A 57,671-nucleotide genomic window follows, 5' to 3' on the forward strand; every position below is an offset into this window, starting at 1 on the left:
ACCCAAATGAGCGATGGCATTCGACTATAAAAAGGAATAAAAAAGCCCTACATTCCAGTCGGGAGTAGGGCTTGTGGTCGGGCTAGCCGGATTTGAACCGGCGACATCCTGCTCCCAAAGCAGGCGCGCTACCAAACTGCGCTATAGCCCGATACGCCATTAAGGCACAAGAAATCATTATAAACGACGCTGGATACATTGCGTGTCGAGCATATGAATTCAAAAAGGTTCTGGATTCTCTTGCATATGAGCGGCATCTTTATTCAATGATGCTCTACAACGACTAGGTTTGAATCTGCATCTGCTATTTCAGTTTAATTCAGTAACAGCATTCATGGGGATGTTGCGAGTCGTCACGTGTTTTGGCATAACAAGCAGTGCTTTGGCCCGCAAGGGCGAGGCTCCAAGTCGCCGGGGGGGGGGTATTCCCCCGGCATTCCTTTTCCTCCAACGTTGTCAGGAGCCCATTTGAGCGAATTGAGCATCTTCGTGGACGAATCTGGCGAGTGAGGTAAGCTGTCCGAATACTATCTCATCACATTGGTGCTTCACGTCCAGTCCGATTCTGTAGCGGAACATATTGATAAGTATGAACGCCATCTGGCTGATTCCGGCTTGCCTGATATTCCATTCCATGTTTCAGATTTTCAGTAGAATGGCGACAGACAAATCCCGCTGGCTTGCTAGTAAAGCGTTGTCCTCGGGGAGGGTTTTGTTTGTTATTGAAAGATAACGCGGCATCGAATAGATAGGGGAGGTCCGGCATGGGACGTCATCAGCGCGCAGAAGCCTCCGGACTCATCTCCTTCTTGATTTGCGCCGTCGTCGGCGCGGTATCGATGAACCTGTACATGGAATACGCGCCGGCCATCTGGCAGCTGACGCAACGCCGATTCATGGTATGTTCGGGCATCGTGGCGGCATGCGGTGTCATTTCCTTCATTATTGGCTATGCGCGTAAATCACGTTCATTGAACCTCAAACATGGTTGGTTTGCACCGATTCGTCGCATTTTCGAAATCGTCGCCCTTTCGGTGGTGTATGCCTCGACCATCTTCCTGTCGTCCTTCGCCCTCATCGGTGCGGCCAACGATATGATGGGCAATGCCATTTTCTCCGGCTATATTTCCAGCGTCTGCGCCGCCTTTGCCGGCGTGGTGGGGTACATGACCTTTGTACAGGCGGAGATGATGAACGCCAAAACCATTGCCAGCCTGTTGCCGTTCTTCGTCATCTCCGGCGTGGTCACCGCCGGCATGACCACCGACGACCCATACTGGTATCACAACAACTTTTCGCAGCTTGGTGACAGAACCACGTTCGCGGCCCGTATGTTCAACTCCACGCTGATTCTTGCCGGCACGTGCATCATCATCGTCAGCTACTTCGCCATCTCCGAATTGGTGACCACCGAACGGCTACAGCGCCTCTGGCACGACCGCACCAACAGAGATCCGAATCGCGGCTACGAAATCCCACATTTCATGCTGCGCATCTCCATTCTGTCCTTCCTGCTGATGGTGGCCGGCCTGGCATTCATCGGCATCGGCGTGTTCCGGTACACGCCACACAATCTCTTGCACAATATATGCGCCAAAGGCCTGCCGTTCGTCATGCTGCTGCTGTTCGTGCTCCTGCCATGGCTTGCGCCACGCCTGTCCAAAACAGTGATGGTGGCCTCCGACCTGACCGCGCTCGTATGCGCTGCATTCTGGGTCAATATGATGATGGGTCACAACACCCTCACCAATGTGGAGGCGTTGGCTGGTCTGGCGTTCCTAGGCTGGTTCATCGTGTTCTCGCGCCAGATCGCCGCCATCGAGGCCGACCGCGTGGCCGCCCAGCTGCTGCACGCGCAGGCCATCGAAGGCGGACTGGAGGAAGCATCCACCGAGCCCGCACAGCAGATTGAATCCCGCATCGCCGCCGACCGTTGATAGATATCTCGTTCATTAGGTCGATTTGTCGTTCATTTGGTAGGTTCGGTGTCCTACGCCATGTTGGGATCGCGCCATTTCAAAGGTGGGTGCGGAGGCTGACCTACCAAATGAACGACAAATCGACCAAATGAATGACAGCGGACGCTCTGAAGCCTCCAAATACTGATAGATTTGGCCTTATGACTGAACAACTCACGAATCTCTGGCCTGCCCCGCTCGCCACACAGCCGTTGAACGCTACGGTAACGGTGCCGGGCAGCAAGTCCCTATCCAACCGCTACCTGATTCTCGCCGCCCTCGGCAGCAAGCCCGTTACTCTGATTGGCCTGCTGCGTTCGCGCGACACGGACCTTATGATGGGTGCCCTCGAAGCCCTCGGTGTCCGCTGCGACGTGGATTCCGCAACCGACACCACCGTAACGGTTACTCCTCCCGTATCCGGCCGATTCCATGGCAACGTCAATGTGTTCTGCGGACTGGCCGGCACGGTGATGCGTTTCGTGCCCGGCCTTGCCCTGTTTGCAGATGGCCCAGTGAATTTTGATGGCGACGAACAGGCTTATGCACGCCCGATGAAGCCGGTGCTTGACGGTTTGGAACAGCTGGGTGCAACGGTTGATTACCACGGCGAGGTTGGCCGTCTGCCGTTCACTATTACGCCGCCTGCAACCTTGCCGTCTGCCCAGGCGCAGGTCAGCATCGATTCGTCCGGTTCTTCCCAGTTCATCTCCGGCCTGTTGCTGATTAGTTCCAAACTGCCTAGCGGTCTGCACCTCGCGCACACGGGGGAGAAGACCCCGAGCCTACCGCACATTCGCATGACTGTGGCTGATGTGACCGGTGCCGGCGGTGCGGTTGAGGCCGACGAATCCGCCCGCACATGGACGGTTGAACCGCGCGCAATGCAACTGCCGAGCAAGGTGACCGTTGAGCCCGACCTGTCGAACGCGGCGCCATTCCTCGGCGCGGCATTGATCGCCGGCGGCACGGTCCGGGTGCCTCATTGGCCTGAGACCACCACCCAGCCGGGTGGTTTGTTGCCGGGCTATCTGGAACAGATGGGTGCCAAAGTATCGTTCCCGACAATCGATGGCGTGCGCTATTGCGAGGTGACCGGTGACGGCACCGTGCATGGGCTGGGTACGTTCGATTTGACGGCGGCCGGGGAGATTGCGCCCTCGTTGGCGGCGATTCTGGTGTTTGCTGATAAGTCGACAGACATGGTTGGTATTGGTCACTTGCGCGGCCACGAAACGAATCGTCTGGAGGCATTGGTCAACGAGATTCGTCGTGTTGGGGGAGCGGCTGAGGAATTGCCTGATGGATTGCGTATCGAACCGGTGCCGGCGGAGACGTTGCACGGTGCCGTGATGGAAACCTATGCTGATCACCGTATGGCCACGTTCGCCGCGATGCTGGGGCTGCGTATTCCCGATATCGAGGTCATCAACGTGGCCACCACGCGCAAGACCTTGCCTGATTTCGTCGGTATGTGGAGCGGCATGCTGAGGCAGTAAGGGGTCCTGTGTTCTGGTGGACCCCCCTCAGTCCGCCGGAGGCGACTGAGGGGGAGTATGACGCAGGGGTAGGGGTCTCATGACCATATACGAATGGGGGCTGATTCCAATCGGAATCAGCCCCCATAGTGTTGCAACTAGAGATTGGTGAGATGCCTAACGGCGGTTACTTACTTGGCGAAGGTGTTGCCGTAGGTGTCGGTGCCGGCTTCGGCGATTGCGGCGGACTTGCGGGCGATGGCCAGCTCTTCGTTCGTCGGAATCACGGCGATGATCACGGAGGAGTCCGGAGTGGAGATGATGCGCGGTTCCTTGGAGCGGGTGGCGTTCTTCTCCTCGTCCAGCTTGACGCCGAACGGAGCGAGCTTGTCGCACACCATCTTGCGGACCACGTCGTCGTTCTCGCCCACGCCAGCGGTGAAGGTGATCACGTCGCAGCCACCCATCTGGTAGGTGTAGTTGCCGATGTAGCTGACGATGCGGTGCACGTAGACATCCAGAGCCAGCTTGGCGTCCTCATTGCCCTCGGACACCAGACGGTGAACCTCACGCAAATCGCCATAGCCGGTCATGCCCATCATGCCGGAACGCTTGTTGAACAGGGCGTCAAGCTCGTCCACGTTCATGTGGGCGTTGCGGATCAGGTGGAAGACCACAGCCGGGTCGATGTCACCGGTACGGCCGCCCATCATCAGGCCCTCAAGCGGGGTCAGACCCATGGAGGTCTCAACCGGCTTGCCGGAGACTTCAGCGGAAGCGGAAGCGCCGTTGCCGATGTGCAAAACGATCTGCTTCAGGCCTTCAGCCGGCTTGCCGATGACGTCCGGCACCACGGAGGAGATGTACTCGTGGGAGGTGCCGTGGGCGCCGTAGCGGCGGATGTGGTACTGATCGGCGATTTCCTTGTTCAGCGCGTAGGTGCTGGCGGCCTTCGGCAGCTGGAAGAAGAAGGAGGAATCGAAGACGAAGATCTGCGGAACGTCCGGCAGCAGGGAGCGCATGACTTCGGCGCCCTTGGCCTCCGGTCCGTTGTGCAGCGGGGCGAGCACAGCCAGATCCTTGACCTGGTTGATGGTCTTGTTGGTCACGAGGGCCGGCTTCGGGAAGATGGAGCCACCCTGCACCACACGGTGGCCGACGGCGACAATGCCAGCCTCAGACAGGTTCGGGCCGTACTCCTCGAAGAAGCCGAGCACGCGCTTCAGACCCTGCTCGTGGTCGTGAATCGGCTCTTCAAGCTCGTGCTTTTCGCCGTTGTACTCGTGCTTGTAGTGGCCGTCGACCGGCTCACCGATCTTCTCGACGAGGCCGGAAGCGAGGCCTTCGCCGGATTCGAGATCAACCAGCTGGTACTTGATCGAGCTGGAGCCGGAATTGATGACAAGGACGGTTTTCGCCATTATGGGCATCCTCCATTGTGATTGAATGTTCCCGTGAGACACGGGTTACCGTTGATTAGATTACTCGTTGCTTGCTACAAAAAAGGCATTACGGTGGCTCCCGCTGGCGGGAGCCACCGGGAGCCAAGCCGGGCTCACTGCGCTTCGATGGCGGTGAGGGCGATGGTGTTGATGATGTCCCGCACCAGAGCACCACGGGACAGGTCGTTTACCGGCTTGTTGAGACCCTGCAGCACCGGGCCGATGGCCAAGGCGCCGGAGGAGCGCTGCACAGCTTTGTAGCCGATGTTGCCGGCGCACAGGTCCGGGAAGACGAACACGTTGACGTGTCCAGCCACATCGTTGCCCTTGGCCTTGGTGGCGGCTACGGTGGGGGACCAAGCGGCGTCGAACTGGATGGAACCGACCACCGGCAGATCCGGAGCCTTCTCCTTGAGCAGCTTGGTGGCTTCCTCGACCATGTCCACGTCCGGTCCCTTGCCGGAACCGAGGGTGGAGTAGGAGAGCATACCGACCTTCGGGTCGATGCCGAAGGCACGTGCGGTCTCGGCGGACTGCAGCGCGATTTCGGAAAGCTGCTCGGCGTCCGGGTTGAGGTTGATGGCGCAGTCGGAGAACACGGCCACATGGTCCTTGAAGCACATGAGGAATGCGCCGGAGACCAGCTTCTGGCCGGGCTTGGTCTTGATGACCTGCAGGGCCGGGCGCACGGTGTTGGCGGTGGAGTTCACGGAGCCGGAGACCAGGCCGTCGGCGTAGCCGAGCACCACGAGCATGGTGCCGAAGTAGCTGGCGTCGGTCAGCTGCTTGCGGGCCTGCTCCTCGGTCATGCCCTTCTTGGCACGCAACTCGCACAGCTTGGCGACCATGGGCTTCAGCACGTTCTCGTCGTCCATAGCCTGGAAGCGGGCGCGATCCAAGTAGTTCAGGCCCAGTTCCTTGCCGCGAGCCAGAATGGCGTCCTTGTTGCCCACGATGATGAGGTTCACGATCTCGCGCTCAAGCAGGTAGTCGGCCGCCTTGATGATGCGGTCCTCCTCGCCTTCGGGCAGCACGATGGTCTTCTTGTTGCTCTTGGCCTTGCCGAGCAGGCCGAACTGGAAGGCGTACGGGGTGATGGGCGCGGTGACGTCCACATCGAGCGCGGCGAGCACTTCATCGGTGGGAGCGTTCTTACGGAAGGCCTCCAGCGCCAGATCCTTGGTGGATTCATCGGTGAACGGCACCTGCGGAAGAGTCCAGACCGGCAGGCCGTACTTGGCGAGGGTCTCCTTAACGGAGAAAGCGTGGCGCGGCTCGCATCCGGTCACGAAGATGCCGAGCACCTTGTTGCCAGCGGCCTCCATGCCCTCGATGGACAGCTTGACGGTCTCGTCGAGCTCGTGCGGCCAACGGTTGATGGTGCACACGGCTAGGAACACGCCGGCCTTCAGATCAGCGGCGACATTCGCGTCGAATTCATAGCTGGTCGGATCGTTGACGTGGGACTTGTCGGTGCCCACGATCAGGGCGGCGTCCGCGCGGGAAACGTCCATGGCATCGTTGAACGCGCCGACGATATCGCCACGGGCGGTGTTCTTATCTTCGCGCACCTTGTGCACATCGAGGCCGGTGGACAGGGCCACGCCGAGTCCGGCATTGGAGGCGGCGAGTAGGATCGGGGTGAATTCGTCATGGTTGGACACAGCAGGGCGGAACACCATGGTCTTGTACTTGGAAGTCAATGCGTTGAGCATGCCGTAAGCGACGACGTTGCGGCCATTGGCGCCTTCAGGGCTGGCGATATATACACGGGTGACGGTCACGATGTTTTTGTCTCCTTTGATGATCAACACGATAGGGACCACACCTCATTGTAGTGGCGATTACTGTTATCGCTCACGCCGGTGTCGCGCCAATCGGAAGCGTCCCCTTTGCGACGCTTTCCGGGGAATGTTGCGCAAAACCCCAAAAGTCGGCCGATAGGCCAGAAAACGAAAAAGGCCGGTGCGTGAAGCACCGGCCTCGATTGTGGAGCTAGGGGGATTCGAACCCCCGACCCTCTCCATGCCATGGAGATGCGCTACCAGCTGCGCTATAGCCCCGAGTGAAGCTATCCGATTCATGGGAGTCGCAAGACCCGCCATGAACCAGCGGAGAAACCACCATATCGCCTGACTTGATGGCTTCGTCGTGGAGCTAGGGGGATTCGAACCCCCGACCCTCTCCATGCCATGGAGATGCGCTACCAGCTGCGCTATAGCCCCGTTTTCAGTTGTTGGCCCGTTGTTTGGACCTCGTATACATTACGACGAGATGTCGATTCTGGCAAAAGCCGGCGTGTCGCCAAATGGCAAAAGTGGGATTTGGCGACACTTTTTGGCTTGTTTCCGCCATTATTCAGGCATTGGGTTATTCAATTACTGCTTGAACGGTTTTTCGAATACACTGAACCTGTTGGCTCAGCAGGGGAGCCGTGACACGATCAGCGTTCGCGTTCCCACTCGTCGGTGTCGGCGATGGCCGGACCGTGATTGTAGTCCAGCAGACGCCAGCGCACAGTGCCATCGGGATTGTCCATCGGCACCAAGCGCACCCAGTGCGCATTACGCAATGAAACCACCGTGGAAAAGGTCGGATCGATTGCAGAAATGCCCAACAGGGTCTGCAATGTCTGCGCAATCCATGCGCCGTGCGAGAACACGAACAGGTCCGTGTCGTCTCCGGCACGCGTGGACCAGTCCTCAAGAGCCTCCACGCCGCGCTTGCCCACAGCTTCCTTGGGCTCGGCTCCATACTTCAGCTCGCCGCCCCGAGACTCCATCCAGGAACGGAAGTCCTCGGGGTAGCGTTCGGCCAGTTCGGCCACGGCATGGCCATCCCAATCACCGAAGCTGCGTTCACGGACGCGACGATCATCGACGGGCTCGATTCCACCCAATACGTCGGCGAAAGCTTGCGCGGTGGCGTGCGCACGCTTCAAATCGGAGCAGACAATGAACCGGTGGTTGATTTCCGGCCGACGATCGACGTACAGGCTTTTCAAGGCCGCGGCGGTCTGCTTGACCTGCCATTCACCCACGGCGTCCAGCGGAATGTCGACCTGGCCTTGGAGCTTGTGAGCGGCGTTGTAGGAGGTACGTCCATGACGGATAAGGAAAACGGAACGAACATGATTGGTCATAGTGACGATCCTTTCGGTTCCAGTGAGGAAACAGGAAAAAGGGAGGGCTGCCTGGTGCCGTCAATGACGTTCGGCAACAGGCAGCCCGACACGCGAATATCAGCGAATATCAGCGAATATCAGCAAGTATCAGCGTTACGCGATTCGCACGTTACGCGGTGGTGACGGCAGCATCTTCCGCATGCTCCGCCGTTTCCGGGTGTGCGAGTTCAAGATCGATGGCCGGGCAGTCGCGCCAGAGTCGTTCGAGCCCGTAGAATTCGCGCGATTCCTCGTGCATGACATGAACCACGAAATCACCGTAGTCAAGCAGCACCCACTGGCCCTCGGTCAGGCCCTCGCGAGAGCGCGGCTGACGGCCGGAGCACTTAAGGAACAGGTCCTTTTCGATTTCCTCGGCCACGGCCAGTACCTGACGCTCGTTGGAGGCGCCGGCGATCATCATGATGTCGGTGATGCCGAGCAGGTCGGCTACGTCGAAGGCCACGATGTCGGTGGCCTTGATACGGTCTGCGGCCTCGGCGGCCACGCGGACGGCGTTGATGGAATCCTGAAGTGCGGGCATGGTTCAGCGCTCCCAGGCGGGCTTCCAGCCCTCGACGTTGTGCTGCGTGTTCTCGGAGTAGACCATCGTGTCGCTCGGCACGGCGTGGCGCACCACGGAGCCGGCGCCGGTGGTCACGTTGTCGCCGACCTCGACCGGGGCCACGAACAGGTTGCCGGCGCCCACATGGCAGCCGGAGCCGATGGTGGTGCGATTCTTGTGCACACCGTCATAGTTGGCGGTGATGGTGCCGCCGCCGATGTTGGTGTGGTCGCCGAGCTGGGCGTCGCCCACGTAGCTCAGGTGCGGCACCTTGGTGCCGTTGCCGATGTGCGCCTTCTTCATTTCGACGAACGCGCCGGCCTTGGCATCCTTGCCGAACTCGTTGCCCGGGCGCAGGTAGGTCCACGGGCCGATGTTCGTGCGTGCGCCGATGTGCGATTCCTGCACGCGGGAACGCTCGACCACGGCACCTTCGTCCACGGTTGCGTCAATGAGGGTGGTGTACGGGCCGACGATGGCGTCCTCGCCGACCACCGTGTGGCCTTGCAGGAAGGAACCGGGCAGGATGGTGGCGTCGCGGCCGATCTGGACATCGTCCTCGATCCAAGTGGTTTCCGGGTCAAGAATGGTCACGCCATCGCGCATCCAGCGCTCGCAGACGCGGCGGTTGTAGGTCTTGGACAGCGCGGCCAGCTGCACGCGGTCGTTCACGCCTTCGACGGTGAGCGGATCCGGAGCAGCGAACGCGCCGACTTTGCCAGCGGCCTTGGCGGTTTCCAGCGCGTCGGTCAGATAGAACTCACCCTGCGCGTTGTTCGACTTCAGTCCGGCGATTGCCTCGGTAAGCACGGAAGCCTCGAACACGTAGACTGAGGTGTTCACTTCCTGCACGGCGAGTTCGCTGCGGTTGGCGTCTTTCTGCTCGACGATGCGCAGCACGTTGCCTTCGCGATCGCGGATGATGCGGCCGTAGCCGGTCGGGTCATCGAGGATGGTGGTGAGCACGGTGGCGCCGTTGCCGGAGGCGGTGTGGAATTCGACCAGACGGTGCAGCGTCTCGCTGTCGAGCAGCGGCATGTCGGAGGCGGCGATCAGCACCGGGCCATCGACCTTGCCAGCCTCGGTGAGCTGCGCCATTGCGCACTGCACGGCGCGGCCGGTACCGGGAATGTCGTCCTGGTTCACGATGGTGACCTGCTCGTCATAGGAGCGGGCGGCTTCGGCGACGCGCTCGGCCTGGAAGTGCACGACCACGGCCAGCGTGTCGGGATTCAGGGCGGCCACCGAATCCATGACCCTGTTCAGGAAGGTCTTGCCTGCAAAAGTATGCAGCACCTTCGGCTTGTTGGAACGCATGCGGGTACCCTCGCCGGCTGCGAGGACGATGGCTGCGGATAATGCCATAACTGACGTATTCCCTTCGATCGGAATGTCTATTGAGGGTGGAAACACCTCAAAACAATAGACGGCCGCCCGGATGTCGAGCGGCCGTCAGCCGTTCCCCCACCTGGACTCGAACCAAGACAAAGGGTTCCAAAGACCCGTGTGCTGCCATTACACCATGGGGGAGTCGTGGGCTTTCGGCCCACAAGTGTTCATTTATACCATATTGTCGGTATTTACCGAAAGACTACGCCATGTCGCGTCTCGCATCGTGTGCTTTCCTTGAACAAACACGCACGTGATCAGGCGAACAGGAAGCCTTGACCGTGGTGCTCGGGGTAGGTGTCGAACAGTTCGGCGACCGAGCCGTCCTCGAATACGGCGCGGATGGCGCTGGCCAGCAGCGGGGCGATCGACAGGACGGTCAAGCCATCCCAGCGCTTTTCCTCGGGAATCGGCACGGTGTCGGTCAGCACGACCTCGCGCGCACCGCAGTTCTTGAGTCGCTCGATGGCCGGGCCGGAGAGCACGCCATGCGTGGCGACCACGGTCACCGACTTGGCTCCCGCGTCCTGCAGCACGTGGCATGCGCCCGCGATGGTACCGGCGGTGTCGATCAGGTCATCGACAAGCACGCAGTCCTTGCCGGCGACGTCGCCGACCACACGGTTGGCGACCGCCTGGTTCGGGCGGGTGATGTCGCGCGTCTTGTGCACGAAAGCGAGCGGACCGCCGCCGAGACGCTGCGCCCACTGCTCGGCCACGCGAATGCGGCCGGCGTCGGGGGAGACGACGGCGACGTTGTCGAGATGGCCTTGGAAACGATCACGGATGTAGTCGACCAGCACTGGCATGGCCACCAGATGATCGACCGGGCCGTCGAAGAAGCCTTGGGACTGCGCGGCATGCAGATCGACCGACATGATGCGGTCGGCACCGGCGGTCTTCAGCAGGTCGAACACCAGACGGCAGGAGATGGGCTCGCGGCCGCGGTGCTTCTTGTCCTGACGGGAGTAGCCGAGCAACGGGCAGACCGCAGTAATGGAACGGGCCGAGGCGCGCTTCAATGCGTCGATCATGATGAGCTGCTCCATGATCGCCTTGTTGATGGGTTTGTAGTGGCTTTGCAGCACGAACACATCGGCGCCACGCACCGATTCGGTGTAGCGCACGTACATCTCGCCGTTGGCGAAATCGTATGCGGTGGTTTCAAGGACGTCGATGCCGAGCTGCTCGGCGACATCCTCAGCCAACTTCGGATGAATCCTTCCCGTAACGAGAATAAGATTCTTATCGGGCTTTCCTTCAAGGATTGCGCTCACCATGTCTCCCAACGTGTGGTCTCGTTGATGCAGTCTTCAGCATAGCCGTTCTTCACGACCGGTTGGACAACTCAGCGTTGCCTGCCGTTCACCTGCCGCTTGCGATCCATTGTTCGATGGCCTGTTTGACCGCCTTTGCATAGATATCGCTATCCATGCTCGGGTGGATGCCGTCGGAGCCGAGCACCTGCGCGTTCGCGTTGGCTGTGGCATCCCAATCCACCAGCACCACATTGTCCGGATGTGCGGCCGCATAGTCGGCAAGCACCTGGTTGGTAGGTGGAATCCACGTACGGTCTCCGTGGGCATTGACCAGTACCAGCACGCGGTCGGGGCCGATCATATTACGAATCTGGTCCAACTGATCGGGGGTGATTGCCGAATTGGTGCCAAGGCCGATCAGCACCCACTGCCGCAGACTGCCGGCGGACAGATCATTGCCGATGAGTTCGGGGGCGACCATGATGGAGCGGGAAACGCTCGCGTCGGTCTGAATGCCGGGGAAGACTTCCGAAAGGCCCTGTGATGAGGCCAGCATCACCGAATCGCCTATGGCGGTAATCTGATCGCCGGTGGGCATCTCATGCTTGGGCTTGGGCGGTGCCGGCACGGCATGTCGCAGCAGCACGTGTTCGGTTTTCTGTATGCGTTCCAGTTGTGCGGCCTGTTGCTCCAGCTGGATCTGCATGGCGGTTTTCGCAGGTGCATGAGCAATGCCCTGCACGCAGCCGGCCAACGACAGCACCAGGATAACGTCAACGGCAATAACCCGGGCCACATGATTCTTCTTGTTCGTGCGAAGGGGCACCACGACGGATACCGCCGAGTGCGTTGCCGCCGGTTTCTCCACCATCAGCCAGGAAATCATCACCGCAATGGCGGTGAGCAACGCGGTCATGATGAGAGGCCAAGGCCCTACTGCCTTGAAGATCTTCGGGGCAAGGGCGCTGGAAAGAATCCACAACGGCCAGTGCCACAGGTAGATGCCGTACGAATACTTGCCGAGGGAGGCCAATGGCTTGAACACCATGAGGCTTTGCATCCAGGAATCGTCGGAGATGGTACCGGCAATCAGCAGCACGGACAACAAGCTGGACAATATGATGCCACCGCGGAAGGCGAATGCATCCTGTTTGCCGATAACCGCCATGGTGACCAAGGCAATCAGGCTGAGGAACGCCAATACCGGTGCCGCCGCATTCCAGATGCGATGCTCCACGGGAATCTGAGGTAACGGAGCCCGATGTGCGGCTGCCGAAGCGCTCGAGCTAATGGTGCGGGGCATCGGCACAGCCCTCTGGCGAGCGTGGCCCAACTGAGGAGCGGTGACCCACCAGGCGAGAGCCACACCCAGCATCAGGCCCATGCTGTGGGTATCGGTGCCGAAGTAGACGCGGGTGGGGTCGCCTTTGGGCACATACATCACCCACATGGCGATACTGCTGAACGCCGCGAGTCCCAGTGGGATGAGTGAAGACAGTTTCGTCTGGCGGAGCTTCCACATCAGCCAGACGATGAACGGCACGATGACGTAGAACTGCATGAGCACGCCAATGAACCACAGATGGCGAAACACCTGCGGGTTCATTTGGTCGAAATAGCTTTGGCCTCCGGCAATGGCGTACCAGTTGTAGCAGCCCAGCAGCACGGTGATGACTTGGTCGCGGATGGAAACTAGAATGTCGTGATCGAACAGCCAGCCGACGGAGACGATGACCGGAATCAGCAGAAACAGCGCCGGATAGAGACGTACTGCACGCTTGGGAATATATCGCACGAGATTCAGCGATCCGGTTTTCGCCAGAGAACGAATCAAACTGACGGCAATCAGGAATCCAGAGACGGTGAAGAACACGTCGACTCCGTAGAATCCGCCTGGCAGCCGTTGCTGCATGCAGTGGTACAGCACAATGGCTATCAGCGCTAGTCCTTTAATACCGTCTAAACCCACGAACCGCTTCACGGATAATCCTTCTCTTTCCGTAGTGCTGATGGCATTCCCCGTTCTCTCCAACAAACGGAAAACAAGCCCAGCATGGCCGAGGGGAGAGACAATGCGACAGCAGCGAATCGTCAGGCCGCATGCTGCATGATTACCGGCTTGACGATTCGCGGCATACCGCGCTTATCGGTGGCGCTTACCGGTGATACAGACTCACCCGTTCGTACTTCGGTTCGCAGCACACGTTGATGCCGAGTTTGCGATACAGCGCCTCGTCCGTGGATGAGATGATAACGGAGAAGAAGGCGTCGCAGCCCCGCAACTGTTTGAGCCCGTCGATGACGCGAGCGGCCACAGGACTGGTGGCGCTGGTGATTGACAATGCAATCAGCGTCTCATCCGAGTGCAAGCGTCGGTTCACGCTGTTGAGATGTTCGGTTTTCAGCCGACAGATGGGTTCGATGGCGGCATCGTCGATTACCGGAATGGTTTCGTCAACACCGGTGACGGCCTTGAGCGCGTGCATCAGCAGCGCGCTGGCCGCGCCCAACAGGTCGCCGGTTTTGCCGGTGACCACATGGCCATCGGGCAGCACCATGGCGCCAGCCGGGGCACCGGTGGCGGCCTCCTTCTCAAGAGCCACGGCGCGGGCGGGAGAAAGATCGGGGGTCACGCCGGCCCGGTTCATGATGGAGCGCAGCCGCTCCACCTGTTCCTCGCCAGTGCCGGTGCGCTTCAAGTGCACGGCGGCGGCGAAGTAGCGGCGCACGATTTCCAGACGCGCGGCATCGCGGCAGGCATCGTCGTCCACAATGGCGTATCCGGCCATGTTGACGCCCATATCGGTGGGGCTCTGATAGGGGCTTTCGCCCATGATGCGCTCCATCATGGCCTTGAGCACGGGGAATGCTTCGACGTCGCGGTTGTAGTTGACGGTGGTCTCGCCGTACGCCTCCAGATGGAAGGGGTCGATGATATTGGCATCGTCGAGGTCGACGGTGGCAGCCTCGTACGCGATGTTCACGGGATGGTTCAGCGGAAGATTCCAGATGGGGAACGTCTCGTATTTGGCATAGCCGGCGTCGATGCCGCGCTGGTGCTCGTGGTACAGCTGAGACAGGCACGTGGCGAGTTTGCCGGAGCCCGGGCCGGGCGCGGTGACCACGACGAGCGGTCGGCTGGTCTCGATGTACTCGTTCCTGCCGTAGCCGTCATCGGACACGATGCGTTCGATGTCGTGCGGGTATCCGGCGATCGGGTAGTGCAGGCGGCAGGTGACGCCGAGTTGCTCGAGGCGGTGGCGGTAGGCGTCGGCGGCGGGCTGATTGGCGTATTGGGTGAGCACTACGGAGCCGACGAGGAAGCCGCGGGAACGGAACACGTCGATGAGTCGCAGCACGTCCTCGTCGTAGGGGATACCGAGGTCGCCGCGGGTCTTGCCTTTTTCGATATGGTTGGCGTTGATGGCGATGACGATTTCCACATCGTCCACCAGACTTTCCAACATGCGGAACTTGGTGTCCGGCTCAAAGCCGGGCAGCACGCGCGAGGCGTGGTAGTCGTCGAAGAGCTTGCCTCCGAATTCCAGATAGAGTTTGCCGCCGAATTGCGCGATGCGCTTTCTGATGTTGGCGGCTTGCAGCTCGATGTATTTTTCGTTGTCGAATCCCTGGCGCATAGAGGTCGGCATCCCTTTCCGAACGACGTCGTAAACGGAAAAATTATACCGGACGTCGTCGGCAACAAAAAATGGGATTCCCCGATGGGGAATCCCATTCGTCATAGAGAGCAATTACTCCCGAGGAATGTTGAACAGGGGTTTGCATGGCTCCCAAAAACGCGCTGGTTGAAACGTTGCCGACGACGCGTGCGCTCGAAGAGTATGCACGGGTGGCTTTGCGGTGATTTCCCAGACCGTTCGTTGCTAGGCGAGATATTTCTTTTTCCAGGCCTTCTTTCGGGCGTAAGCGTTTTCTGTCATGTCGGAGTAGTCGTAATCAACTTTGAACTTGCCGTTGGAATGGAGAATAAGCGTCATCGATCCCCATCTCTTTTCGGGCTTAAGCGCGGCCCTTTCAGGTTCAATGAACTTGTTGATAGCCATAAAGTTTTTCATCAAGGATGCCCTCGAAACGCCTTTTTGGTCAAAGCATTTAACGAAGTCGTCTTTTCCGCTGCCAGCAACGTAATACTCAATAGAGAACGCACCCTCGGCGTACTCGGCGTAAAACACGACCTTGCTCCAGTCTTCGGGGAGGGTTTCCTCAAGAATTGAAGCTATCCCTTGTAGCATCTTCTTTTCACTCATTACATTTCCTTTGCAGTGTTAAGAAGAAACGTAACCGTCTCTTCGCCGTCAATAATGTCCGTGATAGCAAACGAGCTAGGCCTGAATGACCCGCCCTCATAAAGTGGCTCAACCTTGAAAAACACTTCAGCGCCATCAGCCAAAGCATCGGCGCATTTTTGCTCGATTGCTGCATAGGCTTTTTGGTTAACCTCGCCGCCCATGGCGACAATATTCTCAAGGCCATTTGATCCATTGAATCGGTCGGCAATCAGATGGCCTCTTTGATCAAAAAGCTCTTCAAACCCTTTTCCGATTGACTGGATAGTGTCCTTGATGGTCAAACGACCTTCGTGGGTCTTTAGTTGTAAGAAGCCTTCGGCCGATTCGACCCTACCCATTGCATCGGTAACGTATTTATACCCATTGATCTCATAGCTCATGTTCGGAACGAGGTCGTCGCCAACGCGGTAAAGTTGCCCGAGATCGTCGGTTGCACACTTCACGCCGTCGATCGCAAACTCGTTATTGGGAAGCAGTCGGTCGCCTTCGTAAATTGCCTTTCCGGCATCATCCAGAATTCGTGAGCTTGCGCCCGATTCTGCTGCCTTTGAGGCAAGAAAGTTATTTAGACCTCGTCCGGCAAGAAGCGTTGCTGCCGTAACAGTTCCCGCAACGACTTCTCCGACGATATCCTCCTGAGATATCTCACCGTCTTCAGCGCCGGCTTCCAAGCTCTTTCCCATTTCGTCAAGAACGAGTACAGACCCAGCAGCGAGTGCTGCAGGGGCAGAAGCGGTGACGGCTACGGCACCAAGCGCAACTTCAGTGGCGATTTCGCCTCCAGTTTCGACATAGTCTCCGATTTCCCGTATCTGCTCATCGGCTTCCATGAAGTCGCCCCAGGCGTTGGCTGCATCGTCAACAGCGTGTGTTTGCGCGGTTTTCACCGCTGCTTCTTCGTCTTCGGCCAGTAGTTCAATATTCGATTCAACACCGACATATGCGTTTTCTCCAACGTCGGCAACTCCAAGTACGAACCTGCCGCCAAGATAAGCTCCGTTCCTTGCGCCATCGCGGACAGTTTCGCCTGCAGCGTTGAGTGTTGGCTCGCATGCTTTCCAGGCGTCATCTGCGGCTTCTTGAACTGTTGAAATGCTCGCGGTTAGGACATCGCCGGAAGAAATATCCCGCCATGCGGCATCTGCACAATCAGCAACGGTGCGTTGCGCCTCCTCAAAGGCCAATCTCGTTTCGGTCGTATCCGGCATTAATTGCTCTATATTTTCAAACGCCATTTAGATCACCGGCCTTGTTTGAGATAAGACCGCTGATACTTCGGCGAGTGCTGAGGCCTTTTCCGTTGTCTCGATGCCGGTACCCCTCTTTCTCAGCTCGTTGAGATGAGCGTTAAGCATCGACTGAATGAACAGGTATTGGATTGGTCCCCAGCTTTCGGGTGAGGAGTCATCTTCGAATTTCCAGCTTGAAAGCAGATGGGAGCAAAGCCTCTCTTTGAGGCTGTCGGCAGATAAATCCCTGGCGTCGTCGAGGATGCGTCCAATATTGAAATACCTATAAGCACACCATTCAAACAGTGGCTTCCTCGAGGACAGAGGAGTCCTTGCCATCTCAATCAAGCGTGCCTTCATGGAGTCAGGTATGTCCATCTTGTGCACACAGTCGCAGAAGTTGTATTCCCTTGGCTCATCGAGCTTGAACGGATTAAGCACACAAGAGTTGAGATAGCGAAGCTCTTCAGAAGAAGCCTTGTCCTTCGCGCTGTGCTTGCTCTGTGTCGGCGAGTACTCTAGGCCGCGTTCATGCGGTTCGATGTGACAGAGGACAGGTTCGATCCATTCGTTCTGATATATTGCTGCAACGCCTCGCTGAAGCTTTGCAAGCTCTTGGATTTGGCTCTCGTTAAGATTTGCCGCCTTGCCGATAAGCATCCTGTCGCCTTCGTCAGGCAGTTTCCAGGATAAGTCGATGCGATGATTCTGCCTCAAGCCCAGCGGGTTGTTAAGGCGCGGTCATTTTGGCGCTTACATCTCACTTTTGCAGACGTAGAATACGAGTATTGGAATCAAAGGAGGGTTCTCATGCCAAATATCGGTAAGGACGACCATCCGAAGCTGTGGTCGCTTATTTTCGTGCTTATCATCGCGCTGACCTTCTGTTGCTTCGTCATGGGCCAAGGACTCAACAGTGGAACCAGCGTCTTCCTGGCAGGCCAAGGTTACGGTGCGAGCCTTGCCGGCGTACTTGCCTCGTCTTCTCCATTGCCGCCGCGTTAGCACGACTGTTCGTCGGCCCTGTTATCGACAACGGCAAGTGCTCACTCGTTATCATCGCCGGCATCGCTATCCTCATAGCAGGAACAGCACTGTCCGCTGTCGTTCAAGGCATCCCCCTCTTCACAATCAGCCGTTTGCTGCAAGGCGTGGGCTTTGGCGCAGCAACAACAGCAGCCTCGACCGCCGCAGCAAGCGTCTTACCGCAAGAACGGCTCGGCGAAGGCATTGGATACCACGGCCTCGGACAGGCTATCGCCATGAGCATCGGCCCAGCCTTCGCACTTTACCTAGTAGGAACCGATCCCTCAACGAACCTCTATGTCGGCCTTGCCCTGGTTGGGTTTGCAGGGCTTGTAATCGCCCTCAACGCACGCTATGAAAGTAAATGGCAAACTCTGCCAAGCTCCAGCGCATACCGAATCAAAATGGAAACCCGGCTCGAACTCGACTCAAAAGACGGGCAGGCACCCAGCCCCACCACAGTAACTACATCCGAAACAATTAACAGTGAAAAGTATCCTGAAGGCGACCAGGTGTCCAAGAGAACCCTGCGTGACTCATTCAACATCTTCGAGCCGCGCGCATTGCCTGGCGCCATCCCACAGATGATCATGTGCCCCACTTTTGGCTTTGGCGTCTTCTTTGCTGGTCTGTACGGTACTACTCTCGGCTATACCCACGCCGGTCTCTTCTACACCATCAGCGCGGTAAGCATGATTATCATTCGCATGATTTCAAAGCATTTCATGGACACCGTACCTGCAATCAAAACAATGACCGGAGCCGTCGCGTGCGGCATCCTCTGCTGCCTTATGCTACTTGCCGCACCGTACGGGGAACCTGTCTTCCTGGCGTCCGGAATCTTCTATGGTCTCGCCACTGGCATAAGCCTGCCACTTAATCAAAGCGTAGCGGTAAAGAACACCCCGCCAGAGCGCTGGGGCGCCGCAAACGCCCTGTTCCTGCTCGCCAATGACATCGGCATTGGCTTCGCAAGCGTAATCTGGGGCGTTATCAATGACTCATTCGGGTTCCAGACAAGCATCGTCTGCGTCATTGTCTGCCTTATCGCAAGCTACGCATCCGCCTGGATCGTCTACCCCGCCCGCGACAAGCGGTGGAGGCATTAGAGCGTAAGCGTCAAAATGACCGCGTAGCAGGAAACGTCCAGGACCATTCCGGCATACGGATGGAAAAGTCCTGGACGTTTCCATCTTTGCGTTGCGGTATGCCTTAGGCCGCTATGTCGCTACAGGCCCTCCTCGGCGTTGTTCGCCATCTCGTCGTCGAACGCATCGGGGTCGATGTTAATTATGAAGTCGTCAGGCATCTCTTTGGCCTTCTCGGCAGCGGCTGGGTCGAGCTTGCAGGACTCAGGCACCCTATCCGACCACGGCAGGAACGAGTCCACAACCTCATCGGTGAGCTCGCCGGCGTTGGGCATCTCGGTCAGCAGCCACTCGACGTAAAGCCTGGGATTGAGCCCGTTGGCCTTGGCCGTGGTGGTGACGCTGTATATCGCCGCAGACGCCCGCGCGCCGCGCGGCGCATCGCTGAAGAGCCAGTTCTTGCGCCCTACGACGAAGATTCGCTGGGCCTGCTCGGCGACGTTGTTCGAGAGCTCCAGGTGCCCCGTCTTCGAGCACGTTCATGACGTAGGGCCAGAACTCCACAGCGTACTGCAGCGCACGGTGCGGCGCCAGCTTCGGCGAGGCTAGGGGAAGCTGGGCCCGCGCCCATCCCCCGAAGTCCTCCATGAGCGGGCGGAGCTCCGCGTCGCGGGCGGCCTTCCTGCCGCCCGGCTCCATGTCGTCGAACTTGGAGTCGACCTTGAACATGGCGTCGATCCTGCGCCTTGCCTCGAGCGCAACGCTGGCCGCAGACGCCGCCTTGGCGTCGCCGCCGGCGATCTTCACGATTTGGGCGAAGTAGCGGCGCACGTGGACGAGGCACGCCGTGTTGGCGATGTTGGGGTTGCCGAGATTGAAGTAGGGTTTGTAGCCGTTGGCGGTAAGCGTGCCGGACCAGCCCGCAAGAAACTCCTGGGCAACGCCCTTCCTGCGGGTCTCGTGGTATTCGAATACATACACGGGCACGTTGCAGCGCGCCGAGCAGAACAGCCACATCCTCGATTTCTTCTTCGCCTCGCGGTTCGGCTCTTTCAGGACCTGAACCGTGGTCTCATCGGCATGAATCCTGACATGCGACAGCAGCTCGACCTTCATTCTCTCATGGACCTTCGCCAGCCAGCGCGCGTGCACGTTCATCATCCAGTTCGCCATTCCTGGCGCGATATCGTCGCGCCGCACGCCTTGAGGTCTGTCTCTATGCGGTAGAGCGGCAGCGACATGACGTACTTGCCGTTGACGATCCAGGCAAGCAGCGACGGCGTCGCAAACGAGCCTGGTATCGGCGGCTCAGGCTGCGGTGCTCGCACGATGACGCCCTTGCGTTCCTATTGAGTTTCACTTGAGTTTCAGGGGCGTTTTTGGGGTGGTGGGACAAACTACTGGGACAGTTCACTCTCCGAAAAATCCTTTACTCTTCGTCCGCTGCGTGTCGCCATGTCCGTGGTGTACGCGCTTTTAGAGTAAAAATGACTGAAACTGCAGGTCAAAAGGCATAAAGAGACCCCCTGAAAACGTTGTTTCCAGAGGGTCTCAATAGTTTTTACTCACCCAAAATCACAGGTGGCTTTACGCTTTTTCGTACGTGGCGGCACACTGCGACACTCTACGGACGGAATTTCGATTGCGCAAAATCCGCTCCAGTTTACTCCCACTCGCCAAAGTAAAACTGGTTCTAAACAATACTGTTTAGGGGATTTGACTCTTAGTTGCTCAATTTGATACCAATTATCCAACTTATACGGCGTTGTCGGACTCCTGTTATCAAAAGATTATCAAGCCCAATGTTATCAGCAGAAAAGCAATGGTTTGGATCATCTGTATTATACCACAAGCAGAGTGCTATTTCAATCAAATAAGGGACTGCTTCAACTGTAGAATCCGTTTTTCAATCTCTCGAATGATCTCGACAAAGACTTGATCTTCGCTTCCGGTCGGATCTTCTAATCCCCAGTTATCGTCAAATGCTCTACCAATGAAAGGACAGCCCACATTGCACCCCATGGAGATTGCAATATCAGGGGCAGGAATATCCGAGATCAGTTTGGAATACTGGGTTTTCTCCATGTCAATCCCGTACAGTTCTTTCATAATGCGGACAGCATCCTGATTGATTTGCGGTTTTGTTTCCGTTCCTGCGGAATAGCTTTCAAACACATCGGAAGCCAAGTGCTTTCCCAAGGCCTCGGCAATCTGACTGCGGCAGGAATTATGGACGCAGATAAATGCCACCTTTTTCTTACTCATATTTGAACCAGTCTTTCGTTTTATTTGCGTTTTTTTACAAGGAACAGCATCACGGGAACTTCTGTCAGCACACCCACAGTCGTTGCCAGTGCCGCAGGGGAAGTCGTTCCAAACAAGGCGATTGCAACAGCAACAGCCAGTTCAAAGAAGTTGGAAGCACAAATCATTCCGGCGGGAGCAGCAATCTTGTAGGGCAGCTTCAAAACCCGGCAAGCGATATACGCAATCGCAAAAATCAGGAAGGTCTGTAAAATCAGCGGTACCGCAATCAAAACAATGTGCAGAGGTTTTTCCAGAATGGTATTGCCTTGGAACGAGAAAATCATCACCAGCGTCAGCAATAAGCCAATGGTAGTTACACTGTCAAACATATGGATGAAAGTCTCCTCAAAGTACACTGCCCCTTCCGCTTGATGACAGCCGAACGGGTCAGCATACCGCCAGCCAGAGGAAACACCACAAACAGTACCACAGAGAGAATCAGGGTATCCCACGGAACGGGAACATTGGAACGCCCAGCAAAAAATGCCCGTTGAGTTCGATTTGAGTTTCACGGGCCCCGAAACGGCCCCGTTTCGCCCTCGGGGACAAAAACCGCGCGTCAACTCACTTGGGATAAATCCTTACTCCCATTCCCTCGAATACCTCCCCGTGCCTTGTTGTCTTGAAACACGGGGAGTAAATGGCGAAATCGCAGGTGAAAGGGAGTAAAACGGCAAAGAAAAAGCCTCCGTTCCAACGAGGGAACGGAGGCTAGGAAATCGTTTTTACTCACTGCCGTCGCTGGCGGTTTTGCCATGACTCTCGTACGAAACGAAACTCAGCGGTACACCACGGCACTCAAAAGAGCAGGTCAAAGCCCTATCGGCTTACTCCCATTCGATGGTCGCCGGCGGCTTGGAGGTGCAATCGAGGACGACGCGGTTGATCTGGCGGCATTCGTTGGTGATGCGCGTGGAGATCGTGGCGAGCACATCGTAGGGGACACGGGACCAGTCGGCGGTCATGGCGTCTTCCGAGCTGACCGGGCGCAGGACGATCGGCGAGCCGTAGGTGCGCTCGTCGCCTTGGACGCCGACAGAGTGAACGTCAGCCAGAAGCACGACCGGGCACTGCCAGATGTCGCGGTCGAGACCGGCCTTGGAGAGTTCCTCGCGGGCGATGGCGTCGGCCTCGCGCAGCAGGTCGAGGCGCTCCTTGGTGATCTCGCCGATGATGCGGATGCCCAGACCCGGGCCCGGGAAGGGCTGACGCCAGACGATTTCGTCGGGCAGACCGAGCTCGGTGCCGATGGCGCGCACCTCATCCTTGAACAGAGTGCGCAGCGGTTCGATGAGCTGGAACTTGATGTCCTCGGGCAGGCCGCCGACGTTGTGGTGGCTCTTGATGTTGGCCGCGCCGTCGCCGCCGCCGGATTCGACGACGTCGGGGTAGAGCGTGCCCTGCACGAGGAACTTGACCTCCTTGCCGCGGGCGCCGGCCTCTTCGAGGACCTGGCGCTGGGCCTTCTCGAAGGTGCGGATGAACTTCTCGCCGATGATCTTGCGCTTGCGCTCCGGCTCGGAGACGCCTGCGAGGGCGTCGAGGAAGTCGTCGGCGGCGTCGACGGTGATGAGGCGGATGCCGGTCGCGGCGACGAAGTCGTGCTTGACCTGCTCGACTTCGCCCTTGCGCAGCAGGCCGTGGTCCACGAACACGCAGGTGAGCTGGTCGCCGATGGCCTTGTGTACCAGAGCGGCGGCCACGGCGGAATCAACGCCGCCGGACAGGCCGCAGATCACCTCGGCGTCGCCGACCTGCTCGCGGATCTTCTTGACTTGATCCTCGATAATCGAGGAGGCATCCCAGTCGTTGGGCAGCGCGGCGCAACGGTGCAGGAAGTTTTCGATAAGCTTCTGGCCAAGCGGGGAGTGCTTGACTTCCGGGTGCCACTGCACACCATAGAGCTTGCGGGATTCGTCCGCCATGGCGGCCACGGGCGCGCCTTCGGTGTGGGCCAGCACTTCGAAGCCGGCCGGGGCCTGTTCGACCGCCACACCGTGGCTCATCCACGTGGTCTGCTCGGCGGGGGAGTCGGCGAGGATGCCGGCGGCGTCGTCGATGGTGGCTGAGGTCTTGCCGTATTCGCCGAGCGCGGCCTTATCCACCTTGCCGCCGAGCTCATAGGCCATGACCTGGAAGCCGTAGCAGATACCAAGCACCGGAACACCGGATTCGAATACCTTGGTGTCTATGGTCGGCGCGCCGGGCTCGAACACGGAGGCCGGGCCGCCAGACAGAATAATCGCCTTCGGATCCTTGGCCAGGATCTCGTCGACCGGCATGGAATGAGGGACCAGCTCGGAGTACACGCCTGCTTCGCGCACGCGGCGGGCGATGAGCTGGGCGTACTGGGCGCCGAAGTCGACGACAAGCACAGGACCGTTTGCCATTGATATTCCCCTAACGTTCATTGGAATTTTACGTGGGCTGAACACCCCTGATTATCACTGGTCAAGGCGACAAGGCCGACACGCAGAGACTATGTGCGCAAATCGAACAAACTACATGCCTGTAGACGGACAACACGCCGATTTCGAACATGGGAAATCGAACGTGCGCTGTTCTAGCCAAATGCTGGATTTCCGCATGCTTCCGCCGTTTTGAAAAAGTATGTTGAAAAAACTAATGTTGACAAACGGTCAGTCGAACCGCACAAATACTGAAATATCCGCAACAATTTCGAACACACCCGCAAGAAATCGTTCAAAAGTCGCGTTGTCCTCGTACCATGACGATTGATTGGGAACGGAAAACCTTGGCACCGCAAGGGTCAGGGACCGTGACCGAACAGAAATAATCAATCGCACGATCACGTGCAGGAGTACAGGAGTACACATGACGAGTCCTGTTATTGGCACCCCTTGGAAGAAGCTCAACGCTCCGGTTTCCGAGGAAGCCCTCGAAGGCGTTGACAAGTACTGGCGCGTTGCCAACTACCTTTCCATCGGCCAGATTTATCTGCGTTCCAACCCGCTGATGAAGGAGCCCTTCACCCGCGAAGATGTGAAGCACCGTCTGGTGGGCCACTGGGGCACTACCCCTGGCCTGAACTTCCTCATCGGCCACATCAACCGTTTCATTGCTGACCACGGCCAGAACACCGTGATCATCATGGGCCCGGGCCACGGTGGCCCGGCCGGTACCTCCCAGTCCTACCTGGACGGCACCTACACCGAGACCTTCCCGAAGATCACCAAGGACGAAGCTGGTCTGCAGAAGTTCTTCCGTCAGTTCTCTTACCCGGGCGGCATTCCGTCCCACTTCGCTCCGGAGACCCCGGGCTCCATCCACGAGGGTGGTGAGCTGGGTTACGCTCTGTCCCACGCTTACGGCGCCATCATGGACAACCCGAGCCTGTTTGTCCCGGCCATCGTCGGCGACGGCGAGGCTGAGACCGGCCCGCTGGCTACCGGCTGGCAGTCCAACAAGCTCGTGAACCCGCGCACCGACGGTATCGTGCTGCCGATCCTGCACCTCAACGGCTACAAGATCGCCAACCCGACCATCCTGTCCCGCATCTCCGACGAAGAGCTCCACGAGTTCTTCCACGGCATGGGTTACGAGCCCTACGAGTTCGTCGCTGGCTTCGATGATGAGGACCACATGTCCATCCACCGTCGCTTCGCCGAGCTGTGGGAGACCATCTGGGACGAGATCTGCGACATCAAGGCCACCGCTCAGACCGACAACGTGCACCGTCCGTTCTACCCGATGCTGATCTTCCGCACCCCGAAGGGCTGGACCTGCCCGAAGTACATCGACGGCAAGAAGACCGAGGGCTCCTGGCGTTCCCACCAGGTGCCGCTGGCTTCCGCCCGCGACACCGAGGCCCACTTCGAGGTTCTCAAGAACTGGCTCGAGTCCTACAAGCCGGAAGAGCTGTTCGACGCCAACGGTGCTGTCAAGGACGACGTCCTTGCCTTCATGCCGAAGGGCGAGCTGCGTATCGGTGCCAACCCGAACGCCAACGGTGGTGTGATCCGCAACGACCTGAAGCTGCCGAACCTCGAGGACTACGAGGTCAAGGAAGTGGCTGAGTACGGCCACGGCTGGGGCCAGCTCGAGGCCACCCGTACCCTGGGTGCCTACACTCGCGACATCATCAAGAACAACCCGCGCGACTTCCGCATCTTCGGACCGGATGAGACCGCTTCCAACCGTCTGCAGGCTTCCTACGAAGTCACCAACAAGCAGTGGGATGCCGGCTACATCTCCGACGAGGTCGACGAGCACATGCACGTCTCCGGCCAGGTCGTTGAGCAGCTGTCCGAGCACCAGATGGAAGGCTTCCTCGAGGCCTACCTGCTGACCGGTCGTCACGGCATCTGGAGCTCCTACGAGTCCTTCGTCCACGTGATCGACTCCATGCTGAACCAGCACGCCAAGTGGCTTGAGGCTACCGTCCGCGAGATTCCGTGGCGCAAGCCGATCGCCTCCATGAACCTGCTGGTCTCCTCCCATGTTTGGCGTCAGGACCACAACGGCTTCTCCCACCAGGATCCGGGTGTCACCTCCGTCCTGCTGAACAAGTGCTTCCACAACGACCACGTCATCGGCATCTACTTCGCCACCGATGCGAACATGCTGCTGGCCATCGCCGAGAAGTGCTACAAGTCCACCAACAAGATCAACGCCATCATCGCTGGTAAGCAGCCTGCTGCCACCTGGCTGACCCTGGACGAGGCTCGTGCCGAGCTCGAGAAGGGTGCCGCCGCTTGGGATTGGGCTTCCACCGCCAAGAACAACGATGAGGCCGAGGTCGTGCTTGCCGCCGCCGGCGATGTCCCGACTCAGGAGATCATGGCTGCTTCCGACAAGCTGAAGGAACTGGGCGTCAAGTTCAAGGTTGTGAACGTTGCCGACCTGCTCTCCCTGCAGTCCGCCAAGGAGAACGACGAGGCTCTGACCGACGAGGAGTTCGCCGACATCTTCACCGCCGACAAGCCGGTGCTGTTCGCGTACCACTCCTACGCTCACGACGTGCGTGGCCTGATCTACGACCGTCCGAACCACGACAACTTCAACGTCCACGGCTACGAGGAGGAGGGCTCCACCACCACCCCGTACGACATGGTTCGTGTCAACCGCATCGACCGCTACGAGCTGACCGCTGAGGCTCTGCGCATGATCGACGCCGACAAGTACGCCGACAAGATCGACGAGCTCGAGAAGTTCCGTGATGAGGCCTTCCAGTTCGCCGTCGACAACGGCTACGACCACCCGGACTACACCGACTGGGTGTACTCCGGCGTGAACACCGACAAGAAGGGTGCCGTCACCGCTACCGCCGCTACCGCTGGCGACAACGAGTGATAACACCTCCACGGTGTTGTTAGTTCGCTAACACCAAAGGGCTCGGGATTCGTCCCGAGCCCTTTGCTTATTCATAAGCCCTGTCACGGCGGGGCAGAACAAAGCGAACTGTTGTGATGTTTTAATCGCGTAGCACCCTGAAATGCAGCAGGGCATTGCGCACACCGTCGTGGTCCACATCGTCAGTGATGTAGTCGGCGGCGGCCTTGGGCTCGGCGGTCGCATTGCCCATCGCGACCCCGATGCCGGCGTAGGCGAGCATATCCGTGTCATTGCCGCCATCGCCGAAGGCCATGGTCTGCTCGCGCGTGATGCCGTAATGCGCCATGAACCGCTGGATGCCGCGCGGCTTGCCGCCATCGGCCGGAATCAGATCCGTGAAATCCGGATGCCAACGCACCCCGCGCACATTGCTGCACAGTCCCACCAGTTCGGCCTCCAGCTCGGGCCCGACAAAGGGACTGATCTGGAAAGTCTCATGATCCAGCGCGCGGGTGCGCGGGTCCTCGAAATACCGGGTCGGTGCGGTTTTGCCCAGTTTGCTCCACGTGGCGCGAAGCAGATCATTGGACTGGTTGAAGTACACGTAATCCTTCTCGCCGAAATTGCACACCACATCGGGGTGACGGTCCAGCCAGTCGAGAATCACCTCAATATCAGCAGTATCCAAGGCCTGCGAGGCAAAGAAGCCGGTGTCATCAAAACAATACTGCCCATTGAACGCCACCACGCCATCGAACGTCACCGGCATGGTATCCAGCACCACGTGCATCTGTGAAGGCGCGCGGCCCGTGCAAATCAGCACCTTGACGCCTGCGGCCTGCAGCCGGTGAATCGCCTCGATTGTGGAATCCGGCACCGTATGGGTCGTGAAACTGGTGAGCGTGCCATCGATATCGAAGAATACGGCTCGGATATCGGCATTGGCAGTATCGGTAGTCATAGCTTCCATTGTCAAAGCCCCTCTCGACGTGCTTTCCGGCGTGTTCGGCACGCCTATAGCGGGTTATCAAACGCACGAATCCCGGACATTGCATGCGCGCCATAAAAGACACCTATATGGCAATCGGCCATTTTCCGTCACTTTCGCGGTTCAAGCGCGTTATGGTGTTACCCGACATCAATTTTGGAGAGAGGAAATCCAATGACAGCAGCAACCCAGCCGGCAACCCCGGCCGCTCCTAACAATAACGAGCCGGTGCGTGTGAACCACACCGCCCGCAACGTCATCATCACCATCGTGGTCGTGGCGATTATCGCCGTAGCCGCGTTCTTCGGCTACCGCGCGTTTGCCGGTGCCAACGAGTCGTCCGCCAAGGGCAGCAAGGGCAACCCGGTCAAGATCGGCGTGGTCGGCGCTACCAACCCCGAATGGGTCAAGTTCAAGCAGGACGCCGAGAAGGCCGGCATCTACGTCGACATCGTCGACTTCCAGGACTACACCTCCGAAAACCCGGCCCTTGACTCCGGCGAGCTGGACCTCAACGAATTCCAGCACCTGCTCTACTTGGCCAACTACAACGTGAGCAACAAGAAGGACCTGCAGCCCATCGGCGGCACCGCCATCTACCCGCTCGGCGTGTACTCCACCAAGGTCAAGGACATCAAGGACCTGAAGCAGGGCGACACCGTCACCATTCCGAACGACGAAACCAACCAGGCCCGCGCTATCGGCGTGCTCAAGGCCGCCGGTCTCGTGACGCTCAAGGGCGACTGGACCGCCTTCTCCACCCCGGCCTACATCGACGAAGCCAAGAGCAAGGTCAAGGTCACCCCGCTCAAGGCCGAACAGGTGGCCACCACCCTGAAGGACCCGACCATCGCCGCTGGTGTGATCAACAACGACTACGTGGCCGATGCCGGTCTCGACCCGAAGGACGCCATCTACCAGGATGACGCCGAATCCGAAGAGGCTCGCCCCTACATCAACGTGTGGGTGGCCCGCAAGGCGGACGTGAACAACGAGACCTACAAGAAGCTCGTTTCCATCTACCAGCGGAAGGATGTGCTCGACGCCCTGCAGGAGAACTCCGGCGGTACCGCGGTGTTCGCCGACAAGTTCAGCGCCAGCGAGCTGCAAGGCTTCCTGTCCGACATTGAGAAGGATGCCAAGGCCCAGCAGTGAGCCGCGGCTGATACGAGCGCACGACTAGCCTGTCCATAGCCATTACCACCAAGCGGAGCGAGTACCCGAGCCAACAATCGGGATTCGCTCCGCTTCCGTGACCGGACACCAACAACCAGCATCAGGGAGCACTATGAGCGACCCCATCATCACCTTCGACCATGTCGTGAAGGAATTCAAAACACGCGGACGCGGCGCGAACATCGCACGAGCCGTGGATGACGTCAGCCTGACCATCGATCGCGGTGACATCTTCGGCATCATCGGCTATTCCGGTGCAGGCAAATCCACACTGGTCCGGCTTATCAACGCGCTCGAACGACCCACCTCCGGCACTGTGACCGTGCTTGGTACTGATATCACCTCTCTGAGTGAGACCAAGCTGCGGCCCATCCGCCAGAAAATCGGCATGATTTTCCAGCAGTTCAACCTGTTCTCCACCAAAACCGTGGCCCAGAACATCGCCTACCCACTGCAACTCGATCACTGGCGCAAGGACTATCAGGATCGTCGTGTCAACGAACTCCTTGAATTCGTGGGCCTCAGTGAGCACGCAAACAAATACCCTTCGCAGCTGTCCGGCGGCCAGAAGCAGCGCGTCGGCATCGCCCGCGCACTGGCCACTAATCCGGAGATTCTGCTCGCCGACGAAGCCACCAGCGCGCTCGACCCGGAAACCACCACCGAAGTGCTGGCCTTGCTCAAGCGTGTGAACGAGGAATTCGGCATCACCATTGTGCTTATCACCCATCAGATGAACGTGGTCCAGCAGATTGCCGGCCGCGTGGCCGTAATGAGCGCCGGACGCGTGGTCAAATCCGGCGACGTATACGATGTGTTCGCTGCACCCCAGCAGCCGGTGACCAAGCGATTCATTGCCACCGCATTGTCTGGCCTGCCCGAGGAAGACCGGGTCGAGCGATTGCATCACGAATGGTCGGGCCGCATTGTCACCGTGCTTATCCGCCAAAAGGACGTTTCCGGCACCCAAGGCCATGAACTCAAGGCATCCGGACAGAATATCTCCGAACTCATCGCCAAATACGGCGTCGAATCCAGCCTGCTCTACGGCGGCATCGACACGGTCAAGGGGACCGCCATCGGTGCCATCACCTACGAATTCAACGGGCCCGGCTGGCATGTGGACGAATTCCTGCGCGAGCTCGCCGCCAATAGCGACGTCATCGACTTCGGCACCGCCGCAAAGCCTGTGGCCTACGCCGACGCAGTCGCCGGACATGCCTCCTACGCCGAAGACCGCGCCCATGACCCACTGGCGGCCGATACTGCCACCGCGCCCGCCGCGTCCGCCGCCGCACATGAAGGAGCCAACGCATGATCATCCTCGCCAACCCGCGTAGCGACTGGAACGTGCTGCGTCCACTACTGTTCGAATCCATTGGCCAGACCCTGACCATGGTGCTCGTCACCCTCGTCATCGGCGGATTCCTCGGCCTGATCCTCGGCGTGGTGCTCTATGGCACCCGCCCCGGCAACCTGTTCGAGAACGCGGTCGTCTACCGCATCCTTGACATCATCGTCAACATCGTGCGCCCGATTCCGTTCATCATCTTCCTGGCAGCCATGCAGCCGCTCACCATCGTCGTGGTCGGCACGTCCATCGGCACCGTGGCCGCCATCTTCCCGATGGTGGTGATGTGCACCTTCGCCACCTCGCGTCTGGTCGAACAGAATCTCGTGCCGGTCGACCCGGGAGTAATCGAGGCCGCGCGTTCGATGGGTGCCGGCAAGCTCACCATCATCCGCACCGTGCTCATCCCCGAAGCCCTGGCACCGCTGATCCTGGCCTACGCCTTCCTGTTCATTGGCGTGCTCGACATGTCTGCCATGGCCGGCTACATCGGCGGTGGCGGTCTCGGTAACTTCGCCATCGCCTACGGCTACCAGAAGTTCGACCAGACCGTCACCTGGACGGCCGTGATCATCATGATCGTACTGGTCCAGGTGGTGCAGGGCATCGCCAACGCCATCGCCAAACGACTGCTCAAACGCCAGCAATAACAAGGCATACTGACCCCATAGATCGCGGCCCTCGCCAATATGGAGCGAGGGCCGCAATATATTCTTCGCGCTACTAGAATCGGGAACCATGAGTGAACATATCGACATCGACCACGAACTCATCACTATCCGCCACTACCTGCACGCCCATCCGGAGCGTAGTTTCCGTGAATTCGGCACCAGCATCTATCTGACCGACCAGCTCAAGGCGCACGGCATCGAGATCCTGCACAACCCGCTGGAGACTGGTGTTGTGGGGCTCATTCAGGGCGAGGCCGGTCCCGGGCCGCGTATCGGGCTGCGCGCTGACATCGACGGCCTGCCCATCGTGGAAGACTCCGGACTGGAGTTCAGCTCCGTCAATGAAGGCGTGATGCACGGCTGCGGCCACGACCTGCACATGACCGGTCTGCTCGGTGCCGCCTTCTGGCTCGCCGAGCACCGTGACAAGTTCGCCGGCTCGATCAAGATTCTGTTCCAGCCGAGTGAGGAGACCGGCCAAGGCGCTCGCGCCATGATCGACGCCGGACTCGTGGATGACGTCGAAGCCATTATCGGCACGCACAACAACCCCAACTATGCGCCCGGCCAGCTGGCCATCGGCGTTGAGCCGATGATGGCCGGCTGCGTGAAATTCCGCGTGACCCTCCACGCCCAAGGCACCCACGCCGGTTACCCGTACAAGGGCACCGGGCCCATCGAAGCGCTCGCCAGTATTATTCTGAGCCTGCAGACCATCGTGAGCCGCAACGTCACGCCCTTCCACCCGCTGGTGCTGTCCGTTACCGAAGTGCACGGCGGCCATGTGTGGAACGTGGTGCCCGCCGAAGCCGGATTCCAAGGGACTGTGCGCTATTTCCACAAGTCGGATGGCAATCTGGTCGGCCGCCGATTCAAGGAAGTGGTGGAACACACCGCCGAGGCATACGGCATCAGCGCCGACGTGGTCTGGGATGACTTTCAAGACCCGCTGGTCTCCGATCCAGGTCTCGCCAAGGCCGTGGCGGCGGATGTCAACGACTACGCGCAGCTCGAACCGATACGTCAGTCGATGGCGGGGGAGGACTTCTGCGAATTCGCCAAGGTGACGTTGCCGGTGTTCGCGTTCGTCGGGTCAAACGGCCAGGAAGGTTGCGCCGACTGGCATAGCCCGCATTTCGTGGGTCTCGACGAATCCATTCCCACCTTCGTCAACTTCTACGTCAACACCGCTCTGCGCGTGCTCAACGAGCTGAAGTAAATCCTTTTCTGGCTCGCCTCCGGAGGCTGAGGCGTTAGGCAGACAGCCCAGTGGGCTGTCTGTAGCCGAAGGTGAGGCGACAGCCGAACCAGATATGCGCGGGCCTCGCCCGTCCATAAGTGCAGGACGAGCTATCAGCGAAGCTGACTGAGGGGAGTGGCATTCGTTCATTAGGTCGATTCATCGTCCATTAGGTCGGTGAACGGCGATACTGGTTGTTGGAATCGCGCCATTGCAACGACTGATATCGCATTGCAGTGACCTAATGAACGCAAAAACGACCTAATGAATGACGCCAAGCCGGAAGAACAGGCAATCCGACGTCATACGCGGCTACACTAAGAATCTATGACACAGCTTCGCTTCGCACTCGCCCAGATCGACACCTGCGTCGGCGCGCTTGACGCCAACGCCGCCAAGGTGCTCGACTACTCCCGTAAAGCCGCCGCAGGAAACGCCCAAGTGGTTGTTTTCCCGGAAATGACCCTCACCGGATACCCCATCGAGGATCTGGCCCTGCGCCGCACCTTCCGCCAAGCCGCATGGGACAAGGCCAACGAACTCGCCACCCAGCTCAACGACGACGGCCTCGGCGATCTGTTCGTGGTGGTCGGCACCGTGGGCACCGACCGCAAGACCTCCAAGCCGCGCAACCGACTGGTGGTCTTGCACCAAGGCGTGGTCTGGGCTGGCTACGACAAGCACTTCCTGCCCAACTACGGCGTGTTCGACGAATTCCGCATCTTCTCCGCCGGCGACCGCTCCGTGACCCTCGACGTGGACGGCGCCACCATTGGCGTGGCCATCTGCGAGGACATCTGGCAGGACGGCGGACCGGTGGCCGACCTGGCCACCAAGAACATCGACCTGCTGCTCACCATCAACGGCTCGCCGTATGAGGAAGGCAAGACCAACACCCGTTTCGAGCTCGCCCAGCGTCGTGCCGCCGAGGTTAACGCCCCGGTCATCTACCTGAATCAGGTCGGCGGTCAAGACGACCTCGTCTTCGACGGCGGCAGCTTCGTGGTCGACGCCGACGGCACGCTTATCGAACGCAGCCCGATGTTCATGGAAAACCTGACGTTCTGGGACTTCGATTCCGCCGCCGAACATCAGGCCAAGGCCGAGATCGTTCCGGAACTCGGCCCGGACGAAGAGGTATACACCGCCTGCGTGCTCGGCCTCAAGGACTACATGGCCAAGAACCACTTCACCGGCGTGACGCTGGGCCTCTCAGGAGGCATCGACTCCGCACTGGTAGCCGCCATGGCGGCCGACGCATGCGGCGGCGAGAACGTCTGGGGCATCTCCATGCCCTCCATGTACTCCTCCGACGGTTCCAAAGACGACGCCGCCGATTTGGCCTCCAACATTGGCGCCCATTACGAGGTCCAGCCCATTGAGCCATTGTTCAACGCCTACCAACAGCAACTTGACCTTGATGGCGTCTCCGCCGAGAACCTGCAGGCCCGCATCCGCGGTGTGATCGTGATGGCCAGCTCCAATTCGCGCGGTCTGCTCGCCGTGGCCACCGGCAACAAGTCAGAGCTCGCCTGCGGCTACTCGACCATCTACGGCGATGCGGTAGGCGGCTACGCACCCATCAAGGACCTGCTCAAGACCCGTGTCTGGGAGATCAGCCGTTGGCGTAACAAGGCCGCGGCCGCAGGCGTCGGCATCGGCGGTCTCAAGATCGCGGGCAACGAGGACGGCAACACCGGCATCCCGTTGAAGGACGGCGTGATGATTCCGGTCTCCTCCATCGAGAAGGCACCCTCGGCCGAGTTGCGCCCCGGGCAGAAGGACTCCGACTCCCTGCCCGAATACGCGCTGCTCGACAAGGTGCTCGCCGCATACATCGAGCACGCGCACGGCCGCGCCGACCTGTTAGCCGACGGCTTCGACCAGGTCACCGTAGACACCGTGATGCGATTGGTGGACCGCGCCGAATGGAAGCGCCGCCAATACCCGCTGGGACCGAAGGTCACGGCCCTCGCGTTCGGCCGCGACCGCCGACTGCCCGTCACCAACGCATTCAGGGAATAAACATATATTGCTCCCGCCAGCGGGAGCAAGTAATACCGTTGAGGAGGTACCAATGACAGACGATAACAAGAAGCAGTGGTATTTCAACACCGTCAAGAAGCAGGCCGAGTTGGGCATGGTCTCACCGATCGAACAGCGCATGGGTCCGTACAAGACCAAGGAAGACGCCGAACATGCGTGGGACATCGTGGTGGACCGCAATGCCAGATGGGAGGAGGAGAACCGGCGCTGGAAGAACTACGGCGTGAAACCCGCACAGGCTCGCCCCGAGGATTGACGGTCGAAAACTGACGGATACGGTTCTGCTGTCAATCTCAAGACCGAACCGCTCATACGAACATCACAGTATGAGCGGTTTCCCATATCTGGAGACGTGCAATAGTCCCATCAATATCTAGAAGCCATTGGAATGGTAGCGTTCACAGAAACAATGTGAGATAGCTCACTCCCAATTTCAGCTTTTCTCAAGCAAGTGCCAACTACACTGTTGAACCAAGGGTTCCGTGAAGATGCGAAACCTACAACCCCATTTAAGGAGTGACATGACCGCAGTGGAAAATGCAGCTGTCTCCCAGGAGGAGCTCGACGCCAAGGCGTGGGCCGGCTTCACCGAGGGCAACTGGCAGAAGGATATTGACGTCCGCGACTTCATCCAGAAGAACTACACCCCGTACGAGGGCGACGAGACATTCCTGGCTCCTGCCACCGAGAAGACCAAGCACCTGTGGAAGTACCTCGACGACAACTACCTGGCCGTGGAGCGCAAGCAGCGCGTCTACGACGTGGACACCCATACCCCGGCCGACGTCGACGCCTTCCCGGCCGGCTACATCGACTCCCCGGAAGTCGATAACGTGGTCGTTGGCCTCCAGACCGACGTTCCCTGCAAGCGCGCGATGATGCCGAACGGTGGCTGGCGCATGGTCGAGCAGGCCATCAAGGAAGCCGGCAAGGAACCGGATCCGGAGATCAAGAAGATCTTCACCAAGTACCGCAAGACCCACAACGACGGCGTCTTCGGCGTGTACACCAAGCAGATCAAGGTCGCCCGCCACAACAAGATCCTCACCGGTCTGCCGGACGCCTACGGCCGTGGCCGCATCATCGGCGACTACCGCCGCGTCGCCCTGTACGGCGTGAACAAGCTCATCGCCTTCAAGAAGCGCGACAAGGACTCCGTGCCGTACCGCAACGACTTCACCGAGCCGGAGATCGAGCACTGGATCCGCTTCCGTGAGGAGCACGACGAGCAGATCAAGGCTCTGAAGAAGCTCATCAACCTCGGCAACGAGTACGGCCTCGACCTGTCCCGCCCGGCCCAGACCGCGCAGGAAGCCGTGCAGTGGACCTACATGGGCTACCTGGCCTCCATCAAGTCCCAGGACGGCGCCGCCATGTCCTTCGGCCGCAACTCCGCCTTCCTCGACTGCTACATCGAGCGCGACCTCCAGGCCGGCAAGATCACCGAGACCGACGCCCAGGAGCTCATCGACAACATCGTCATGAAGCTGCGCATCGTGCGCTTCCTGCGTACCAAGGACTACGATTCGATCTTCTCCGGCGACCCGTACTGGGCGACCTGGTCCGACGCCGGCTTCGGCGATGACGGCCGTTCGATGGTCACCAAGACCTCGTTCCGTCTGCTCAACACCCTGACCCTCGAGCACCTCGGACCTGGCCCCGAGCCGAACATCACCATCTTCTGGGATCCGAAGCTGCCTGAGGCCTACAAGCGCTTCTGCGCCAAGATCTCCATCGACACCTCGGCCATCCAGTACGAGTCCGACAAGGAAATTCGTAGCCACTGGGGCGACGACGCTGCCATCGCATGCTGCGTCTCCCCGATGCGCGTGGGCAAGCAGATGCAGTTCTTCGCCGCCCGCGTGAACTCCGCCAAGGCCCTGCTGTACGCCATCAACGGCGGCCGCGACGAGATGACCGGCATGCAGGTCATCGACAAGGGCGTGATCGAGCCGATTACCCCGGAGGCCGACGGCACCCTCGATTACGAGAAGGTCAAGAACAACTACGAGAAGGCCCTCGAATGGCTGTCCGAGACCTACGTCATGGCCCTGAACATCATCCACTACATGCACGATAAGTACGCGTACGAGTCCATCGAGATGGCCCTGCACGACAAGGAAGTGTACCGCACCCTCGGCTGCGGCATGTCCGGTCTGTCCATCGCCGCCGACTCCCTCGCCGCCGTCAAGTACGCCAAGGTCTACCCGATCTACAACAAGGACGCGAAGACCCTGGAAGGCCACGAGTACGAGTACGTTGAGGGCGCCGATGACGATCTGGTCGTCGGCTACCGCACCGAGGGCGAGTTCCCGGTCTACGGCAACGACGACGACCGCGCCGACGACATCGCCAAGTGGGTTGTCTCCACCGTGATGGGCCAGGTCAAGCGCCTGCCCGTCTACCGTGGCGCCGTCCCGACCCAGTCCATCCTGACGATCACCTCCAACGTCGAGTACGGCAAGAACACCGGTTCCTTCCCGTCCCGCCACAAGAAGGGCACCCCGTACGCCCCGGGCGCCAACCCGGAGAACGGCATGGACTCGCACGGCATGCTGCCGTCCATGTTCTCCGTCGGCAAGATCGACTACAACGACGCCCTCGACGGCATCTCGCTGACCAACACCATCACCCCCGATGGCCTGGGCCGCGACGAGGACGAGCGCATCGGCAACCTGGTCGGCATCCTGGACGCCGGCAACGGCCACGGCCTCTACCACGCGAACATCAACGTTCTGCGCCGCGAGACCATGGAGGACGCCGTCGAGCACCCCGAGAAGTACCCGCACCTGACCGTGCGCGTCTCCGGCTACGCGGTGAACTTCGTCAAGCTCACCAAGGAGCAGCAGCTCGACGTCATCTCCCGTACCTTCCACCAAGGTGCCGTCGTCGACTGATGACCAACCCCGCGAACCGCGGCAATGACTAACTGAAGGGGTGGGGCACGGCTCCACCCCTTCCTTATTTCCCACAGACCTTCGCATCATTTGGAACAGGAGGACAACGATGCCCGCAACACCCACGTTCCGCACCACGACCAGGCATATGCTCAAGGAATCGAAGACCTATGCCTCGCAGACTTTGATGGGCGGCCTTTCCGGCTTTGAATCCCCAATCGGACTCGACCGACGTGACCGCCTTTCCGCCCTGAAATCCGGCGATATCGGCTTCGTCCACTCTTGGGACATCAACACCTCCGTGGACGGACCGGGCACCCGCATGACCGTGTTCATGTCCGGCTGCCCGCTGCGCTGCCAGTACTGCCAGAACCCGGACACTTGGAAGATGCGCGACGGCAAGCCCGTCTACCTTGACGCCATGATCAAGAAGGTCGATCGTTACAAGGACCTGTTCAAGGCCACGCATGGCGGTATCACCTTCTCCGGCGGCGAATCCATGATGCAGCCCGCCTTCGTCTCGCGTGTGTTCCATGCCGCCAAGGAGATGGGCGTGCACACCTGCCTCGATACGTCCGGCTTCCTCAACACGAATTACACCGACGAGATGCTCGAGGACATCGACCTGTGTCTGCTCGACGTCAAATCCGGCGACGAGGAGACCTATCACAAGGTCACCGGCGGCACCTTGCAGCCCACCATCGATTTTGGCCAGCGACTGGCCAAGGCCGGCAAGAAGATCTGGGTGCGATTTGTGCTCGTGCCGGGCCTGACCGACTCCGAAGAGAACGTCGAAAACGTGGCGAAGATCTGCGAGTCCTTCGGTGATGCCGTCGAACACATCGACGTGCTGGGATTCCACCAGCTTGGCCGCCCGAAGTGGCACGAACTGCGCATCCCATACCCGCTGGAGAACCAGAAGGGACCCAACGCCGCCACCCGCGAACGGGTGACCAACCAGTTCAAGGACCACGGCTTCACCGTGTATTAAATTGCAGGGCCGAACCGCGCGTAAATACCACGATTCGGCCCGTTCGCCCATACCCTAGAGATATGGCCGACATCTACGCATTTCCTACGGGAGAGTCCAACGACGGACGCCCCGTGCGCCCTCAGGGTGTGCCGGATGAAGTATGGGCAGCCGTCGAATCCGTCAGCACCATGAAGCGCATCCATGACGTGCGCTATCGGGAGATTCCCGTGCCTTCCACCTTGGCCGATTATGGTATCGGCGTGGAATTCGAAGCGGGAGAGCGTGCCCTCGGCGATGCCTTTTCCGCCGGTCTTGGCAGCGATGCCGAATCACGAATCGCCACAGGCTGGATCATGATGCTTTATGCTCATGAGCTGCGCATTGACTGGGATTCCAACTGGCGTTGCGTGGCGTTCGCGCGACTGCCGCTGGAAACCGCCGAAAACGATTCTCTGACCCCCGGCATGTACTGGGATGACATGTGCGACTATTTCGACGGCATCGAGCCGGATTCGGTATCCGGCACAGTCACCGTGACCCAAAACACGGCTTTTGGCTCGATGGCCGGCTCCACCAGCGCCGGGTGTGAGATTCGCGTCTCATGGACCCCGCTTGACGGGACCGGGCCGGACGGTACTATGGACGCCGGCGCACAAGTCCGCTCGTGGGCCGCATTCATCAGATCCACCATCCGTTTTGAGGAGGATGACGCCAGTTGAGTGACGTCCGTGACACCGAACCCCGACTGCTGAAAGAGCCTCGCGGGGGAGTACCCGATGTCACTTCGACGCTGGACGGCTATCATCGTGTCTGCGATGCGATGGCCGAGGCGACGGGCTCGCTGGCCGCCGACGCCGAACGGGCGTCCGGCTTCCGCTATGGACACGAGGATTGGCTGATTCAGTTCAAACGTGAGGGTGCAGGCATCGCCTTGCTTGATCCCGTCGCCCTGACCCGGGCCGGAGCTGATTGGAATGAATTCAATGACGCCGTGGGCGACGCCACGTGGATTCTGCATGATTCTCTGATGGACTTGCCCGGATTCGCCGAAATCGGGCTCAAACCCAAAGCCCTGTTCGACACGGAAATAGCGGCGCGATTGCTCGGCCTGCACCGCTTTGGTCTGGCCGCCGTCACCGAACACTACCTCGGCATCACGCTAGCCAAAGAGCATTCCGCCGCCGATTGGTCCTACCGTCCGCTGCCGCGCGACTGGCGCAACTATGCGGCGCTCGACGTGGAGGTGCTTATCGAACTTGAAACCATGATGCGTCGTGACCTGAAAGCCGCAGGCAAGGACGAGTGGGCCGCTGAAGAGTTTTCTCACGCTTTGGTTGCGGGCCTTGCCCCGCGCAAACCGCATCCGATTCCTTGGCTGCGTATCTCGCGCATCACCCAGCTGAGTCGTGATCCAAGGGGCTTGGCCATCGCCAAATCCCTATGGGAGGAGCGCGACCGACTCGCCCGGCAATACGATATTGCGCCCAGCCTGTTATTGGCCGATTCATCAATCATCGAGGCGGCGACCAACAAGCCGCACAATGCTGCCCAATTCCGCGCGCTCCGATCCCTGAACGAGCGTGTGCGCATCCATACCGGCACCGAGCAGGACAAAATGTTCGAGCGGTACGCGCCGATTCAGCGTGCGGTCAAACCGAAGGTCTGGAAGCAGGCCATCGATCGAGCCATAGCCCTGAAGCCCACCCAATGGCCTACCATGCCCGCCCCCGAACAGGACGAAAACGGTGTGGTGAACGCGCCCCGATCCATGCGGCTGTGGCAACAGCGCCATCCGGAGCGTTATGACCGTCTGCAACGGGTGCGGCGTGTGATCAACCGCATCGCCGAAGACACCCGCACGCCGGCCGAGATGATCATCAAGCCACAGATCCTACGCAACCTGTGCTGGGTGGAAGACCCGGTGGAAGTGGACGTCGAGACGTTCCTGATCGAGCAGGGCGCAAGGAACTGGCAAGTGAAACTCATTGCACCGTCCGTAAGTGGCGTTATCATGTAGAGGTTGCCTTACGGCAGAACTGTAAGAAATAACGACTTTTGAGGAGTCATTAGCGTGAAGATCAGCGTTCGTAACCTCGAGCCCACCAAGGTGAAGCTCACCGTCACTGTTGAACCGGAAGAGCTCAACCCGTATCTGGATGCGGCCCGTAAGGAAATCGCCAAGCAGGTGAACGTTCCCGGCTTCCGTAAGGGTCACGTTCCCGGCAAGATCATCGACCAGCGCATCGGTTTCGCCGCCGTCGCCGGTGAGGCCGTGAACGACGCGGTCCCGGAGCTGTACTCCAAGGCCCTGGATGAGAAGAAGATTCGTCCGATGGCTCAGCCGGAGTTCGACGTGCAGGATGTTCCGCAGTCCGCCAACGACGAGACCAAGCTGAAGTTCACCGCCACCGTCGAGCGTCGTCCTGACATCGAACTGCCGGAAATCGACGGTCTTGAGATCGCCATCTCCAAGCCGGAAGTCAAGGATGAGGACGTCGACAAGCGCCTCGAGACCCTGCGTCAGCGCTTCGGCACCTTGGTCGGCGTGGACCGCCCGGCCGCCAAGGGCGACTTCGCCAACATCGACCTGACTGCTGAGATTGACGGCGAGACCGTCGACTCCCAGGAAGGCGTGAGCTACGAGCTCGGCTCCAACACCATGCTCGACGGTCTGGACGAGGCCCTTGACGGCCTGTCCGCCGGCGAGGAGACCACCTTCGAAGGCACGCTGGAAGCCGGCGAGCACGAGGGCCAGAAGGCCACCGTGAAGGTCAAGGTCAACTCCGTCAAGGCTGAGGAACTGCCGGAGCTGAACGATGAGTTCGCTTCCGAAGCTTCCGAGTTCGACACTCTGGACGAGCTCAAGGCTGACATCCGCAAGGCTGCCGCTCAGGACGCCGAAGGTCGTCAGGCCACCGAGGCTCGCGATGCCTTCATCGCCAAGCTGCAGGAAGGCCTCGAGATCCCGGTGCCGAAGGGCGTCAAGGCCAACATGGTCGAAGAGCAGCTCAAGGGCATGACCCCGGACCCGGAGAAGGCCACCAAGGAGCAGAAGGCTCAGGCCGAGGAGACCGTGGAGAAGGATCTGCGCGATCAGATGGTGCTCGACGCTCTGGCCGAGAAGCTGGACGTTCAGGTGTCCCAGTCCGACGTGTTCAACTTCCTCGCTTCCATCGCCCAGCAGTACGGCATGGATCCGAACAACTTCATCCAGGCCATCATCAAGAATGGCCAGCTTGGCTCCGCTGTGCAGGAAGTCGGCCGTTCCAAGGGCCTGCTCGCCGGCATGCGCGCCGTCAAGTTCACCGCTGATGGCGAGGTTGTGGACCTCTCCGCCTTCCTGGGCGAGGCCGCTGAGGACGAAGAGTCCGAGTCCGTCGAGGCCGCTTCCGCTGCTGCCGCCGTGGCCGACGAACTGTCCGCCAAGGATGACGCCAAGGATGCTGAGTGAGCATAGCCTCATCGCGTTAGCGTGATTGTTTGAGCCCGGAATCGTGTTTCATGGTTCCGGGCTCTTCCTATTCTGGCAAAAGGACTATTTCTTTGGCTCCCCTCTTTGAGGGGAGCTGTCGAGCGTGGCGAGACTGAGGGGAGTTCCCAAGGCATACTCGTTGCATAGGGTGCGGAGGTTGACATGCAGCCAACGGTTACTATCAAACGCCTTGGTTGGCTCGCTGCGGCGACCATTGTGCTCGGCGTGCTCATCGGTGTGGGAGCAGGTCTGCTGACCCTGTTGCTCTACGGCGTTGAACATGTGCTGCTCGGCTACATCGAAGGCCCAGAATTGCCTGGTTCATTCGGCGTGCCCGCTGCACGCCGTGCGATATCGGTGACCGTGGGACTCAGCATCGCAGGCATTATCTGGTATCTGCTGCGACACAAAACGACTGCGGTGCCCTCAGTCAAGAAGGCCGTGGCGGGAAAGCGAATGCCTTTCTGGCAAACCATTGCGCATGTGGTATTGCAGATTTTCATCGTCGGCTCCGGTGCCTCGATCGGCCGAGAAGTCGCCCCACGCGAACTCGGCGCCATGCTCGCGCAACGTTTCTGCGACCTGTTCCATATCGAGGGCGTTGACGGCATCGACCGGCGCATGGTGGTGGCAGTGGCTGCCGGTGCCGGTCTAGGAGGCGTCTATGACGCGCCACTGGCCGGCATGTTCTTCGCCGTCGAAATCCTGTTGGTAGATGTGACAATCGAAAAAGTTGCGTTTGGACTGGGCATGTCTGCCATTGCCGCATTCGTGGCGGTTGCGATCAAAGGGCATTGCCTGTTCTACGACATTACCGCCATGCAACCGGAATCCACGCCAACGTTAATGCTGTTCGCTCTGATCTGCGGTGCGGCATGTGGAGTGGGCGGCGCATTGTTCCGAAAAGGTTCGCAATGGGCGGAAGCGCACAAGCCAACCGGTAAGGCTATTCTGTGGCAGATGACGCTGGCTGGTCTCATCACCGGTTTGGTGGCGATTGTTGTGCCGCAGGTGATGGGCAACGGCCGTGCCGCAGCGCAACTTGGATTCAGCACATTCATTCCTGAAACCGCCGGCACTGCTGGTGCCATGCAGTCGGCATCTTCAGCGGCCGCCTCTCCATGGAACTTGCTGACGGGCGGCGGTAATGTATCCGATTCGGCCTCTGGCGGGGGAGCGGGCTCTGGAATGGCATCGTTCTGGGCCATGCTTCAGGGTGGGAGCGGCCCTTCTGGATCCGTGATGAACGCCGGTTTCCCGCTGTCCCAGTCCAATATCTGGATGTTGCTGGGTGTGTTGGCACTCACCTTTGTTGCCAAAGCGCTGGTGACGCTGATGACCATTCGCTCCGGTGCGTCGGGCGGTGTGCTGCAGCCCGGCATCGCATTAGGTTCCACGCTGGGTGCGATGCTCGGTCTCGTATGGATACTGATGTTTCCGACCGATTCGGTAACCGCGTGTGCCTTGATCGGTGCGGCTTCGTTGCTTTCGGCCTCACAACAGGCACCGCTTATGGCCATGTGCTTGGTGATGGAGCTCTCTGAAGCGCCGATTACCTTCTTTGTGCCGGTCGGCATGGCCGTGGCCACGTCGTCACTGATATCAAAGTGGTTGCTGAGTCGTAAGTAAATACATATATTCTGGCTCCCCTCTCTGAGGGGAGCTGCCCCGGTCGAAACTCCCCTCAGCCGCCTATGGCGACAGCTCCCCTCAGAGAGGGGAGCCGAGGTAAAGAAAGCTATGTCAGAAAATACAGAAATTCGCTCGGCACTTGAATTGCTTGCCGCTGAGCCGCTCACTGAGCAGATTGACTACTATCGAAAGCCATTCATGGTGTTATGGGCCGCCATTCAGGAGGCAGCCAGCGATGTGGCCGAAGACTACGACTTACCTGCGGATATGGCCCAATTATGGGTGGCCGAACAGATGCGCCAAGTCGCCGATTCACTGGTCGATCGGCTCGCGGAAAAAGCCGTGGCCCATGGTGCCAGCAAGTCCAACGTAGCGCGAGCCGCCGGTGCCAGCCCCGCCAATGCCGCCCGTCGCTTCCCGCGTCTGGGCGACGATGCCGCCTCCCAGACCCGCCTCCTCATTGACGACGTCCTCGACACCCTCGAATAAACCGAAATCCCTACGCTGCCCGCCAAAAAGCACGCGAAAAGCCGCCTTCAGTCGCTTCAAGGCGGTAGTCTGAACAATGTTCGAGTAATTAGAAGGAGAATCAAGGTGAGCAATACCTTTGCGACCTTGCCGGTCATGGCGGGCGATGACGTCCCGGCCGGCCCCGTCGACCCGATTTTCAACCGTCTGCTCAAAGACCGCATCATCTGGATGGGTGAAGAGGTCAAGGACGATATGGCCAACCGCATCTGCGCTCAGCTGCTGATGCTGGCCGCCGAAGACCCGAAGAAGGACATCTGGCTGTACATCAACTCGCCGGGCGGCTCCATCACCGCCGGCATGGCCATCTACGACACCATGCAGCTCATCGAGCCTGACGTGGCGACCGTGGGCCTGGGCATGTGTGCTTCCATGGGCCAGTTCCTGCTGAGCTCCGGTACCAAGGGCAAGCGTTACCTGACCTCGCACGCCCGTGTGCTCATGCACCAGCCTTCCGGCGGCATCGGCGGCACCGCCACTGACGTGCGCATCAACGCCGAGCTCATCATGGACATGAAGAAGACCATGAGCGAGCTGACCGCTGAGCAGACCGGCCACACCCTCGAGGAAATCTACCGCGACAACGAATACGACCACTGGTTCACCGCCCAGGAAGCCCTCGACTATGGCTTCGTGGACAAGCTCGTGACCACGCCGGACACCATCGGCAACAACCAGCAGGGGGAGTGAGACTCATGGCAAGTGAAGAAGCAAAGTTCGCCGCCCGTGCCGACCGCTTGGCCGGCCGTCAGGGCGTAGCCGGTTTCATGCCGGCCTCCGCCCGCGCAGCCCAGCCCGCGCCGACCAACCGTTACATCATGCCGCAGTTCGTGGAGAAGACCCCGTATGGCATGAAGACCCAGGACGCCTACTCCCGCCTGTTCGAGGATCGCATCATCTTCCTCGGCGTGCAGGTGGACGACGCCTCCGCCGACGACGTGATGGCCCAGCTGCTGGTCCTCGAATCCCAAGATCCGAACCGTGACGTGATGATGTACATCAACTCACCCGGCGGTTCGATGATGGCCATGACCGCCATCTACGACACCATGCAGTACATCAAGCCCGACGTGCAGACCGTGTGCCTCGGCCAGGCCGCCTCCGCCGCCGCCATTCTGCTGGCCTCCGGCACCAAGGGCAAGCGCCTGATGCTGCCGAACGCCCGTGTGCTCATCCACCAGCCGGCCATCGACCAAGGCTTCGGCAAGGCCACGGAGATCGAGATTCAGGCCAAGGAAATGCTGCGTATGCGTGAATGGCTGGAGGAGACCCTCGCCAAGCACACCGGCCAGGACGTCGAGAAGATTCGCCGCGACATCGAAGTGGACACTTTCCTGACCGCTCCTGAAGCCAAGGAATACGGCATCGTGGACGAGGTGTTGGAACACCGCCAGTAAAACTTCCGGACATTGCAATACCCTCGGTCGGCAACGACCGGGGGTATTGTATTTCAAGGATGACAATGATAATGCGCAGCGTGGCGGTTCGACGGTGCGGCGCAGTCGGCAAAGGAGAATCATGGGACGTGTGGTGAGCTACAACGAGGACGTACCCCGTTGCACGTTCTGCGGCAAAACCGAACATCAGGTACGAAAACTGGTGGCCGGTCCCAATGCCTCCATCTGCGATGAATGCATCGCCCTGTGCGTGGACATCATCTCCGAGGAGCGTGTCAAAGATGCCGAGGTCAATTCGCTGAGCCTGCCCAAGCCCGCTCAGATCTTCGATTATCTCAACCGCTACGTCATCGGTCAGGAGAACGCCAAGCGCGCATTATCCGTAGCCGTATACAACCATTACAAGCGCGTCAACATGGAGCTTCAGGAGTCCGCTGAGCAGCTTGACGGGAATAACGGGCACAGTGGCCAGACCGGCAAACAAGCCAAGCAATCCGTTCCCACCCAGACGCGTGCTGCCCGCCGCAGCAATGACCCTTTGGCTGACGTCGAGGTCGCCAAGTCAAACATTCTGTTGCTCGGCCCCACCGGCGTGGGCAAAACCTATCTTGCGCAGGCGTTGGCCCGCGTAATGAACGTGCCGTTCGTCATCACCGACGCCACCACCCTGACCGAAGCCGGCTATGTAGGCGACGATGTGGAAACCGTGCTCCAACGTCTCCTCCAAGCTGCGGATGGCGACGTAAGCCGAGCCCAGCACGGCATCATCTACATTGACGAAATCGATAAGATCGCCCGCAAATCCGGTGAGAACACCTCCATCACCCGTGACGTGTCCGGTGAGGGCGTTCAGCAGGCGTTGCTGAAGATCTTGGAAGGAACCATCGCCTCCGTGCCGTTGGAAGGCACGCGCAAGCATAAGGAGCAGGACGTTGCGCAGATGGACACACGCGGCATCCTATTCATCTGCGGCGGTGCGTTCGTGGGGCTGACGGACATTGTTCGCAAGCGATTAGGCCGTCGAGAGACCGGCTTCGGCGCGAATTGGCACGACGCCGACATGAAAGACGAGGAATTGCTCGAACAGGTCAATGCCGATGATCTGGCCGAGTTCGGACTGTTGCCTGAGTTCATCGGACGTTTGCCGGTCACCAGTGTGCTGAAGGAACTTACCGTAGACGATCTGACGGCGATTCTCACCCAGCCAGCCAACGCGCTGATCAAGCAGTACCGTAAACTGTTCGCCGTCGACGGCGTCGATCTGCAATTCACAGAACAGGCCATTCGGGCGATTGCTGATATCGCTATCAAGCAGGGGACCGGCGCACGCGGTTTGCGTTCGATTATCGAACGTACGTTGCAGGACACGATGTTCCAGTTGCCGAGTTTGGATGATGTGAGGCAGGTGATTGTGGACAAGGCGTCCGTAGAGGGTTCCAGCACGCCCAAACTCCTGCGCGAAGCCGTGGATGTGCCGCAGGGACGTCTCAAAGTTGCGCAGTCGGTTTTGCTTGACCGAGTCCGTACACACGAGGCGTGAGGCCAGTAAATACGCCGTTGCGGTAGTGGTCGGGATGGTGCGACTCGCCGCAACACGCCGAGTTGCATTCAGCTGAACGGCGTGTATTATATATCGAGTTGTCTGAAAGACAACATGCGCCAGTAGCCCAGCGGATTAGAGCAGCTGACTACGGATCAGCAGGTCGCAGGTTCGAATCCTGTCTGGCGCACTCCCGAACCACGGGGACAACAGTGGTATGCGCCAGTAGCCCAGCGGATTAGAGCAGCTGACTACGGATCAGCAGGTCGCAGGTTCGAATCCTGTCTGGCGCACAGTAAGCCTCGAAAGCGAAATGCTTCCGAGGCTTTTCCAATTGTATTGGCCCGTTTGAGTCGGTTGAGTCGGCCACACAGGGTTGGGCTAAGGTTGCCCTTCGCGACTCAGCCCGGAGCGGAACGTCCTGAGACATTCCGTACTATTACATACGGTTCATCCAAGAGAGTGCAGCAAGGAGACGCGATGGCCACGACCGCCGGCGCGAAGAAGGGACTTTGGTCCACCATCAGGCGAATCGCCGCCTCAGACCGTATTTCCGGACTCATCATGCTTGGCTTCGCGCTCACCGGCCTGGTGCTCGCGAATCTGCCCGCCACCGCGCATGCGTTCGAGACCGTAGCGGAAACGCATCTGTTCATCCCCTACACCAATCTCGACCTGCCTATTGGCCACTGGGCCCAGGATGGTCTGCTTACCATCTTCTTCCTGACCGTGGGCCTCGAACTGAAGCAGGAACTCACCACCGGCTCGCTTGCCAATCCGAAAGCGGCCGCCGTGCCGATGCTGTGCGCGGTGGGCGGCATGATCGCCCCGCCCATCCTGTTCCTGGCCGTCACGGCATTGTTCTCTCAGATCGGGCCTGGTGAACCCGGCACGCTGATTCTGACCACCACCGGCAGCAGCATCCCGTTCTCGGAGATGTCGCACGGCTGGGCAGTGCCCACCGCCACGGATATCGCGTTCTCGCTGGCCGTGCTCGCCCTGTTCGCCAAGGCCCTGCCCGGTTCGATCCGCGCGTTCCTGATGACGCTTGCCACCGTCGACGACCTGCTGGCCATTATTCTGATCGCCGTATTCTTCTCCTCGATTAACGCCTGGTATTGGTTCATCGGCATCGCCGTATGCGCCGCCATCTGGGCATACCTCGTGCGACTGAAAAAAGTGCCGTGGATCGCGGTTGGCATCGTCGGTATCCTCGCTTGGATCATGATGTTCGAGGCAGGCGTGCACCCCACACTGGCCGGCGTGCTGGTTGGCCTGCTGACCCCCTCTCGTGAAATGCACGGCGAACTCTCGCCGCGTGCCGAACGCTATGCCAACAAGCTCCAGCCATTCTCCGCACTGCTGGCCCTGCCCATCTTCGCCTTGTTCGCCACCGGCGTACACTTCGAGTCGATGAGCCCGCTATTGTTGGCCTCGCCGCTGGTCATCGCACTGATTGTGGCTTTGGTGGTCGGCAAACCTCTGGGTATCATCACCACCGCATGGCTGTCCACGCATGTGGGCGGGCTCAAGATGGCCAAGGGGCTGCGTGTGCGCGACATGATTCCCGCTGCCGTCGCCTGCGGCATTGGCTTCACTGTGTCCTTCCTCATCGCTTCGCTGGCGTACAAGAACGCGGAACTTTCCGCTGAGGCGCGCTTCGGCGTGCTGGTGGCCTCCCTGATCGCCGCCGCGATTTCCGGTGTGCTGCTGAGCCGTCAGTCCAAGCGATTCGAGAAGACCGCAGCCGCAGCAGCGGCTGATGCGGAGGATGACGAATCGATTGATGGTGATGGCATCGGGCAGCCAAGCCACACCACAGAGCCCACCACGCCCACGGAACACCCCGGCACCCTCGCCGACGGCACCGCCAGTGTGGAAATCGACTTCCGCCACTGATGGCTTAGACGGTCCCTACTCCATTGTTGGCCTTGTTTCGTGAAAACCGTACGCTGAGACGCGCTCAGTGTACGTTCTTCACGAGATGAGGCCTTATTTCGCGGAAAACGTACGCTCAGTGTCACTCACCGTACGTTCTTCACGAAGTCAAGGATGATTTCGCGGAAAACGTACGCTCAGTGTCACTCACCGTACGTTCTTCACGAAGTCAAGGATGATTTCGCGGAAAACGTACGCAGAGCTTCAGGCGCTAGAATGCGAAGAGTCGATAGCGCCGTACAGGAGGACATTGGATGGCAAAGAAGCAGAAGAAATCCAAGAAGAACGACGGCAAAAAGGCCGCTGAAGCAAAGAATCTAGCCGAGGCCGCATCCAAGTCCGCAGTCGTGGACGATATGGAACCATTGGAAGCCACAGCCGCGAATGATGCGGCGGCGTTGGAGGCTGAGACGGCAACTGAGGCTGTGGCCACACCGGTGAACCCGGTCGATCTGGAGGACGCCTCGCCGCTGGGCGACACCTATCATCGCGGCCCGGTGATTCTACGCGGCCAGATGATTCCCTCGGACAACACCACCGCCAACCTGCTGAAACCCGATCAGGACACCGACTGGCTGCACATGGACCCATGGCGTGTGCTGCGCATCCAATCGGAATTCGTGGACGGTTTCGGGGCGCTCGCCGAGCTCGGACCTGCGGTCTCTATTTTCGGCTCCGCACGCACCCAGCGCACCGAATCGATCTACAAGGCAGCACGGCGCATGGGTAGCCAGATAGCCAAGCGCAACATCGCCGTCATCACCGGCGGTGGTCCCGGCATCATGGAAGCCGCGAATAGGGGAGCGGCACTGGCCGGCGGCAAATCGGTGGGACTTGGCATCGAATTGCCGCACGAGCAGGGGTTGAACCAGTGGGTGAACCTCGGCATGAGCTTCCGGTACTTCTTTGTGCGAAAAACCATGTTCATCAAGTATTCCTCCGGCGTGATCGTATGCCCGGGAGGCTTCGGCACACTGGATGAGATGTTCGAATTATTGACCTTGGTTCAGACCCACAAGGTGGCGAATATTCCGGTGGTGCTCTACGGCAAGGAATACTGGCAGGGGCTCTTTGACTGGCTCAACGGTCCGGTGGCCGAGCATGGCATGATCTCGACGATCGACCCGAAACTGGTCACCGTAACCGATGACGCCGACGAAGCCGTGGACGTGGCCGTCAGCGCAATTGTGAGGTAAGCGAGATAGAGTGGCTCCCCTCTCCGAGGGGAGCCAAGGACAGAGTTACTTTTTGTAGGCGATGAGCAGGCCGGTGCCGTCAGGGGTGAGCGTGGACTCGAAACCTTCGTCATCTTCGACGGTGGTGAGCAGCTCACGCATGGCGATGGCCTTGTCGCTGCGGTCGGCCGGATTGATCACGCCGCCCTGACCGTCCTCCAACGCCAGCACATCGGTGAACACGATCACGCCGTGCACGCGCAGCAGACGGGAGGCCTGGGCGAACGTGGCGGCATAGTTCTCGGCGTCGCCCGCCACCACGATCAGATCGTAATCATTGGCGTTGAGGCGCGGCAGAAACACGCTGGCCGGGGCGTTCACCGCACGCAACGTGGTGTCGGTCTCGTCCTGCAGCTCGGCGAACGCCTTGCGAATCAGCGCGATGCCCTGGGCGGTGGAATCGACCGCAGTCAGCAGGCCCTTGTTATCCAGTGCATGGGCGAGCTGCAAGGTCTCCACCAGCGAGCCGGTGCCCACGGCAATCACCGAAGCGGCGCCGGTGATGCGCACCAGCATGCCCAGCAGACGGGCCTGCGCCGCCGAACCCTGCAACTGGCCGGACTCGTCGGCGGCCGTACGGGTGTCGGTCAACGCATCGGATTCACGTTCGCGCGCGTGTTCCTCGGTGAATTCCCATGCCTTGGCGAGGTTGGTGTACTGCGTTCTGTCCATAATTCGTTCTTTCATGTCTTCTCTCGTGCGGGCACCCAGCGGATGCATCGACGCATGTGCTTAGGCGATCGCCGCAGCCAGCCGCGGCGCGGCTTAGCGCTCGCGGACCTTAGCCACGATCTGCCACATCTCCTCGCCCACATCGATGCCGCGCGGGCAGTGGCGGGAGCAGGCGCGCACGGACTGGCAGGCGGCCACGCCGTCGGCGGTGTCGATGGCATCCATACGCTCCATGGCCTTGGTGTCGCGCGAATCGTTGACGAAACGGGAGGCCCAAATCAGCGCGGCCGGGCCGATGAAGGCGTCGCCGCCGGCGTACACCGGGCAGGCGCCTTCGCACACGCCGCAGGCGATGCAGTTGCTCAGCAGCTCGTATTTGGCGAGTTGTTCGGGGTTCTGCAGGTATTCGAACACGTCCACCTTGCCTTCGGCGGTGGTGGCGAGCACGCCGTCCGCCTGAAGATACGGGGTGAGCTTCCTGATCTGGTTGAGCATAGGGTCGATGTCGGCGATGAGGTCGCGCTGCGGCGGGAAGCCGGGCAGGGACGCCAGTTCGATGACTCCCAGCGAACCGTTTGCGGCTGAGTTCTGGGCGGCCGCCGCGTTTGCGACGTTTTCCGCGGAATCGTCGGATTCCTCAGCCTCGGTGCCGGTGTGTCGGAACCCTTCGTCATCGACTTCGGGCATGGCGCCGGGTTGCTTGGCCCAATCGCGGATGGTGGCTGTGCACAGCAGGGTGGGGGTGCCGTTGATGGCCACGGCGTCCGAACCGCACATGCCATGACCGCACGAATAACGGAAGGCCAGCGTCGGGTCGACGGTGCGTTTGATGGTCAGCAGACAATCCAACACAGTATCCGAAGGGCGCGCGGGAATCGTGTACTCCTGCACCCACTGCTTGCCGCGCGGACGACGGCGCGCCGCCGAATCCGAGCCGCCGCCGAACGGGGAGCCTTTCTTGGCAAACGGGCTGCCACCGCGTGCACGTTCGGCACGCTCGGGTCGCGGCGTGAAACGATGCACTTGCAGGGTAACCGTCGTGTTGCTCGCCTCAGCCATGTTCTGCCTCCATGAAACAGTGGGATGTCAAGTCCAATATTAGCCAACCTATTGTGCCACAAGCCCTAGGCGGCTTGGGTATTACCACCAGCGGATCAGTACTCGCGCTTCTTGGGCGGATAGTCGGTGATGTGCACCGGCTTGAAACTTACCGAACCATCATCGGCGACCATCGAGTGAGCAAGGAAATGCTCATCGTCGCGTTCGGGGAAATCAAGGCGTTGCATGGATCCGCGAGATTCCTGACGGGATTCGGAAGCGTGCAGCATGACCTCGGCCAGTTCGATCAGATGACGGACTTCCCAGATGGCGGTGACCTCCTGATTGAAAGCGGCGGTCTTGTCATGGGCCCGCAAGGTATCGGCAACCGGTGTGATGTCACCGTTGATCTGGGTCAACGCCGTATCGATGGTCTGAGCGGTGCAACGTACGGCCAGAGCCTGCTCCATCACTGATCCGAGTTGGGCCATGAGCTGATAAGGATTGGCGGTGGGCACTCCATCGTCTGAATCATCTATTGGCCCGGCGAGCAGTTCGTCAAGCTCCGCTTTGCGAGAATCGGCAGCCTGATCGGCGGCATCGGTCAGCATGTCATCGGCCGAATCATCGGCCATGGGGGAGTCAACCGGGTTCTCGGCGATGCGTGCGGCCATCGTCTGACCAGCGCGTGTGCCGAACAGACAGGCGTCGAGCAGAGAATTGCCGCCCAGACGATTCGCACCATGTACGGAGACACAAGAGCATTCGCCAGCGGCGAACAGTCCATCGACTACCTGCACGGCACCGTCGGCCCAACGGTACACCTCGCCGTCGGTGGTGATGGGGATGCCGCCCATCGTGTAGTGTGCAGTGGGCTTGATGGGTACTAGGTCCTTGGCCGGATCGAGGTTCGCGTACTGCTCGATGGTTTCGACCACCTGCGGCAGCACTTCCTTCATACGTTCGGGGTCGATGCCGGTCATATCCAGCCAGACGCAGTCCTTCGGACCATCCGGGTCCTTCGGGTCGGCGACGCCGCGACCGGCGTCGATCTCCGCCATGATGGAGCGGGAGACCACGTCTCGTGCGGCCAGATCCTTATGCTCCGGAGCGTAGCGTTCCATAAACGGCTCACCGTCGGCGTTCCTCAGAATGCCGCCCTCGGCGCGGGCCGCCTCGGACAGCAGGATGCCGGTGTGCGCGAGCCCGGTGGGGTGGAACTGCACAAATTCGATGTCCTCCAGCTGCAGACCGGCGGCCAAGGTCAAGGCCATGCCGTCGCCGGTCAGATCCCAGGAATTTGACGTGGTGTGGAACAGTCGGCCCGCGCCACCGGTGGCAAGCAGCACGTTGCGCGCGTGGATGGCCTGAATCTTGCCCGAATGCGTGTCAAAGGCCACGATGCCGGCCGCCTGCTTGCCGTCGTCGGCGAGCACCAGGTCGGTCACATACCATTCCTCGGCGAACTCGACGCCGGCGGCCACGCACTGCTGCCACAAGGCGTGCAGAATCTGGTGGCCGATGCGGTCGGCCGCATAGGCGGCGCGCTTGACCGGGGCGCCGCCGAACTCGCGCGTGTGGCCGCCGAACCGGCGCTGGGCGATATGCCCGTCCTCGGTACGGGAGAAGGCCACGCCCTGACGCTCCAGGTTGATCACGGTCTGCGGCGCGTATTCGGCGAGCAGTTTGGCCGCATCCTGGTCCACCAGCCAGTCGCCGCCCTTGATGGTGTCGTAGTAATGCCAGTGCCAGTCATCGGACTCCACATTGCCCAGGCTCGCGGCGATGCCGCCCTCGGCTGAACCGGTGTGCGAACGCAGCGGCTGCAGTTTGGAGACCACGAGGATCTTCGGGTCCACGCCTTGTTCCTTGAGCTCGGTGATCTCGGGGGAGCGCAGCAGTCCCAACGCCGCCGACAGGCCGGCCGCTCCGGCGCCGACGATCACCGCATCATACATATCTTCCAAACGTTTCGGACTCATGGGTTCGATTCTCGCACACCCGCCGAACAGCCTTCGAGCCGTGTCATGGAAGCCGATTAGCCGACACGGCTGCTCAGCTTGAGTATGCCGGCATCCCGCTCGATCACTCCCTTCAGCTCCAATGCGCCGAGTAGCTCAAGTATGGTGCCGATATTGGGAATCTCGTCGGGTACCGTCTCTCGCGCCACACGCAATAGTGCGTCCGGGGTGACGATGAGATGTCGTTTACGGCATTCACGAATCAATGCCACTAATGTGCGTTCCATTTCCGGCAGCTTGGCGATAATGATACGTTGTTGGGCTTCCTTCTCGGGATCGGGCTTCGGCTTGACACGAAGATCCGGCATCTGATGTGACGAGGGAAGCTCTTCACCCTTGCTTTTGTCGTTACCGGAATCGGCAGTTGCGCTCGCCGGCCCATCCTTGGATTGAGTGCGCGTAGGCTGAGTATGCTTGGTCTTCGAACGTTTCGAATGACCTGAATCTTGTGACGACTCCTGTGACGCCGATGATTCCGAGGATGCTGGCGATAACGGAGTCGTTGCCGGCACTTCCATGGCCTCCTCGTTTTCGGACGAGTCCTGACCTGTGGATTTCGATATGCCTGGGCATGCTGCCATAACGGGCTTATGCCGTTCATGGCATATATCCTCGGTGGATGTGGCGGCACACAGAATCATCGCTCGGTGGTCGCCGATCATCTTATTGCACCCGGCGTTGCAAGGCTGATTGATGTCACCGGGAACCGCATACACTTCGCGCAGCAATTCGCATGCCCATCCCGCGGTGTTGAGCGCTCCGGAACGCAACCGGGCTTGCGTCACAATCAATGTGGAAGACATGGCCGCGATAATGCGGTTGCGAAGCAGAAAACGACGGGCTTCGGGAATCGTCCCGGGGCACAGTTCACTGATCAGTGCACCACCCTGCGCCTCGATGCGTTCGAACAGCGTGCGGTTACGCATCGGTCCGATATGGTTGAGCCCGCCGGCGAATACGGCAACGGTTTTGCCCACATTGGCGGGCATTCTGCCGTGCAGCGCATTCAACGCTCCCCAATGTGCCGCCGCATCCGTGCCCATCGCGCCTCCGGACACGACCAGATGCCCGGCAACGGCTGCCTGTTCGGCTACGGTGTGTGCCACATACCGGCCATATTCGGTCACGTCCCGTGAACCGACGATGCCGACCGGTTTGGCGCAACTGGTCAATGCGCGTGGATCGCCTTTGATCCACAAACACAGCGGTGGCGCCCAATCGGAGCGAATGGACAGGTCGGCCAACTGCGAGGGCCAACATGGATGGCCAGGGCCGATAATCCATTGCGTGCCATCCATAGTGAACCAGTCGGCCAGTTGGATGATGTCTTGCGAGGGCAGGTCCATCATGCGGTTATGCCAGCAGGCCAGTGCATTGCGGAAGGAGCGCATCGCGTTCGCCGACGCCTTGCGGCCCCATCGAGTGAGGCCGTCCACGAACATGCGGTCAATACGTGACAGCGCCGGGCCGCAGATTTCAGATGGCTGGCTTGGATGGGATTGCGCCAACGCATGCCAGAGGGATTCGGCGTTTTCCGCGCCTTTGAGCGTGGCGTACATCATCACATCCGCGCCATCAAGACAGAACGTGAGCGCGGCACGATACAACGTATCCGTGGGAGGTACGGGAATAGTGCGCGAAACGGCGAGACTCGTATCGGTGTGATCCACACTTCCTGCGGTGCCGCCAGATTGCCGGATATCAGTAGCGTTACTCATGTCATCCTCGTTCTCATTTCGATGCCCTGATGGACGTCCTGTTCAGTGGGGGATACGCGGCCGGCCAGATCGGCGAGCGTCCAAGACAGACGCATGGCGCGATCAGCCCCGCGCAATGTGAGTTGATGATTGGACAGGGCCCGATTGACCAATTCCATCGCTTTCAGCGATGTATTGGCGTGCAGCCATTTGCCCGAAGCTTGCGCGTTGCACACCCATCCATACTGTCTGAACCGGTCTTTGGCCACTTGACGGGCACGAATCACACGAGCTTGTATCCCGGCACTGGACTCGCCGATTGGCTCGCTTTGCGCGGCAATGCGCGAGACTGGTGGCACCGCCATCTGAATATCCACACGATCCAGTATCGGTCCGGACAATCGCGAGAAATAACGTATACGGTCTTTTTCCCGGCAAGCGCAACGTTCGCCGGTGCCGTAATAGTATCCGCACGGACAGGGGTTGGCCGCCATGATGAGTTGGAATGAGGCCGGGTAGTAGGTGCTGCCTTTTGAACGGGAAAGCGCCACATACCCGGATTCCAATGGTTCGCGCAACGTCTGCAGGGCGCGTGCGCTGAATTCCGGTGCCTCGTCCAGAAACAGAATGCCTCGATGCGCGCGTGTGATTGCGCCGGGAACGGCGATGCCGCTGCCACCACCCACCAAGGCCGCCGTGCTGGCGGTGTGGTGCGGTGCCTCGAACGGCGGCATGTCGGTGATGCCGTACTGAGGCAGTATGCCGCACAGCGATCGAATCGATGCCACCTCCAGCTGTTCCGCCTCGTTCAACGGGCACATGATGCCGGGCATACGTGAGGCCAACATGGTTTTGCCGCTGCCTGGCGGGCCGGTCATGATGAGATTATGCCCGCCTGCCGCCGCCACTTGCAGTGCCCATTTGGCATGCTCCTGACCCAGAACCTCGTTCATATCGCCACAATCGTTGGGATGACTTGTGGGCGATTGATCCGTGGTGGTCTCGTCGGTAACCGGTGTATCGGGAATCGTATAGGTGGCATCGCCGCCCATCAGTTCGATGAGCTCACCCACATGCCTCACGCCCACTACATCCAGTCCATCCACCATCGAAGCCTCGTCAAGATTGCGATGGGGAACAATCATTTTGCGCACGCCACGTTCCTCGGCATGCAGCATGATCGGGAGCAGCCCATGAATCGGCAGCACCGAGCCGTCAAGATTCACTTCGCCGAGCACAATGGTATCTTCTAGGCAATCATGCCCTATGGCACCCGCCGCACATAGGACGCTGGCCGCGATGGCCAGATCATGCGACGAACCGCGTTTGGGCATGGCCGCAGGGCTCATGTTCACGGTCACACGGGTTTGCGGCCAACCGAATCCAGTGGCTTGACACGCTGATTTCACGCGCTCGCGGGCTTCGGACAACGATGCATCCGGCAATCCGATGATGCTGAAGTATGGCAAGCCAGGGCTGATGAAAGCCTGCACTTGGACGATGAAGGCCTTAAGGCCGATCAGTCCGACTGAGAGGGTGCTGCCGATAGCCATGTCTACTCCTTTCACAATGTGTTTCGCAACGTGGCTGTTTTTTTTGGGGGGGGGGGCTTCAGAAGGCATTTTCAATGTGATGCACGAGCGGCCTGCCCACCCGAAGCACGATGGTGACGACATCGAAACGGACCGCCGAATGCGGCACCCGATTACGCCGGTCAAGTAGCCAATCGCAGGCGGCTTTCCTGAGATTGTGCTGTTTCGCCGGCGTAATGGCCTCTTGCGGATATCCGTAATGCATGGACCGGCGTGATTTCACTTCGACGAACACCACCGTGTACTCGGGATTGAGCATCACGATGTCCAATTCGCCGTAACGGGTATGCCAATTGCGGCTCAAGGTCGTCCAACCGTGTTCCTCCAGCCACGCGGCGGCATACTGCTCGCCGAGCGCGCCGAACTGTTTGGGCGTCAGATTGCGGTCGCCCATCGTGGCCGCAATCCGTTCCGAAGGCAGCATTGCCTGCGGATCAGGTGAAGCCAGCATGGGCTGGTGAAAGGCAAGACCGGCGTCGATGCCGGACTTCGTCGTCGGCTGAGTAGGTGGTAAAGCGTTCATGATTCCACTGTGCGGGTTACTTATGTAAGAGCACAAGCGCAACCGGCAAATGTGGATACTATGACGCGGTTTGGCGTGTTGTGGATAACGTGTGGATGAAAACTCGGTTATCCACCATTAGTTCAGAAGGTTTACCAAGGCTCACCAGTCGACTTCCCTGTGACGAAAAAACAACCCATCGGATTGTTCGCTGAATACGTCAGACCCAGTGAGCGGAGAGGGGAGCCAAGGTGCGGTCACTTCACCAAATCGGTGAGTTCGCCAAGGTTCAGTTCGAAACTGACGCCACGATCCTCGAAATGCGGCTGGTTACGGGTGCTGACCATGGCGTGACGCACGAACTCACCGGCGATTTCGGCCGACTCGGCCAGGCCGCGGCCGGCCATCACCGCGCCGCACAGGGCAGAGGCGAAGGCGTCACCCGTGCCATGAATCATGTATGGCAACTTCTCATGAGCCAGCTCGATCTTGCCGGCAACACCGGTGGAAGCGCTGGCCACATAGTTGACGATTTTGCCATCGCCATGGTCAATGC

Annotated in this window: 48 protein-coding genes, 6 tRNA genes and 4 pseudogenes (2 of these 58 only partly in view); 27 read left to right on the forward strand and 31 right to left on the reverse strand. The window is 59.7% G+C overall.

Translation table 11 applies throughout. The features are described 5' to 3' along the window. A pseudogene (locus BLLJ_RS10885) lies at position 1 on the forward strand (zinc ribbon domain-containing protein); its annotated part reaches 125 nt to the left of the window's first position; the annotation flags it as partial. A 73-nt stretch (positions 2 to 74) separates the two neighbouring features. Here the strand turns inward: BLLJ_RS10885 and BLLJ_RS03280 are convergent. Next, a tRNA-Pro gene (locus tag BLLJ_RS03280) sits at positions 75 to 151 on the reverse strand. 317 nt (positions 152 to 468) lie between these two features. Between BLLJ_RS03280 and BLLJ_RS11645 the strand changes: the two are divergent. From BLLJ_RS11645 to aroA, 3 genes and pseudogenes are all read left to right on the forward strand, one after another. Further along, a pseudogene (locus BLLJ_RS11645) lies at positions 469 to 636 on the forward strand (DUF3800 domain-containing protein); the annotation flags it as partial. A gap of 128 nt (positions 637 to 764) precedes the next feature. Then, on the forward strand, positions 765 to 1,937 hold the full coding sequence (locus BLLJ_RS03290; RefSeq protein WP_013582493.1) for a hypothetical protein: 1,173 nt from the start codon (positions 765 to 767) through the stop codon (positions 1,935 to 1,937). Positions 1,938 to 2,119: 182 nt separating this feature from the next. After that, positions 2,120 to 3,457: a 3-phosphoshikimate 1-carboxyvinyltransferase gene (gene aroA / locus BLLJ_RS03295; RefSeq protein ID WP_013582494.1), complete on the forward strand. Its 1,338-nt coding sequence runs from the start codon at positions 2,120 to 2,122 to the stop codon at positions 3,455 to 3,457. A gap of 170 nt (positions 3,458 to 3,627) precedes the next feature. Here the strand turns inward: aroA and BLLJ_RS03300 are convergent, their stop codons facing one another. From BLLJ_RS03300 to BLLJ_RS03365, 14 genes are all read right to left on the reverse strand, one after another. Continuing rightward, positions 3,628 to 4,857 carry an acetate/propionate family kinase gene (locus BLLJ_RS03300; RefSeq protein WP_011068227.1) on the reverse strand — a complete coding sequence of 410 codons (1,230 nt, stop codon included), beginning with the start codon at positions 4,855 to 4,857 and terminating at the stop codon, positions 3,628 to 3,630. A 134-nt stretch (positions 4,858 to 4,991) separates the two neighbouring features. Then, positions 4,992 to 6,662, reverse strand: a complete 1,671-nt coding sequence (gene pta, locus BLLJ_RS03305) for a phosphate acetyltransferase (RefSeq protein ID WP_013582495.1) — start codon at positions 6,660 to 6,662, stop codon at positions 4,992 to 4,994. A gap of 206 nt (positions 6,663 to 6,868) precedes the next feature. After that, positions 6,869 to 6,941 (reverse strand) — tRNA-Ala (locus tag BLLJ_RS03310). 89 nt (positions 6,942 to 7,030) lie between these two features. Continuing rightward, positions 7,031 to 7,103 (reverse strand) — tRNA-Ala (locus BLLJ_RS03315). A 218-nt stretch (positions 7,104 to 7,321) separates the two neighbouring features. Next, positions 7,322 to 8,020 (reverse strand): histidine phosphatase family protein, encoded by a 699-nt coding sequence (locus tag BLLJ_RS03320; protein ID WP_007057554.1) that lies wholly within the window; start codon positions 8,018 to 8,020, stop codon positions 7,322 to 7,324. A 151-nt stretch (positions 8,021 to 8,171) separates the two neighbouring features. Further along, positions 8,172 to 8,585 (reverse strand): ribosome silencing factor, encoded by a 414-nt coding sequence (rsfS, locus tag BLLJ_RS03325; protein ID WP_007053455.1) that lies wholly within the window; start codon positions 8,583 to 8,585, stop codon positions 8,172 to 8,174. A gap of 3 nt (positions 8,586 to 8,588) precedes the next feature. Next, a complete protein-coding gene (gene glmU / locus BLLJ_RS03330; RefSeq protein WP_013582496.1) occupies positions 8,589 to 9,971 on the reverse strand; it encodes a bifunctional UDP-N-acetylglucosamine diphosphorylase/glucosamine-1-phosphate N-acetyltransferase GlmU in 1,383 nt (460 codons plus the stop codon). A 94-nt stretch (positions 9,972 to 10,065) separates the two neighbouring features. Continuing rightward, positions 10,066 to 10,136: transfer RNA gene (locus BLLJ_RS03335), tRNA-Gln, on the reverse strand. A 116-nt stretch (positions 10,137 to 10,252) separates the two neighbouring features. Then, entirely contained in the window at positions 10,253 to 11,275 is a 1,023-nt protein-coding gene (locus tag BLLJ_RS03340) for a ribose-phosphate diphosphokinase (protein ID WP_008782813.1), read from the reverse strand. Positions 11,276 to 11,360: 85 nt separating this feature from the next. Beyond that, positions 11,361 to 13,235, reverse strand: a complete 1,875-nt coding sequence (locus BLLJ_RS03345) for an acyltransferase family protein (RefSeq protein ID WP_013582498.1) — start codon at positions 13,233 to 13,235, stop codon at positions 11,361 to 11,363. A 175-nt stretch (positions 13,236 to 13,410) separates the two neighbouring features. Next, positions 13,411 to 14,892 (reverse strand): DUF1846 domain-containing protein, encoded by a 1,482-nt coding sequence (locus BLLJ_RS03350; protein WP_013582499.1) that lies wholly within the window; start codon positions 14,890 to 14,892, stop codon positions 13,411 to 13,413. A gap of 246 nt (positions 14,893 to 15,138) precedes the next feature. Then, a complete protein-coding gene (locus BLLJ_RS03355; protein WP_007053450.1) occupies positions 15,139 to 15,522 on the reverse strand; it encodes an immunity protein YezG family protein in 384 nt (127 codons plus the stop codon). Beyond that, entirely contained in the window at positions 15,522 to 16,799 is a 1,278-nt protein-coding gene (locus BLLJ_RS03360; protein WP_013582500.1) for a DNA/RNA non-specific endonuclease, read from the reverse strand. The genes BLLJ_RS03355 and BLLJ_RS03360 overlap by 1 nt, the downstream gene beginning before the upstream one ends. Then, positions 16,800 to 17,453: a hypothetical protein gene (locus BLLJ_RS03365; RefSeq protein ID WP_007052037.1), complete on the reverse strand. Its 654-nt coding sequence runs from the start codon at positions 17,451 to 17,453 to the stop codon at positions 16,800 to 16,802. A 150-nt stretch (positions 17,454 to 17,603) separates the two neighbouring features. On the opposite strand from BLLJ_RS03365, the gene BLLJ_RS03370 reads away from it, so the two are divergent. Then, positions 17,604 to 17,798, forward strand: coding sequence for a hypothetical protein (locus BLLJ_RS03370; RefSeq protein WP_013582501.1), 195 nt, complete (start codon positions 17,604 to 17,606; stop codon positions 17,796 to 17,798). A 23-nt stretch (positions 17,799 to 17,821) separates the two neighbouring features. Continuing rightward, a complete protein-coding gene (locus tag BLLJ_RS03375) occupies positions 17,822 to 18,928 on the forward strand; it encodes an MFS transporter (RefSeq protein ID WP_230468179.1) in 1,107 nt (368 codons plus the stop codon). 119 nt (positions 18,929 to 19,047) lie between these two features. Here BLLJ_RS03375 and BLLJ_RS03380 read toward each other — a convergent pair whose 3' ends face one another. From BLLJ_RS03380 to guaA, 8 genes and pseudogenes are all read right to left on the reverse strand, one after another. After that, positions 19,048 to 19,242: a hypothetical protein gene (locus BLLJ_RS03380; RefSeq protein WP_007052039.1), complete on the reverse strand. Its 195-nt coding sequence runs from the start codon at positions 19,240 to 19,242 to the stop codon at positions 19,048 to 19,050. Continuing rightward, positions 19,243 to 19,425 (reverse strand): annotated as a pseudogene (locus BLLJ_RS11600) (IS66 family transposase); the annotation flags it as partial. Between the two features lie 16 nt (positions 19,426 to 19,441). Next, positions 19,442 to 20,080: pseudogene (locus BLLJ_RS11510) on the reverse strand (IS66 family transposase); the annotation flags it as partial. After that, positions 20,065 to 20,235, reverse strand: a complete 171-nt coding sequence (locus BLLJ_RS11650; protein ID WP_016507594.1) for an IS66 family transposase — start codon at positions 20,233 to 20,235, stop codon at positions 20,065 to 20,067. The gene BLLJ_RS11650 and the pseudogene BLLJ_RS11510, both read right to left, overlap by 16 nt. Positions 20,236 to 20,776: 541 nt before the next feature. Further along, positions 20,777 to 21,172: an arsenate reductase ArsC gene (locus BLLJ_RS03390; protein WP_012471919.1), complete on the reverse strand. Its 396-nt coding sequence runs from the start codon at positions 21,170 to 21,172 to the stop codon at positions 20,777 to 20,779. Between the two features lie 20 nt (positions 21,173 to 21,192). Continuing rightward, positions 21,193 to 21,543 carry an arsenic resistance protein gene (locus BLLJ_RS03395; RefSeq protein WP_007055387.1) on the reverse strand — a complete coding sequence of 117 codons (351 nt, stop codon included), beginning with the start codon at positions 21,541 to 21,543 and terminating at the stop codon, positions 21,193 to 21,195. Further along, positions 21,528 to 21,644: a hypothetical protein gene (locus tag BLLJ_RS11655; RefSeq protein ID WP_306172248.1), complete on the reverse strand. Its 117-nt coding sequence runs from the start codon at positions 21,642 to 21,644 to the stop codon at positions 21,528 to 21,530. Before BLLJ_RS11655 ends, BLLJ_RS03395 begins: the two co-directional genes overlap by 16 nt. Positions 21,645 to 22,041: 397 nt before the next feature. Beyond that, positions 22,042 to 23,604 carry a glutamine-hydrolyzing GMP synthase gene (guaA, locus tag BLLJ_RS03400; protein WP_007057943.1) on the reverse strand — a complete coding sequence of 521 codons (1,563 nt, stop codon included), beginning with the start codon at positions 23,602 to 23,604 and terminating at the stop codon, positions 22,042 to 22,044. Positions 23,605 to 24,049: 445 nt separating this feature from the next. On the opposite strand from guaA, the gene BLLJ_RS03405 reads away from it, so the two are divergent. Beyond that, positions 24,050 to 26,527, forward strand: coding sequence for a phosphoketolase (locus BLLJ_RS03405; protein ID WP_007052042.1), 2,478 nt, complete (start codon positions 24,050 to 24,052; stop codon positions 26,525 to 26,527). A gap of 121 nt (positions 26,528 to 26,648) precedes the next feature. Here the strand turns inward: BLLJ_RS03405 and BLLJ_RS03410 are convergent, their stop codons facing one another. Beyond that, positions 26,649 to 27,470 carry a Cof-type HAD-IIB family hydrolase gene (locus tag BLLJ_RS03410; RefSeq protein ID WP_007052043.1) on the reverse strand — a complete coding sequence of 274 codons (822 nt, stop codon included), beginning with the start codon at positions 27,468 to 27,470 and terminating at the stop codon, positions 26,649 to 26,651. 201 nt (positions 27,471 to 27,671) lie between these two features. Here BLLJ_RS03410 and BLLJ_RS03415 point away from each other — a divergent pair, with 201 nt between their 5' ends. The 20 genes from BLLJ_RS03415 (at position 27,672) to BLLJ_RS03510 (ending at position 49,554) form a co-directional block, all read left to right on the forward strand. Further along, positions 27,672 to 28,652 (forward strand): MetQ/NlpA family ABC transporter substrate-binding protein, encoded by a 981-nt coding sequence (locus BLLJ_RS03415; protein ID WP_013582504.1) that lies wholly within the window; start codon positions 27,672 to 27,674, stop codon positions 28,650 to 28,652. A gap of 133 nt (positions 28,653 to 28,785) precedes the next feature. Further along, positions 28,786 to 29,991 carry a methionine ABC transporter ATP-binding protein gene (locus tag BLLJ_RS03420; protein WP_013582505.1) on the forward strand — a complete coding sequence of 402 codons (1,206 nt, stop codon included), beginning with the start codon at positions 28,786 to 28,788 and terminating at the stop codon, positions 29,989 to 29,991. Further along, positions 29,988 to 30,674 carry a methionine ABC transporter permease gene (locus BLLJ_RS03425; RefSeq protein WP_007052047.1) on the forward strand — a complete coding sequence of 229 codons (687 nt, stop codon included), beginning with the start codon at positions 29,988 to 29,990 and terminating at the stop codon, positions 30,672 to 30,674. The genes BLLJ_RS03420 and BLLJ_RS03425 overlap by 4 nt, the downstream gene beginning before the upstream one ends. Positions 30,675 to 30,762: 88 nt before the next feature. Then, positions 30,763 to 31,914: a M20 metallopeptidase family protein gene (locus tag BLLJ_RS03430; RefSeq protein WP_007052048.1), complete on the forward strand. Its 1,152-nt coding sequence runs from the start codon at positions 30,763 to 30,765 to the stop codon at positions 31,912 to 31,914. A 348-nt stretch (positions 31,915 to 32,262) separates the two neighbouring features. Continuing rightward, entirely contained in the window at positions 32,263 to 33,960 is a 1,698-nt protein-coding gene (locus BLLJ_RS03435) for an NAD+ synthase (protein WP_013582506.1), read from the forward strand. 52 nt (positions 33,961 to 34,012) lie between these two features. Next, the gene (locus BLLJ_RS03440; RefSeq protein WP_007055377.1) at positions 34,013 to 34,237 is read left to right on the forward strand and encodes a hypothetical protein; all 225 of its coding nucleotides are present in this window, start codon (positions 34,013 to 34,015) and stop codon (positions 34,235 to 34,237) included. 265 nt (positions 34,238 to 34,502) lie between these two features. After that, positions 34,503 to 36,878, forward strand: coding sequence for a formate C-acetyltransferase (gene pflB, locus BLLJ_RS03445; RefSeq protein ID WP_013582507.1), 2,376 nt, complete (start codon positions 34,503 to 34,505; stop codon positions 36,876 to 36,878). A gap of 109 nt (positions 36,879 to 36,987) precedes the next feature. Beyond that, complete coding sequence (pflA, locus tag BLLJ_RS03450; protein WP_007052052.1) at positions 36,988 to 37,869, forward strand: pyruvate formate-lyase-activating protein; 882 nt, start codon at positions 36,988 to 36,990, stop codon at positions 37,867 to 37,869. Positions 37,870 to 37,931: 62 nt separating this feature from the next. Further along, complete coding sequence (locus BLLJ_RS03455; protein WP_007052053.1) at positions 37,932 to 38,570, forward strand: DUF3000 family protein; 639 nt, start codon at positions 37,932 to 37,934, stop codon at positions 38,568 to 38,570. Beyond that, positions 38,567 to 39,868 (forward strand): HRDC domain-containing protein, encoded by a 1,302-nt coding sequence (locus BLLJ_RS03460; protein ID WP_007052054.1) that lies wholly within the window; start codon positions 38,567 to 38,569, stop codon positions 39,866 to 39,868. Before BLLJ_RS03455 ends, BLLJ_RS03460 begins: the two co-directional genes overlap by 4 nt. Before the next feature lie 54 nt (positions 39,869 to 39,922). Further along, a complete protein-coding gene (gene tig / locus BLLJ_RS03465; RefSeq protein ID WP_007052055.1) occupies positions 39,923 to 41,302 on the forward strand; it encodes a trigger factor in 1,380 nt (459 codons plus the stop codon). Between the two features lie 183 nt (positions 41,303 to 41,485). Next, positions 41,486 to 42,952, forward strand: a complete 1,467-nt coding sequence (locus BLLJ_RS03470; protein WP_013582508.1) for a chloride channel protein — start codon at positions 41,486 to 41,488, stop codon at positions 42,950 to 42,952. Positions 42,953 to 43,063: 111 nt separating this feature from the next. Beyond that, positions 43,064 to 43,444: a hypothetical protein gene (locus BLLJ_RS03475; RefSeq protein ID WP_007052057.1), complete on the forward strand. Its 381-nt coding sequence runs from the start codon at positions 43,064 to 43,066 to the stop codon at positions 43,442 to 43,444. Between the two features lie 105 nt (positions 43,445 to 43,549). Further along, a complete protein-coding gene (locus BLLJ_RS03480) occupies positions 43,550 to 44,173 on the forward strand; it encodes an ATP-dependent Clp protease proteolytic subunit (RefSeq protein WP_007052058.1) in 624 nt (207 codons plus the stop codon). Between the two features lie 5 nt (positions 44,174 to 44,178). Next, positions 44,179 to 44,880: an ATP-dependent Clp protease proteolytic subunit gene (locus tag BLLJ_RS03485; RefSeq protein ID WP_013582509.1), complete on the forward strand. Its 702-nt coding sequence runs from the start codon at positions 44,179 to 44,181 to the stop codon at positions 44,878 to 44,880. 121 nt (positions 44,881 to 45,001) lie between these two features. Then, the gene (gene clpX, locus BLLJ_RS03490; RefSeq protein ID WP_007052060.1) at positions 45,002 to 46,420 is read left to right on the forward strand and encodes an ATP-dependent Clp protease ATP-binding subunit ClpX; all 1,419 of its coding nucleotides are present in this window, start codon (positions 45,002 to 45,004) and stop codon (positions 46,418 to 46,420) included. A gap of 116 nt (positions 46,421 to 46,536) precedes the next feature. Further along, positions 46,537 to 46,610, forward strand: a tRNA-Arg gene (locus BLLJ_RS03495). Positions 46,611 to 46,639: 29 nt separating this feature from the next. After that, positions 46,640 to 46,713, forward strand: a tRNA-Arg gene (locus BLLJ_RS03500). A 187-nt stretch (positions 46,714 to 46,900) separates the two neighbouring features. Then, positions 46,901 to 48,319 (forward strand): Na+/H+ antiporter NhaA, encoded by a 1,419-nt coding sequence (locus BLLJ_RS03505; protein ID WP_007052061.1) that lies wholly within the window; start codon positions 46,901 to 46,903, stop codon positions 48,317 to 48,319. A 293-nt stretch (positions 48,320 to 48,612) separates the two neighbouring features. Beyond that, positions 48,613 to 49,554 (forward strand): LOG family protein, encoded by a 942-nt coding sequence (locus BLLJ_RS03510; RefSeq protein ID WP_013582510.1) that lies wholly within the window; start codon positions 48,613 to 48,615, stop codon positions 49,552 to 49,554. 45 nt (positions 49,555 to 49,599) lie between these two features. On the opposite strand, the gene BLLJ_RS03515 is transcribed toward BLLJ_RS03510, so the two are convergent. The 7 genes from BLLJ_RS03515 to BLLJ_RS03545 form a co-directional block, all read right to left on the reverse strand. Then, a complete protein-coding gene (locus BLLJ_RS03515; protein ID WP_007052063.1) occupies positions 49,600 to 50,265 on the reverse strand; it encodes an O-methyltransferase in 666 nt (221 codons plus the stop codon). Between the two features lie 93 nt (positions 50,266 to 50,358). After that, positions 50,359 to 51,324 (reverse strand): succinate dehydrogenase/fumarate reductase iron-sulfur subunit, encoded by a 966-nt coding sequence (locus BLLJ_RS03520; protein ID WP_007052064.1) that lies wholly within the window; start codon positions 51,322 to 51,324, stop codon positions 50,359 to 50,361. 95 nt (positions 51,325 to 51,419) lie between these two features. Next, positions 51,420 to 53,285 (reverse strand): FAD-dependent oxidoreductase, encoded by a 1,866-nt coding sequence (locus tag BLLJ_RS03525; RefSeq protein WP_007053431.1) that lies wholly within the window; start codon positions 53,283 to 53,285, stop codon positions 51,420 to 51,422. 56 nt (positions 53,286 to 53,341) lie between these two features. Next, positions 53,342 to 55,042 carry a DNA-processing protein DprA gene (locus tag BLLJ_RS03530; protein ID WP_007053430.1) on the reverse strand — a complete coding sequence of 567 codons (1,701 nt, stop codon included), beginning with the start codon at positions 55,040 to 55,042 and terminating at the stop codon, positions 53,342 to 53,344. Then, complete coding sequence (locus BLLJ_RS03535) at positions 55,039 to 56,574, reverse strand: YifB family Mg chelatase-like AAA ATPase (RefSeq protein WP_007052067.1); 1,536 nt, start codon at positions 56,572 to 56,574, stop codon at positions 55,039 to 55,041. Before BLLJ_RS03535 ends, BLLJ_RS03530 begins: the two co-directional genes overlap by 4 nt. A gap of 58 nt (positions 56,575 to 56,632) precedes the next feature. After that, the gene (locus tag BLLJ_RS03540; protein ID WP_007053429.1) at positions 56,633 to 57,136 is read right to left on the reverse strand and encodes a YraN family protein; all 504 of its coding nucleotides are present in this window, start codon (positions 57,134 to 57,136) and stop codon (positions 56,633 to 56,635) included. 236 nt (positions 57,137 to 57,372) lie between these two features. Continuing rightward, positions 57,373 to 57,671 carry the 3' end of a pyridoxamine kinase gene (locus tag BLLJ_RS03545; RefSeq protein ID WP_007053428.1) on the reverse strand. 574 nt of this gene lie beyond the right edge of the window, so the window shows 299 of its 873 coding nt (coding positions 575-873); its start codon lies beyond the right edge, outside the window — the gene reads right to left on this strand; the stop codon is at positions 57,373 to 57,375.

The sequence above is a fragment of the Bifidobacterium longum subsp. longum JCM 1217 genome, from assembly GCF_000196555.1.
GTDB classification, from domain to species: Bacteria; Actinomycetota; Actinomycetes; order Actinomycetales; family Bifidobacteriaceae; genus Bifidobacterium; species Bifidobacterium longum.

Excerpts from the sequence above, each read along its gene's own strand:
- BLLJ_RS03290 (WP_013582493.1), top strand. The coding sequence starts at position 765 with ATGGGACGTCATCAGCGCGCAGAAGCCTCCGGACTCATCTCCTTCTTG.
- aroA (WP_013582494.1), top strand. The coding sequence starts at position 2,120 with ATGACTGAACAACTCACGAATCTCTGGCCTGCCCCGCTCGCCACACAG.
- BLLJ_RS03300 (WP_011068227.1), bottom strand. The coding sequence starts at position 4,857 with ATGGCGAAAACCGTCCTTGTCATCAATTCCGGCTCCAGCTCGATCAAG.
- BLLJ_RS03320 (WP_007057554.1), bottom strand. The coding sequence starts at position 8,020 with ATGACCAATCATGTTCGTTCCGTTTTCCTTATCCGTCATGGACGTACC.
- rsfS (WP_007053455.1), bottom strand. The coding sequence starts at position 8,585 with ATGCCCGCACTTCAGGATTCCATCAACGCCGTCCGCGTGGCCGCCGAG.
- glmU (WP_013582496.1), bottom strand. The coding sequence starts at position 9,971 with ATGGCATTATCCGCAGCCATCGTCCTCGCAGCCGGCGAGGGTACCCGC.
- BLLJ_RS03340 (WP_008782813.1), bottom strand. The coding sequence starts at position 11,275 with ATGGTGAGCGCAATCCTTGAAGGAAAGCCCGATAAGAATCTTATTCTC.
- BLLJ_RS03350 (WP_013582499.1), bottom strand. The coding sequence starts at position 14,892 with ATGCGCCAGGGATTCGACAACGAAAAATACATCGAGCTGCAAGCCGCC.
- BLLJ_RS03355 (WP_007053450.1), bottom strand. The coding sequence starts at position 15,522 with ATGAGTGAAAAGAAGATGCTACAAGGGATAGCTTCAATTCTTGAGGAA.
- BLLJ_RS03360 (WP_013582500.1), bottom strand. The coding sequence starts at position 16,799 with ATGGCGTTTGAAAATATAGAGCAATTAATGCCGGATACGACCGAAACG.
- BLLJ_RS03365 (WP_007052037.1), bottom strand. The coding sequence starts at position 17,453 with ATGCTTATCGGCAAGGCGGCAAATCTTAACGAGAGCCAAATCCAAGAG.
- BLLJ_RS03370 (WP_013582501.1), top strand. The coding sequence starts at position 17,604 with ATGCCAAATATCGGTAAGGACGACCATCCGAAGCTGTGGTCGCTTATT.
- BLLJ_RS03380 (WP_007052039.1), bottom strand. The coding sequence starts at position 19,242 with ATGCCCAACGCCGGCGAGCTCACCGATGAGGTTGTGGACTCGTTCCTG.
- BLLJ_RS03390 (WP_012471919.1), bottom strand. The coding sequence starts at position 21,172 with ATGAGTAAGAAAAAGGTGGCATTTATCTGCGTCCATAATTCCTGCCGC.
- BLLJ_RS03395 (WP_007055387.1), bottom strand. The coding sequence starts at position 21,543 with ATGTTTGACAGTGTAACTACCATTGGCTTATTGCTGACGCTGGTGATG.
- guaA (WP_007057943.1), bottom strand. The coding sequence starts at position 23,604 with ATGGCAAACGGTCCTGTGCTTGTCGTCGACTTCGGCGCCCAGTACGCC.
- BLLJ_RS03405 (WP_007052042.1), top strand. The coding sequence starts at position 24,050 with ATGACGAGTCCTGTTATTGGCACCCCTTGGAAGAAGCTCAACGCTCCG.
- BLLJ_RS03410 (WP_007052043.1), bottom strand. The coding sequence starts at position 27,470 with ATGACTACCGATACTGCCAATGCCGATATCCGAGCCGTATTCTTCGAT.
- BLLJ_RS03415 (WP_013582504.1), top strand. The coding sequence starts at position 27,672 with ATGACAGCAGCAACCCAGCCGGCAACCCCGGCCGCTCCTAACAATAAC.
- BLLJ_RS03420 (WP_013582505.1), top strand. The coding sequence starts at position 28,786 with ATGAGCGACCCCATCATCACCTTCGACCATGTCGTGAAGGAATTCAAA.
- BLLJ_RS03425 (WP_007052047.1), top strand. The coding sequence starts at position 29,988 with ATGATCATCCTCGCCAACCCGCGTAGCGACTGGAACGTGCTGCGTCCA.
- BLLJ_RS03430 (WP_007052048.1), top strand. The coding sequence starts at position 30,763 with ATGAGTGAACATATCGACATCGACCACGAACTCATCACTATCCGCCAC.
- BLLJ_RS03435 (WP_013582506.1), top strand. The coding sequence starts at position 32,263 with ATGACACAGCTTCGCTTCGCACTCGCCCAGATCGACACCTGCGTCGGC.
- BLLJ_RS03440 (WP_007055377.1), top strand. The coding sequence starts at position 34,013 with ATGACAGACGATAACAAGAAGCAGTGGTATTTCAACACCGTCAAGAAG.
- pflB (WP_013582507.1), top strand. The coding sequence starts at position 34,503 with ATGACCGCAGTGGAAAATGCAGCTGTCTCCCAGGAGGAGCTCGACGCC.
- pflA (WP_007052052.1), top strand. The coding sequence starts at position 36,988 with ATGCCCGCAACACCCACGTTCCGCACCACGACCAGGCATATGCTCAAG.
- BLLJ_RS03455 (WP_007052053.1), top strand. The coding sequence starts at position 37,932 with ATGGCCGACATCTACGCATTTCCTACGGGAGAGTCCAACGACGGACGC.
- BLLJ_RS03470 (WP_013582508.1), top strand. The coding sequence starts at position 41,486 with ATGCAGCCAACGGTTACTATCAAACGCCTTGGTTGGCTCGCTGCGGCG.
- BLLJ_RS03475 (WP_007052057.1), top strand. The coding sequence starts at position 43,064 with ATGTCAGAAAATACAGAAATTCGCTCGGCACTTGAATTGCTTGCCGCT.
- BLLJ_RS03485 (WP_013582509.1), top strand. The coding sequence starts at position 44,179 with ATGGCAAGTGAAGAAGCAAAGTTCGCCGCCCGTGCCGACCGCTTGGCC.
- clpX (WP_007052060.1), top strand. The coding sequence starts at position 45,002 with ATGGGACGTGTGGTGAGCTACAACGAGGACGTACCCCGTTGCACGTTC.
- BLLJ_RS03505 (WP_007052061.1), top strand. The coding sequence starts at position 46,901 with ATGGCCACGACCGCCGGCGCGAAGAAGGGACTTTGGTCCACCATCAGG.
- BLLJ_RS03510 (WP_013582510.1), top strand. The coding sequence starts at position 48,613 with ATGGCAAAGAAGCAGAAGAAATCCAAGAAGAACGACGGCAAAAAGGCC.
- BLLJ_RS03515 (WP_007052063.1), bottom strand. The coding sequence starts at position 50,265 with ATGGACAGAACGCAGTACACCAACCTCGCCAAGGCATGGGAATTCACC.
- BLLJ_RS03520 (WP_007052064.1), bottom strand. The coding sequence starts at position 51,324 with ATGGCTGAGGCGAGCAACACGACGGTTACCCTGCAAGTGCATCGTTTC.
- BLLJ_RS03525 (WP_007053431.1), bottom strand. The coding sequence starts at position 53,285 with ATGAGTCCGAAACGTTTGGAAGATATGTATGATGCGGTGATCGTCGGC.
- BLLJ_RS03530 (WP_007053430.1), bottom strand. The coding sequence starts at position 55,042 with ATGAGTAACGCTACTGATATCCGGCAATCTGGCGGCACCGCAGGAAGT.
- BLLJ_RS03535 (WP_007052067.1), bottom strand. The coding sequence starts at position 56,574 with ATGGCTATCGGCAGCACCCTCTCAGTCGGACTGATCGGCCTTAAGGCC.
- BLLJ_RS03540 (WP_007053429.1), bottom strand. The coding sequence starts at position 57,136 with ATGAACGCTTTACCACCTACTCAGCCGACGACGAAGTCCGGCATCGAC.